The following is a 41,660-nucleotide window of genomic DNA, read 5'->3' as shown; positions in this document are numbered from 1 at the left end:
ACCGGAAGGCCCTCACCTGTTCAAGATCCCTCAGCCGAGACCTGGCTCACCCGTCCACAACCTCCCGAGACAGAACACCTAGCCCTCGGCTGCGGGCCGTCGCTAACCGGGACTGCGTGGAGGTGGCAGCCATCCCCGGCGGAGAAAACCTACTGCTACGCGAATCCGACGTACCGGACGCCATCCTTCTCGCGACCTCCGTCTCGCTGAGGGCGCTCCTCCAGGCCGTACAGTCCCGCGGTCTCAGGTCGTGTGCCGTCGAGCGGTGTAGCCGATCAAGGTGAGAACGTGCAGGTCCTGGCCGAGATCACGGTGATCTGGGCTCGCTCGTACGGGCCTGGCGGCTTGTCAGCTATTGGCGCGTCCCGGATCGGTGTGTCCGTTCTTGGATACAGCAGACCGAGGTCGGGGGGATGGGCATGGTGACACTCGGCATCCGCGATGTCCTACGCAGACGGGTCGTCCGTCACATGCTGGTCGTGTACGCGCCCACGATGGGCCCGTAACGGACAGGTACGAGGGGCGTTCAAGGCAACCTGCCGTAAACGCGCGTTTCCTTGCTGCGCCCCTTGCCCCGTCTCTCCTGAGGCCGGGGCAAGGGGCGCTCCCGTGGTGTCGTTCGTTCCGGGTGAAGGAGTGGGGGATCAGTCCTTCGTCCCCCACACCCACTCGAAGCCGAAACCGTACGTGCGGTCCATCAACTGCTGGACCGAGTGCCGCCGGGTGCCGGTGTACCAGCGGACCTCGCGGCGCACCGTGAGTCCGCCCGGGCCGGGGGTGGCCAGGGCGATCGCGCAGCCCGTGGCGCCGTCGGGGGAATCGTCGAGGGCGATACGGAATCCGCCGGTCGGGGCGCTGACCGTGGCGGTGGCGCCCAGGCGCCGGAGGTCCACCGCACCCTCGTACACGTAGGTGTAGATGAGCAGTTGCCGGAAGTGCTCGCGGCGGTCCAGGTTGACCCGGAGCGTCTCCCCGTCGGACGAGGCCCCGGTGCGGTCGTCCTGGTCGAGTTCCACGTACGGCCATTGCGCCAGCGAGCCGAAGGAGTTGCCCAGGGGCTGTACGGCCAGGCCCGAGCCGTCGGTGAAGGCGGCCATGCAGCCGAGGTCGAGGTCCGCCTCGGTCGCCGCCGACCAGTTGAGGTTCACCTGCAGCACACCTCGCCCCGCGATCCGGGCCTGCGGTGCCGCCCTGGTGAGCACGATGCCCGCGGGAGAGGAGGGCGAGGCGGGCGGAGAAGGAGAGGGGGGCCGCGGCCGTGCGTCGCCGTCGGCCGCGGGTCGTAGGCGAATGGTGCCGCGTGGGCGATTGTCCTTGCTCAACTGAGCCCCCTCACCGCGCCGTTCAGGAGTGCGGCGGGTGTCAGGAGTTTATGCGCGGTGCGTCTGATTTGGAGTACCCTCTGTGCCTTCGGTCACACGTCTGGTGCGTGTGAACCGGCGGGGGCACGGGGGCACTTCATACGGGTGGGGATCCTTGGGTGTCGTCATCACGCCCCCGCGTCCGTCGTGTTGTGGGGGTGGGCATGCCGACAGGCGCCCTGATGGACCGTCATGTTGTTGCTCAGAGCATCAAGGACCTGGCGGAACGGCCCGCGCTCGGGGCCCGGAAGGAAGAACTGACCGCCCTCTCGGACGCGCTGCGGGATCAGGACACCTCCGCGCTCGAACCGTGGTCCGACCTCGATCTGCTCGCCGCCTACGCCCGCCCGGAGAGTCTCCGGGCCGCCGCCGAAAGCCGGGAGACGGAGCACAAGGCCTGGTCGTACGCCGAAGCGGTGCTGGGTGCGCTGGTCTTCGTACCGCTGATGCTCACCTGGTACGGCCTCACCCGGGCGTCGAGCGCGTACGGAGCGCTGACCGGAGCGGACCCGAAGGCCGCCTCCCGGCCGTTCCTGCAACTGTGGCAGTCCGGCTTCGAGGGGCACCTCACCGGCGCCTTCACCTTCGGCCATGTGGCGATGAGCGCCACGGTGGCCATCGCGGTGCTGTTCGCCCTGGTCCTCGTACACGGCCTGCGACGATCCGCCGTCACACACAGGGAGGAGGCCGCCGAGCGCGCCGGGGAAGAGCTGATGGCGCTGCTCGTACCGGCGCTCACCCGCGCGCAACTGGTGCTGAACCAGCAACGGCTCAGCTCCCCGCAACGCTTCGCCGCCGAGCTCACCGGAGCCGCCGCCACCCTCAACAGGCTGGGCAACAAGGCCGTCCGGGTCCAGAAGGACCTGTCGACGGCCGCCTCGACCGTGGGCGTCGCGGTGGAGGCCGCCGAGCGCCGGCTGGCCGGGGTGGACACCTCCATCCGGCCCCTGGAGGCCGCGGCGGGCCGCATCGAGGCCGCGGTCAGCGAGGGCGGAGCGCAGGTGAGCAAGGCGCTGGGCGACGTCCGCGACGCCAGTGGTGAGGTGCGGCTCGCCGTGTCGGACGCCGGTGACCACGTCGAGGAGTCCGTCACCGTGCTGGCCGCGGCCCAGCGTGCCTACACCACGGGCATCGAGGTGGCCTCGGACGTGTCCGTCCAACTCCTCGGCAAACTCGGTGACATCACCGAGGGCACGGCACGCGCGGTCGAGGAGTCCCGGCAGGCGGTGCGTGAGCTGAGCGCCCACGCGGAAGCGATGCGCGCGGCGGCCGACAGGTTCTCGCAGCTCGCCGACGAACTGCGGGTGGACCGGGCGGAACGGATGGCCGCAGAACCGGCAGCACCCGCAGAACCGGCAGCACCCGCAGAACCTTCGGACCGCACCCGTGTCGTGCTGCACAAGGAGCACGCCGAGCCGACCGACGCACCCGCCTCGCTGACCGATGCCCGATGAAGCGCCCGAAATTCCAGCCACTGCACCTGGCGGGTTGGCTGTTCGCCGACATGCTGCTCGTGCTCGCCCTCGTGGCCATGGGCGACCAGGGAGACCCGCAGGCCGCGAAGACCCCCACCGGCTCGGCCTCGCCCACCGCCTCGGCGCAGAGCAAGCAGACCAAGAAGCCCAAGTCGCCCAAACCCAAGGGTCCGCGGGCCGTTGTCCGCACACCGGTGAAGGTGGCCGTCGACGCGCGCGCCGGGGACAAGGACGCCATCGTGCGCGGGCTGCGCAAGGCGACCGCACGCTACGAGGGGCGGCAGGCCGCCTTCGTGCTCACCTTCGGACGCCACACCGACCCCGGCGCCGGCGGCAGCTACGCCCACGAGGTCAACGCGCTGCTGGAGAAGGCCCGTTCGGACATGTTCCGCGGCGCCACCACACGCGACTTCTGGAAGGGCGGTGCCTCCTCGGGCCACGCCGACCTCGAAATCTACTTCTACACGTACTGAGCTGGAGGTAAGACCTTGCAGATCCTGCCCTTCTACCTGCTCTGCGACGAGTCCGGATCGATGATCGGCGAGCCGATCGACGCCATCAACGGCGCGCTCCCGGATCTCCACCACGAGATCAGCACCAACCCGACCGTCGCCGACAAGACCCGCTTCTGCCTCATCGGCTTCTCCGACACCGCCACCGTGCTGCAACCCCTGGTCGACCTCAGCGACATCGACGAGGTGCCCGCGCTGGCCGCCGGTGGGCTCACCTCGTACGGCGACGCGTTCCGCACGCTGCTGCGCTGCGTCGACGCCGACGTCGCTGCGCTCAAGGCGGAGGGCCACGAGGTGTACCGCCCGGTGGTCTTCTTCCTCTCCGACGGCATCCCCACGGACTCGGACTGGGAGCAGGCGTACAAGGAACTCACCCAGTCCCGGTTCTGCCCGAAGATCATCGCCTTCGGCATAGGCGAGGCACAGGAGTCGACGATCGTGCAGGTCGCGAACTTCCGGGCGTTCATGCAGCAGGACTCCTCGGTGTCACCGGCCCAGGCGCTGCGCGAGTTCGCGTCCAGCCTCACGCGGTCGATCGTCCGCTCCGCGGGGAGCATCCCGGCGGACGGCGGCAGCGGTTTCACCCTCGCCGTGGACGACACCGTGCCCGGGTTCTCCACCGTCTCCCTCGACAAGCTGTGAGGTCGCGCCGATGGGTCAGGAAAGGAACGCCGCGCCCATGAACGCCGGACAGCCCTACGTCGATCCGCAGCGGCCCGATCCGCAGCGGCCCGACCCGCTGGATGAGACGTGGCAGAGCGTCGACCAGGTCTTCTCCGAACCCCCGGCTCCCACCGAGCCGGCACCGCCCATGACCCCGTACGAGCCGTACCAGCCGTACGAGCCGACACCACCGCTGACCCCGCTCAACGAGTCGGAGGTGGGCGTTCCGCAGTACTTCGACGCGCTCCCGCCCCTTCCCGCCGAAACGGCACCCGCGCCCCAAGACACCGCGCCCCAAGACATCGCGCCCCAGGAACCCGCGCCCCAGGAACCCGCGCCTCCGGTCCCGACCCTGGGCATCCCCCTGCACTCCGGCCCGAAGCCACCCCTGTACCCGCCGGAACCCCATGGCGTCCCGGCGGTCCGCAACGACCCGACCGCGGCCCTCATCCCCGACATGGTGGTGGACGGCGCCGCCTACGGCCCCCTCACCGTCCGGGCGGCCTCCGTACGAGGCGACTCGCACCGCTATCAGAACGAACCCCGCCAGGACTCCCTGGCCGTGACCCGCATCGGAGTCCCCGGCCAAGGCCCCCGCTCCGACGAACTGCTGCTCCTGGCCGTAGCGGACGGCGTAGGTTCCGCCGCCCGTTCGCACGTCGGCTCGCAGCAGGCCTGCCGACTCGCCGCGATGCATCTGGACGCCGTCGCCACGGAACTCGCCACGGCGCTGCGCGCGGGAGACCCGCACGGGTTCGCCGCGCTGGTGGAACCGGCGGTACGAAGCGTCGGAACGCTCCTGACCCACCACGCGCACGAGCGGCGCGACGACCCGGCCGCGTACGCCACCACCCTGCGCGCCCTGCTCGTGCCTCTCGACCCGGAGATCCGCACCCGAGGATTCCTGGCCGTCGGCGACGGCGGCACCGCTCTGCTGCGCGACGCCGAGTGGAACCTGTCCGTCACGGACGCGGAGCAGGACGCCGAGCAGGGAGCCGACGGAATGATCGACACGCGCACGGCGGCGCTGCCGCTCAGCCACAGCGTCCACGCGCGGCTGCTCGGCCCGGCCCTCCCCGGCGACGTACTGGTCCTGTGCACGGACGGCCTCTCCACCCCGCTCGCGGGGGACGCCGGAATGCGGGACTTCCTGCGCTCCGCGTGGGGCACCGGCACGGTCCCCGCTCCGGCCGACTTCCTCTGGCAGTTCCAGTACCGGGTGAAGTCGTACGACGACGACCGCACCGCCGTCGTCGTCTGGGAGGGCACGCCATGAACCCCGGTGACGGAGTCGACGTCCCGCTCGGCACGCTCACCCTCGGCGTCCGCGTCGGCGACGGCGGCCAGGGCGAGGTGTACGACGTCGACGGCCCGGGCCGGCTGCTGTACAAGAGCTACCGCGAGCCGGGGAAGGTGAACGGCGGGGAACTCGCGGCCCTGGTGGCCCTGCGCCAAGGGCTCGCCCCCGCCGACCGGGACCGGCTGGACCGGGAGACGGCGTGGCCGCTGTGCCCGGTCGTGGACGGCGGCAGGGTGACCGGCTTCCTGATGTACCGCGCCCCGGACTCGATGACCTGGCGGACCTCGCGCGGCGATGCCCGGCTGACCGAGTTGTCGTATCTGCTGAGGGCTCCCAAGCCCGCCTGGGGGGCCGTCGCGCAGCCGTCTCCGGCCGAGCGGTACGCCTTGGTGGTGGCCGTCGTCGAACTCTTCCAGTGGCTGCACGCGCTGGGACTGGTCGTCGGGGACGTGTCCCAGGCGAACGTGCTGTGGACCGTCCGACCGGGCCCGGCCCCGTACCTCCTGGACTGCGACGGGGTGCGCCTCGTGGGCCGCCCGCCGGTCCTGGAACAGGCGGACACCCCGGACTGGCACGATCCGCTGGCGGCACCCGGTGCCGTCACGGTGGACAGCGACCGGTACAAAATGGCCCTGGCCGTGGGACGCGTACTGAGCCAGGACGCCTACGCGGCCCCCGGCAAGCCCCTGCGACCGCTGCCCGGGGTACTCGACGACCGGCGTGAGAACGCGGTCATGACGCTGTGGGAGCAGGCGGCCGGGCCGCGCGGCAGCAGGCCGCACCTGGGGCAGTGGCGCACGGCGCTGGCCGGGCGGGACACGATCAAACTCATCGCCGCCGAGCCGGCGCCGAAGCCCACCGTGGACCGCACGAAGCTGGACGGCCCGCGCCGCCGGGGGCGGATCAACCTGCGCGACTGACCACGTCACTCACCCGATCACAGTCCGTTCAGCGCACGCCGCAGATCCCCCGGCTCGCGGTAATGGACGGTCCGCATACCGAGCGCGGTCGCCGCGTCCACGTTCTCCAGGGTGTCGTCCACGAACAGGCACCGCTCGGCCGGTACGCCCGCCCGGTCCACGGCGATGTCATAGATCCGCCGGTCCGGCTTGGCGATCCCGACCCGCGCGCTGCTGACCACGTGGTCGGCGAGGTCGGTCAGGCCCAGGACCTCCAGGTCCGCCTCCAGTTGCACGGACGTGTTGGTGACGAGGACCAGCGGCACCCGGGTACGGGCGCCCCGCAGCAGCGCCACCACCGCCTCGTCGGCCCGGAACGGCGACCGGGCCAGCGCCATGGCCAGTTCCAGGGCGATCACCTCGGACACGAGCCCGGTCAGGCCCTGCGCGGCCGACCACGCCCACTCGTCCGGCGTGATCCGGCCGAGTACCAGCGGCAGCACGGTGTCGGGTGCGAAGGCCACCTTCATGGTGGTGCCCTCGGCGAGTCCGGCGGCGCGTTCCAGGGCGTGCAGGGGGGCCGGGTCGTAGACGCGGATCACGTTGTCGACGTCACAGAGCACGGCGTCAAAAAGCAGGTGGGGAGAGGAGTCGGTCATGGTGGTCAGTTGCCCGACACCGTCACCTTCTGGTCGTTCTTCAACTCGTTCACCAGCGTCTTGACTTTGGCCTCGTCCCAGACGAGGTTGCCGTTCGAGGAGCCGGAGATCGGCATGTTCATGGACTTGCCGTCGCCGCCGCTGACGCTCTTCATCGCCCAGAACATGTCGGCGAGGTCGAACAGGCCCATGTCCTTGTCGACGACGAGGGTGTCCAGGCCCGCGCTCATGGTCGGGTAGAGCTTGAAGGGGTTCAGGACCGTGCTCGGCGTCGCGACCTGGTTGGCCAGGGCGGAGAGGAACTTCTGCTGGTTCTTCGTACGGTCCAGGTCGCTGCCCGCGAGCGCGTACCGGGTACGGACGAACGCGAGGGCCTGCTCGCCGTCGAGGGTCTGCTTGCCCGCTTCGAAGTCGGCGCCGGACTTGGTGTCCTTCATGCCGCCCTTGGGGATCTCGATCTCCACGCCGCCGACCGAGTCGACGATGTTCGCGAATCCGGCGAAGCCGATCTCCACGTAGTGGTCGATGTGCAGCTTGGTGTTGTACTCGACGGTGCGCACCAGCAGCTCGGGCCCGTCCTCCGCGTACGCCGCGTTCAGCTTCACGTGCCGGCCCGTGCCCTCGTACGTCTTGCCGGAGTCGGACCCCTTGTACGTCGGTATCTCGACGTCGGAGTCACGCGGCAGCGAGATCAGCGTGGAGCCGTTGTCGCCGGTGTGCAGGATCATCATCGAGTCCGTGCGCTTGCCGTCGGCGGACCCGGTGTGCAGCTTCTTCTTCTCCTCGGCGGACATGCCGGCGCGGCTGTCGGAACCGACGATCAGATAGTTCGTGCCCTCGCCCGCCTCGGGCCGGTCGATGACCTTCGAGAGATCCACGTCACGGTTGAGCTTGGAGTCGGCCCAGAAGTACGTGCTGACGGAGACCACGACCGCCAGCGTGACCAGCGTGATCGCGGTCCACTTGATGCGCCGCCGCCAGTTCGGTGCGGGGCGCGGGCCGAACCCGCCGGTGGAGCCGGGGCCCTGCGGACCGCCGGGGCCGTTCGGCGTGCCGTAGACCTGCCCGGTGTTGTAGCCGGAGTTGTACGCGTTGTCGTACCCGTTGTCGTACCCCTGCCCGTCGTTGTACGACGGCTGCTGCGGCACCCCGCCGTACGGCGGGGCCTGGCCCGGACCCGGACCGGGCCCCGCCGGGCCGCGCCGAACCTGCCGCATGACGCGGGCGCTCTCAGGCTGTGCGCCTGCGCTGCCGCGTCCGTAGCGGTTGCCGCCGTTGTTGCGGTTGTCGTCCCACCCGTCGGGCCAGTCATTCATGCGGACCAGTGTGCCGGGCCGCACTGTGCGCCTTACAAGGGAGTGGGGAGATCTGCGTCACGCCTGTTGCAGAGCTGATGCAAAGACGGCGTTGCGCGCCCCCCACATAGGGTGGACGGCATGACAGACCAGGCGCCCGCCCCGGAATCCGATATTCCCGGCAAGCCGACCTCCGCGTCCCGGACCACCCTCAGCCACATCATGTCCCACAACGACACCAACCTTCTCGGCACGGTGCACGGCGGAGTCATCATGAAGCTCGTCGACGACGCGGCGGGCGCGGTGGCCGGGCGGCACTCCGGCGGGCCCGCCGTCACCGCCTCCATGGACGAGATGGCCTTCCTGGAACCGGTCCGCGTAGGCGACCTCGTCCATGTGAAGGCCCAGGTGAACTGGACGGGACGTACGTCCATGGAGGTCGGCGTCCGCGTCCTGGCCGAGCGGTGGAACGAGTCCACGCCGCCCCAGCAGGTCGGCACGGCCTATCTCGTCTTCGCCGCCGTCGACGCCGACGGCAAGCCGCGCCGCGTGCCGCCCGTGCTCCCGGAGACCGAGCGCGACGAGCGCCGCTGTCAGGAGGCCCAGATACGCCGCACCCACCGGCTCGCCCGCCGCCGCGCGATCCTGGAGCTGCGGGAGCGGCGCGCGGCGGAGGGCCTGAACGACTGAGATCGCCGCCGCGCAGTGACTACGGACAAACCACCTGATCCCCTGTCACCACTCCGGACTCCCCCTGGTGCGAATCCTCCGCCTGCACCCGCTCGACCTCTTTGAAGTCCGCCCCCACGATCACCTTGAGCAGCGGCCCCCGCCCCTTGACCGCGCGCAGCTCGCTGCCGGGCAGCGCGGCCGCGAGGGACTTCGCCGAGCGGTCCCAGCGCGGGTCGTAGGCGACGACGGTGCGCTTGAAGGTCCGGTCGGGCGCGTTGACGGGCTGCCGCGTCGTACGGAACCCGGTGGCGGCGAGCGCGCCGTCCACGCGTTTGCCGAGGCCCTCCGTGGGCGTCCCGTTCTCCACCTGGACCCGGATCTGCTGCGGAGCCACGTCGACGCTCAAAGCCTTGGCACGCTCCGCCTCGCGCTCCGTCTTGCGCTCCGTCTTGCGCGGCGCCGCGAGCGGCTTGTCGTCGCGCAGCGACTGGAAGAGGCGGGCGGACTTCTCTTCGTCCCACTTCAGGGTCGAGCCGATGCCCTTGACGGCGTATCCCATCTTCCCGATCGGCACGGTCGTGAACTCGGAGGAGGAGAGGGAGAAGTTCCGCATCGCCCGCCCGAGCTCCAGCAACTCGTCCGTGCCGAACCCCTTGTCCGCGCGGACCGAGCCGAGCACGGCCCGGGTGACGTCGCGGAACTTCAGCGGGTTCAGCAGCACCCCGGAGGACGTGGCCCGCTCGATCAGCGCCGCCAGGAACCGCTGCTGGCGCTGCATCCGGCCGAGGTCGGAGGCCCCGTCGACGTGCCGGGAGCGGACGTACTGGAGGGCCTGCCCGCCGTTGAGCGTGTGTGAGCCGGCCGCCAGGTCGAGTCCGCTGTACGAGTCCTTCAAGGGCCGTACGGTGCAGACCTCCACGCCGCCCAGCACGTCCACCGTCCGCATGAAGCTGGTGAAGTCGACCTCCAGATAGTGGTCGATCTTGACGTGGGTCATGCTCTCCACGGTGCGGACGGTCAGCTGCGGGCCGCCCTCCGCGTACGCCGCGTTGAGCTTGAGCGGGTGCGGGCCGTGCTGTTCGCCGGTGACCTGGTCGGTGTGCGCGGGCGTCTCGGCGTACGAGTCGCGCGGCAGGCTCACGATGCTGGCGCGTTCCCGGCCCTCCGCGATGTGCACGATCATGACCGTGTCGGTGCAGTGGCAGGGGGCGCCGCCGAGGCGGTACTTCCGGCGCTCCGCCTCCGTGATCCGGTCGCGGCCGTCGGTGCCGACCAGCAGGACGTTCATGCCGTGGCCCGCCGCGGGGCGGTTCTTCATGTCCTTGAAGGGGTCGACCCGTGCGATTTCCGCGTCCAGGCTGGTGACGACCGCGTGGCCGATGCCCGCCGAGGCGAGGACCACCACCGAGATCGTGGTGACCACCCGCATGGCCCAGCGCGGCTTCTTCCTCCGTACGGGGGGCCGCTGCACGGGGGGCCGCCGGGCGGGTGACGGCTGGGGGCGAGTCCGGGGGCGGGCGGGGGACCGGGGCGGCGTGGACAAGGGGGGGACACCTCCGCGAGGCTGGGCGTGGGATCCGTGAGCACCGTAGGTCCATACGATCTGCTGCCCGGCTCGTGGACCGGGCGGCGCGCGCCCGTGTCCCCCATTCGCGGTAACGTGACGTCCGATGAGCGAGAAGTCTGACGTGCAGCCCCCCGCCGTATCCGTGATCATGCCCGTCCTCGATGAGGAGCGGCATCTGCGCGGGGCCGTCCAAGCGATCCTGGCACAGCAGTACGACGGCGAGATGGAGGTGGTCATCGCCATCGGTCCGTCCTCGGACCGTACGGACGAGATCGCCGCCGAGCTCGTCCGTGAGACGGCGTCCCATAAGAACAAGCGCGTCCACACCGTGCCGAACCCGACCGGCCGCACCCCCGCCGCGCTCAACGCGGCGATCAAGGCGTCCCGGCACCCGGTCGTCGTGCGCGTGGACGGGCACGGCATGCTCTCGCCGAACTACATCGCGACGGCCGTACGCCTCCTGGAGGAGACCGGCGCGCAGAACGTCGGCGGCATCATGCACGCCGAGGGCGAGAACGACTGGGAGCACGCGGTCGCCGCCGCGATGACCTCGAAGATCGGCGTCGGCAACGCCGCCTTCCACACGGGTGGCGAGGCGGGACCGGCGGAGACGGTGTACCTCGGTGTCTTCCGGCGCGAGGCGCTGGAGCGGCAGGGCGGCTACAACGAGGAGTTCATCCGCGCCCAGGACTGGGAGCTGAACTTCCGGATCCGGGAGGCGGGCGGGCTGATCTGGTTCTCGCCCGAGCTGAAGGTGTCGTACCGGCCGCGACCGTCGGTCAAGGCACTCGCCAAGCAGTACAAGGACTACGGGCGTTGGCGGCATGTCGTCGCCCGCTACCACGAGGGCTCCATCAACCTGCGCTACCTCGCCCCGCCGACCGCCGTGTGCGCGATCGCGGCGGGCGTCGTGGTGGGCGCGGCGCTGACGCCCTGGGGTTTCCTGATCCCCGGCGGCTATCTCGCGGCGATAGTCGCGGGCTCGCTGCCTGCGGGCAAGGGGCTGCCGCTGAAGGCCCGCGCCCAGATCCCCGTCGCCCTCGCGACGATGCACATGTCGTGGGGCTTCGGCTTCCTCACCAGCCCGAAGGCGCTGGCGAAGAAGGTCATCGCCTCGCGTCGCCCGGCGGTTCTCAGTTCTGCCGAGACCTCCGCCGAGGCCTCCAACTAAGGCTTTTTGTACAGCAGTTGGGCCCCTCTCGATCCGAGAGGGGCCCAACTGTTCACCCAACCCGCCTACGACCAGGTGTAGTCCGGGTTCACATGCATGCAGGCGCCGGTGTCGGCGCCGTTGAGCGCGTCCGCGGACTCCGGGGTGGTGTCGTCCTCCACCGGTGCCTCGTACGTCGTACCGTCGCGCCAGTCGGCGCCGACCACGAGCGTGACACCGGAGACGTCCGTCGACTTCTTCACCGAACTCGTCGGAATCCCCAGCGCCTTGGCGACCGCGCGGGCGTCGCCCTCAAGGTCGGCGCTCGGGTAGCGGATCACCGTGGTGGCCTCGGAGGTCGCCGTCGTCGTCTCCGCCGACGCCTTGGTGAAGCCCTCGTCGACGAGCAACTGGCTCACCGTGCGCGCACGCCCGCCGACCGGAGCCAGCGTGTCGGTCCGGGTGCCGTTCTGCACGGTCACGCCGATCTCGTCGTCCGCCGCGGCCGGGTCGGAGGATGCCGTCTCCTTGGCCGTCGCCTTCTTCTTGTCCTTGCCGTCGAGCGCGATGTCCTCACGGACCAGCCGGAACAGCTGTTCGGCCTCGACCGGCTTGGGCTCCACGCGATTCGGGTCCGAGACCGCCCACTGCCAGGGCATCGTGGTCATCGTGATCCGCTTCGGCTCGACCTTCCTGAGCTGGGTGCCGAGATCGTAGAGCTCCTTCACGGTGCCCAGGCCCTTGTCGACGGTCAGCGCGTTGGTGGCCGTCTCCGCGAGGCTGCGCAGCTTGCCCGGGTTGGTGATCGTGGCGTTCTTGCGCAGCTGGCGGACCATCGAGTTCATGTACTGGTGCTGGGCCTCGGCCCGGCCGATGTCGGTGTTGTCCTTGAAGCCGTACCGCGTCCGCAGCCACTGCAGGGCCTGCTCGCCCTTGACGGAGTGCGTGCCCTCCGTCAGCTTCAGCCCGGAACCGTGGCCCTTGCTGTCCTTGGAGTAGATGTTGGCGTCCACACAGACCGGGACGCCGCCGATCGCGTCCGCCATCGACACCACACCCGAGAAGTCGATCTGCATGAAGTGATCGATGTGGATCTTGGTCAGCTTCTCCCAGGTGGCCACCGTGCAGCCCGGACCGCCGCGCCCCAGCGACCGGTTGGTCATCACCGGCACGGTGGACGCCTCGTACACCTCGTCGTTGTCCGGGTCCGTGCACTTGGGGATGTCCACCAGCGTGTCGCGCGGCATGCTGACCACCGACATGTTGGTGCGGTCGGCGGAGAGGTGCAGCAGCATCTGGACGTCCGCGAGCGGGGGGGAGCCGATAGCGTACTTGGCGCCGCCGAGTTCCTGGTTCTCCTTGGTGTCCCGGGCGTCCGAGCCGATCAGAAGGATGTTCAGCGGGGTCTGCCCGGCCGCGTTCGCCTTGCTCTTGGCCGGCCGGTCCTTGTCGTCGCCGAGGTACAGGTCTTCCTTCTTGATGTTGTCGTTCAGATGCTGGTAGTAGAGGTAACCGGCACCCGCGGTCCCAAGTATCAGTACCGACAGGACCGTCGCCGACCAGCGCAGGACGCGACGTCTGCGCCGCGGCAGCCCCCTGCCACCGCCGTGCCGGCCCTGGCCCCCGGGTTCGGACGGCGGAACGCCGCCGCCCTTCTCGCCCGCACGACCGCCGCTCCCGTGGGCGGAGTCGCCGTCTCCGCCAGGTGGATTGCCACCTTTGCCGGTGGAATCGCCGCCTCCGTCAGCGGGATTGCCGCCTCTGCCGGAGGCATCGCCACCACTGCCGGGGGGATTGCTACGCCCGTCGGAAGGATTGCCACCTCCGTCGGGGGGATTGCCGCCTCCGCCGACGGGATTCCCGTCCTTGTCGTACAGGCTGTCGTCCCAGCCCAGATCACCGGCCTGCCGGACACGTGGTCGAGCCCCCTCCCCACGCACACCGCTTCGCGCCATCTTCCTGCCCCTCCCCACCCTGCACCTGACAAACGGGTCCGTCGTCCCGCGCTCTGCCGGACGCGCGCGCGTCGCACCGGACACCCCTGCGTCCGGTGCGGACACCCCTGCGTCCGGTGCGGTCGCGCCTGCGTCCGGTGCGGACGCCTCCGCGGCCGCTTCGGACACTCCTGCGTCTTCTTAGACGCTTGACGGACCCGTTAGGTCATCAACTGGCGCACACCGTCTTGTCCGCCGTGGACTTCTCGACAGTCGAAGGCGCTGTCGTCGGCGTCGTCATGGACACCCCGGCGCCCTTGAAGTCCTTGCCCAGGGTCAGCACGATCGCGGGCAGACCCTGTGAGTTCGTCTCGCTCTTGCCAGGCTTCATCGCCGAGCCTGACAGCCCCATGAGGTCCGCCAGTTTGCGTGCCTGATCGGCCTGGTCGGGAGAGTACTCGAGGGTCGTCTTGCTAAGTGTTTCGTCGGCGTTTCCGAGCTGGCTGGACTTGGTCACGCCCTCTTCATTCTGCAGCCAGTTGAGAGTCTCCTGTGCGCTGCCGGCTTCGGCACCGCCGTTGTAGATGTTGACCCGGATGTCGGCGGCGTCGGACTGGGTGCCCTTGAGGCGGGCTGCCACCGCGGCCTTTTCCTTGTTGGCCTTCTGCTTCACCGCGGTGAACGACACATCGTCCCTGATCAGGTCGAAGACCGGCTGAGCGGTGGTCGGGTTGACGACGACCGTCGCCTTGACCGTCTCGGCGGGGTTGTCTATGACCGGCACCGTGGTGAAGGAGATGTTCTTCGGCGGCACCTGCTTCAGCTCCAGGGCCACGTCCTTGAGCGTGCTGACCTTGCCGATGCCGGTGTCCACGGTCAGCGCCTTGGTGGCGGCCTCCGCCAGCTTCACCAGCTTGGTGGGGCTGGTGAGGGTGTCGCTGGAGGACATCTTGCGCATCAGCGAAGCCAGGAACTGCTGCTGCACCTTGATGCGGTCGAGGTCGCCCGCGTTGCCGAAGCTGTGCCGGGTGCGCAGGAAGGCGAGCGCCGTCTCACCCTGGATCGTGTGCTCGCCCTTGGACAGCTTGAGGTGCGAGTCGGGGTCGTCGACGTCCTTGGCGAGGCACACCTTGACGCCGTCCACGGCCGTGGTCAGCGTCTTGACCGCGTTGAAGTCGGCCATCATGAAGTGGTCGGGCGTGATGCCCGTGGCCTCCTTGACCGTGCGCATGGTGCAGCCCGCGTCCCGGCCGTCCTGGCCGAGGCTCGTGTTGAAGCGGACGTTCTGCGTCCCAGGGATGACCGTCTCGGTGCCGTCCGAGTCCTTCGTCGTGCAGTCGGGCACGTCGACGATCAGGTCACGCGGAATGCTCAATGCGGTCGCGTTCGTACGGTCCTTGGCGACGTGCAGCAGGATGGTGGTGTCGGCGTGCCCGACGCTGCCCGAGTCACCGTAGCCCTCGTTGCCCGAGCCGGTGCGCTTGTCCGTGCCGATGATCAGGATGTTGAAGGCCTCGTCCTTGCTGAAGCCTTTCTTGCCCGCGCTGCCGACGTCCGTCGTGCTGACGTTGCCCTCGAGGTGCTTGAGGTAGGCGTACGCGGCGGCCGAGACGCCCACCAGGACGAAGGCCATGGTGCCGCCGGTCCACAGCAGTATCTTCTTCGCCCTCGACTTCTTGGGCTTCGTCCGCGTGCGGCGGCGGCCCGGCGGCGGTTCCTCCGGGGTGCCGCGGCGTCGGCGCGGCCCGGGCACGCCGGCGCCCGGAGCCGCGGGATTCTCACGACTCGGCGCGCTACGCGCACGCCTTCCCCCCGCGGCTTCCGCGGGTGATCCGCGGCGCGGTCTGGGAACTCCCGACTGCGGTGCGGAAGGAGTCAGTCGCAGTTCGTATTCGCCGGTGCTCGGATTGAGTACCCACTGGTCTGCGGGATCGATGTCGTCCGCCCGCCCACGGCCTTGCGCGTCCACGGTTGTCTGAATCCTCCGTCGGGGCCACGCGGCGCCCTTCCCCCTCAAAAGGCGCTCGGGTCTCGGTCAACCAGTGCGCGACCCCCAGGACGGACCTCGTGGCCGGGTGCACCGGATCGCTCACACTATCCGCCCAGTTCGATGTCCAGCGACGGAGGTGACGAATTCGATGTGCCTACAACTGGGCAATCCGCCCTATTTCTCAGAGACTTCTTAGTTCCGGGGTTCCCCGCTTGGTGTGCGCTTTACTCGCAGGCGTCCTCGGCCGCCGTGTTCCCGCGGAAAGTCGGGGCGGGAGTGGCGGTGTCGGCGGATCCGGAAGCCCGCTTTCCGCCCGACTTCCCGTCGTCGTGCGACTCCTCTTCGTAGTCGAATGTGGAGTCGTACGTGCCTTCATCACCACCCCTGTTCGAGTTCTCCGCACTGTCTGGACGTCCCGATGCCGTATTTCTGCTCATGTCGGCGGAATGATCCGGAAGGTCCTGAGTGACGGCCACCGGCGCGTCCTCGCGCAGCCGCGCGAAGAGCTTGTCGGCCTCGGGTTCCACAAGTTGGTCGCGATTGGGGTTGTTGACGTACGAAGTCCGCGGCACCGTCAGGAATTGCACACGTTCCGCGGGGATATCGCGCAGGCCGCGAACCAGGTCGTACAGACCGCGCAGGCTCGCCAGACCCGGGTCCGTGGTGAGCGACGAGGTGGCCGCGTCGAGCAGGGGATAGAGCTTCGTCGGATTGAGCAGGACGCCGTTGGTCTGCACCTTGTTGACCAGCGCGCCCAGGAATCGCTGCTGACGTTCCATGCGGTCGGTGTCGCTGCCGTTGCCGAGGCTCTTGCGGGCGCGTACGTAGCCGAGGGACTGTTCACCGTCGAGCAGCACCTTGCCCGCGGGCAGCTTCAGCTTGGCGTCCTCGTCGTCGATGGGCTCCTTCAGGCACACCTCGACGCCGTCCACGGCGTCGACCATGTCCTTGAACCCGCTGAAGTCCACGACCACGTGGTGGTCGACGCGGATGTCGGTGAGCTTCTCGACGGTCCGGATCGTGCAGGCCGAACCGCCCGTCTCGAAGGCGTAGTTGAACATCGCGAACATGGGCCGGGTGCGGCTGCCGTCGGGCCGGCGGCAGCTCGGCACGTCCACCATCAGATCGCGGGGCAGCGAGACGGCGGTCGCGCTGAGCCGGTTCGCTGCGAGATGCAACAGAATGGTGGTGTCCGACCGTTCGGTCCCGGTATCCCTCCCGTACTGCTGGTTCCTGTCCCCCGCCCGCGAGTCCGACCCGATCAGCAGGATGTTCTGCGCGTCGCGCACCAGCGCGGTGGGCCGCTCCTTCTCGTAGCGGGCGAGCTCGGCGGCGGCGGCCTCGTCCGGCGTGATGTTCGCGTTCAGCTTCTCGTACACGGCCCAGCCGATCCCGGCGGCGCCGAGTACGAGGACGGTGAGACCGAGGGCCGAGTACCGCAGCCAGCGCCGCCGCCGGCGTATGAGCCCGTCGCCGGTCGGTGACGCCCCCATTCCCTGCCCCTCCGGCTCCCCGGAAGACGTGCCTGCGCTGTCGATCACGTCTGAGTCCCCCCTCATGGCATACGAGCGTCCCGTGCGACCGTGCGTGCTCCTACGACCATGTCCCGGGGCCGCCCATGGGGGTGACCGATACTGCGCCAAACGGATGACCCCGGCCGACCCGCGTCAGGGGGCGCGGCCGACGCCCTGCGCGGGTGCACGCCCGTCCGGTGGACCGGGCCCCGTCAGGGGCGCGGGGAACTGCGCGCCCAGCCACGGCGGCCCGGCAGTTTCGAGACGGCCTTCTGGCGGGCCTGGGTGGGGCGTGGGTGCGCATCTGGTTGGCGCCCGGGGGCCGGGCCTTGTCAGGGGCGCGGGGAACTGCGCGCCCAGCCACGACGGCCCCGCAGCTTCCAGGCAACCTCCGCGGCACGGCGCTACGGATCCCCGCAGGAGCGCCCGGCCGGGAAAGAAATCCCCGCAACCAACACCCGCCCCCTAGGGCCTGTCCGGCGGATCATGCCGCAGACGCGGGGCCTGGTGCGCACATCTGCGGCGTTGTCGTCGGTTGCCGACTCCCCCCTAGCGGAGCGCCGTCGCCGTCACCCGCTCACTCTCGACCCGCTTGGCCAGCGCATCCTCGCCCAGCCGCTCCAGATTCCGGCACAGCACCACGGACGCCCCGGCCGCGAGCGGCGCGTACAACCCCGCGCTCAGCCCCTCCCACGTGTCATACGGAAGCCCCGACAGCAGCCGTGAACCAGGCCCCGTCAGCCCGAGCGGCCCCGCATCGGCGCGGGCCCGCTCGACGACCTCGGCACCCGTGTGCCCGGCCCCGGCGACGATCAACGCAGGTTCCTCCGGGTCCACCGGCGCGTACGGCACGAACCGGTCCCCCTGACTCGGCACCTCCACGGCGTAGTCGGCGAACCCCGTGGGGGTCTGCGGGAAGCGCCCCCCGAGCGGGCGCAGCGCGAGCGCGACCCGCTCCCCGGAGCACGCACGCGCGGCGTCCAGCGTGTCCGGCCCACTGACCACGAGGTCGGCGGCAGCCGGATCACCCCCGACATCCGCGACCACACCCACCGAGGAGCACGCGAGCAGCCATACCGCCGTCTGCCAGTGCGCGGGCAGCAGCAGTGCCAGCCGATCGCCGGGCTCGGCGGACAGCTCGCCCTGGAGGAGATTCGCGGTCTTGGCCACCCAATTGGCGAAGGTGGCCACGGACAATTCGACACGTTCACCGGTGGCGTCGTCGTAGAAGGTCACCAGGGGGCGCGCGGGGTCCACGGCGAGCGCGGATCGCAGCAGGTCGGCAGGGGTGCGGTCGGTGGCGTTCACGCGCGCAAGCGTACGCGGGGGCGGCCGGTGCGACGCGGCTGCCGGGCCACCGGTTCGGCCGAGCGTGCCCCGACGGTCCGTCAATTCACCAATGGACAGATTTGTATGACTATGTCCACGATCGGGGGCATGCGTGGATTCCTTGCTTCCTCGGTCGGCGTCACGTGCGCGGCCGCTCTCGCCCTTCCCATGGCCCTGTCCGCCCCGGCACAGGCCGGCCCCGGACTCCAGGCGGCGACGACCGAGCCCGCCGTCCAGGGCAGCACCCAATCCCTCCCCCTCGTCCCGCTGGCCGGCGTACGCGCGTTCGGTTCGGCCGCGCCCGAACAGGGGCTCGGCAGACGGGACGTACGGTCGTTCTCGCTCGTCGGCGTCATCTGGGACGATCCGGGCGCCGAACTCCACGGCCGGGTCCAGGTCCGTACCCGTGCCACCGGAACCACCGACTGGTCCTCATGGCAGGACGTCGAGACCCACAACCACGAGCACGCGGCCGACCCGGACACCGCCGAGCGTGACTCGGGCCGGGTGCGCGGCTCCACGGCGCCGCTGTGGGTGGGCGACTCGGACGGCGTAGAGGTGCGCGTCCAGGCGGAGGTGGACCAAAGGGCGCCGCTGCCCGGCGGCCGGCCACTCCCCAAAGGCCTGCGCCTGGAACTCGTGGACCCCGGCGCGGAGCCCCCGTCGGACGACACCTCGGAGGACACCACGAAGGACACTCAGGCGGACGCGGGGCGCACCGGCGTACTGAGCGCCGACCTGGGTGCCTCCACCGTCCAAACGGCCTCCGCGAGCGCCGCGAACGCCGCCCTCGCGCCCCTCGGCGCCACCGAGATCCCGGCGCTCTCCAAGAGCGAGACCGAGCGGGAGGCCCTCGCACTGAACCAGGGCGAGCCGATGGTGAAGCCGTACATCGGCGAGCGCCCGAAGATCATCACCCGGCGCGGCTGGGGTGCGAACGAGAGCCTGCGCGAGCGCGGCTTCGTCTACACCAAAAAGGTGAAGGCCGCCTTCGTCCACCACTCCGCATCCGGCAACAACTACCGCTGCTCGCAAGCTTCTTCGGTCATCCGCAGTATCTACCGCTACCACGTAGTGAGCAGTGGCTGGCGCGACATCGGCTACAACTTCCTCGTCGACAAGTGCGGAAACATCTACGAAGGCCGTGCCGGGGGCGTGGCGAAGGCCGTCATGGGCGCCCACACCCTCGGTTTCAACGCCAACAGCATGGGGATCGCGGTCCTCGGCAGCTTCGGCAAGGCGAAGCCGTCCGCCGCCGCGCTGACCGCCATCGCACGGCTCACCGCATGGAAGCTCGGTCTCTTCGGAGCCAATCCGAAGGGCAAGACATACCTGACCTCCGGCGGTGGCAATCTCTACCGAAAAGGAAAGAACGTACGACTGAACGTGATCTCCGGCCATCGGGACGGGTTCGCCACGGAGTGCCCAGGACGGGCCCTTTACGGCAAGCTCGGCTCGGCTCGGAAGGACGCGGCCCGCTACCAGGGCCGCTGAAGGCCGGAGGGCACCGGAACAGAGCCAGTCGTGCGGGTCTCTCTCCCTCCCCCACAGCCATCGAGGACACCCCACTGCCGTCGAAGGCACCATCGAACGGACTGCATACACTGGCCGGCCGAAGCACCCTTCGGCCGGTCCCGGCAGGAAGCAGAGACGACAGGTGACAGAAGCGATCCTCCTGGTCGGCGGCAGAGGCACCCGGCTGCGCCCGCTCACGGTCAACACCCCCAAGCCGATGGTTCCGGCGGCCGGGGTCCCCTTCCTCACGCACCAGTTGGCGCGGGCGAGGGCGGCAGGCGTCGAGCACATCGTCCTGGCGACCTCCTACCTGGCCGAGGTCTTCGAGCCGTACTTCGGTGACGGCTCGGCGCTGGGTCTCCACATCGAGTACGTCACCGAGGAGGAGCCCCTCGGCACCGGCGGAGCCATCCGCAACGTGGCCGCGCGCCTCCACTCGGGCCCCGACGACCCGGTACTGATCTTCAACGGCGACATCCTCACCGGCCTGGACATCCGGGCCCTGGTCCGTACGCACGAGACGACGGGCGCGGACGTCTCCCTCCACCTCACCCGTGTCGAGGACCCGCGCGCATACGGCCTGGTCCCCACGGACGCCACCGGCCGCGTAACGGCCTTCCTGGAGAAACCCCAGACCCCCGAGGAGATCGTCACCGACCAGATCAACGCGGGGGCGTACGTCTTCCGCCGCTCGGTCATCGACACGATCCCCGAGGGCCGCCCGGTCTCGGTGGAGCGCGAGACCTTTCCCGACCTGCTGGCCGCGGGAGCCCACCTCCAGGGCATGGTCGACTCCACCTACTGGCTCGACCTGGGCACCCCGCAGGCCTTCGTACGCGGCTCCGCGGACCTTGTCCTCGGCCGCGCCCCTTCGCCGGCCGTCCCCGGCCGCTGCGGCGACCGCCTGATCCTGCCCACGGCCACCGTCGCCCCGGACGCCAAGCTGACCGGCGGCACGGTCGTCGGTGACGGCGCATACGTCGGCGAGGGCGCCCGCGTCACGGGCAGCACGATCCTGGAGGGCGCCGTCGTCCAACCCGGTGCCGTCATCACCGACTCCCTCATCGGCGCCCGCGCCCACATCGGCGAACGCACCATCCTCACCGGAACGGTCATCGGCGACGGCGCGGAAATCGGCCCGGACAACGAACTCCGCGAGGGCGTACGGGTGTGGTGCGACGCCCGGATTCCCGGGGGCGCGGTCCGCTTCTCCTCGGACCAGTAGGCGGGACTTGCCCTTCCAGCCCGTCCGGCGTTTGAGTACGAGCCCTTCGAGCGAGGCGGGGCTGGGGACGCAGCGCCCGTGCGGGCGTCCAGGGGGACGAAGCGCCCCGTGCGCGGGTAGGGGGACGAAGCGCCCCGTGCGCGGGTTCAAGGGGGGATGACAACCCCGTGCGGGGGTTGGGGGCGCAGCCCCCGTGCGAGGGTCCAGGGTGAGCAGCCCCCGTGAAGGGGAACGAAGCGCCCGTGTGCGGGTCCAGGGTGAGCAGCCCCCGTGCGCGGTCCAGGGGGAGCAGCCCCCGTGCGCGGTACAGGGGGGATGAAGCCCCCGTGCGGGGGGCCAGGGGGGCCGAAGCCCCCGTGCGGGGGTCCAGGGGGCGCAGCGCCCCTGGCGGGGTCCGGGGCGGAGCCCCGGAAGGATGGGACGGGTAGGGGCGGCGGGGGCGAAAACCTCCCACCCCCACCCGCACCCCACACTCGCCCCCTCACAACCGCCCGATATCCCCCCGCCGCATCCGCGGAGCCCGCCGCGCCGGCGTACGCCCCGACAACAGAATCAACCGAGCCGCCCGATGCCGCTGCCCCGCATACGGCTCCAGCAGCGACAACATCACGGAGTCATCCGCCTCACGATCCCCCGCCAGCGCATACCCCACGATCCCCGGCAGATGAAGATCCCCGACCGTCACCGAATCCGCCGCCCCATGACTGCGCTGCACGGTCTCCGCCGAGGTCCACGGCCCGATCCCGGACACCAACTCCAACCGCGCCTGCGCGGCCCCCGGCTCCATCCCCACCGCCTCCTCGAGCCGCCCAGCCACCCGAACGGCCCGCAGAATCGTCGACGCCCGCTTGTTGTCGACCCCGGCCCGATGCCACTCCCAGGACGGGACCAGCGCCCAGGTCCGCGGCGCCGGCATGACATACATCCGCTCCGGCGCGGGCCCCGGCGCCGGCTCCCCGTACTTCCGTACGAGCAACCGCCACGCTCGATAAGCCTCGTCGGTGGTGACCTTCTGCTCCAGCACAGACGGAATGAGCGACTCCAGCACCAGCCCGGTACGGGTCAGCCGCAACCCCGGCCGTCGATGCCGCGCATGGGCGACCACCCGATGGCGCGGCTCGAAGGCGCCGGGATCGTCCGCCGCGCCAAGCATCTCGGGCAGTTGTTCGAGCAGCCACTCGCCCCCAGGCCCCCACGCCTCACCCCGCACCACCCCGCCCCGCAACGAGACCCGCAGGGTCCCGGCCCCGGCGGGCGTCAGGCTGGCCCGCCACACGGACCCGTCCGGCGTCGCACGGAAGGTCGGATCGGCAGGCCCCCGCCGCAGCGGCCCGAGCACGAGCCCGAGATCGAGCGGCCCGGGCGGAGTCCACGTACGACTGAGCCCGACCCCGTCGGCCTGCCGAGGCACACCCCCGGGCACGCCGACATCCCCGCCGCGCACAGTCGTACGCGTCGGCCGCGGAGCGAAACGACCAGCCACGGATGAGTTCCTAGAAGTGCTCGGGTGCCACGGGCGCCAGGGGGTGCCCTACGAGAGTAGGCGCTCCCGACGCCCCCTCACCGCACCTCGAAGAATGCCGCAGCATCCCGCTCCGGCCGAGCCCTCGGTTCCTCGGCCGCATGCCCGACGGCGACGGCCCCCATCGGGTCCCACCCCTCAGGCAGCCCCAGCACATCCCGTACGACCTCTCGGCAGAACATGGTCGACGACACCCACGCGGAGCCCAGCCGCTCCCCGGCGAGCGCGACGAGGAAGTTCTGCACACCCGCCCCGGCGGCGACGACGAACATCTCCCGCTCGGCCCCGTCGCGCCGCGCGTCCCCGTATGTGTGGGACCCGTCCATGACCAGACACGGCACCACGAGATACGGCGCACGGCGCAGCACATCGCCCCGCCGCACCCGCTTGGCGATGGACTCCTCGCTCTTCCCGTCCCGTCGTAGATCCGCGATCCACGCGTCCTTCATGGCGTCGAGCAGCCGCGTCCGTGACTCCTCGGACTCGAGCAGGACGAACCGCCACGGTGTCGTGTGGTGCGGCGCGGGCGCCGTGACCGCCGCGGCCACGGCCCGCCGTACCGCCCCCGGGTCGACCGGCTCGTCCGTGAAGGCCCGTACGGTGCGCCGCTGCGTGACCGCTTCCCGTACGGCCTCGGACGTGCCGAGCCGGAACATGTCGTCGCGTCCGCCCCGCACGATCGCCCGCGCCCCCTCGCCGTCGTCCTCGGTGATCACCTGGGGCAGTCCGCGCACGACGGCGACGGGCAGCCCGGCGGCCTTGCCCTTGACCAGGTCACCGGCGGCGGCGAGTTCGTCGGCGGTGGCGACGACGGTGGCGCTCAGCGGATTGCCGTACGCGTCGGTGCCGCCCCGTAGATCGTCGAGCACCTGTACGCCCGCGGCCCCGATGGCGACGTCGGTGACGCCGGTGCGCCAGGGCCGGCCGAAGGTGTCGGTGATCACGACGCCGACATCGACCCCGAGGGTGTCGCGCAGTCCGGCCCGGATCGCCCGCGCGGACGCGTCGGGGTCCTCCGGCAGCAACAGCACGGTCCCGGCGGGGGTGTTGGAGGCGTCGACCCCGGCGGCGGCCATCACGAGCCCCTGCCGGTTCTCGACGATCCGCAGGGTCCCGCGGCGCGCCACGACCCGTACGGTCTCGGCGTCGATGGCGGCCTCGCGGTCGCCGGCCTCGATCACGCGCCCTTCCGCCTTGGACACGATCTTCGAGGTGACGAGAAGGACATCCCCGTCGACGAGCCCGGGCTCGGCGACGGCGATCAGCTTGGCGAGGTCATCGCCCCGACGAACCTCGGGAACCCCGGCCAACGCCCAGACCCGGTACCCGGAAGCGACGTTGTCGTCGCCCGCAAGCCCGTCCTCCGAAGGGAGTTGTCCGCTCAAGGCGTCCGCACCTCCTCCGCCAGCGCCAGCGCCTCGCGTGCCATCTGCGCGGCGGCGTCGAGGTCGGACATCATCAGCGGCACGGCCCGGCACCGGATTCCCGCCGCCTCGACCCGCTCCGCGGCCCCCGCGTCGACCGTGTCGACGAGCCAGCCGTCGAGGAGCCCCGAGCCGTAGTGCTCGGCGACCGCCGCAGCGGTCGATTCGACGCCGACCGCAGCCAGCACCTTGTCGGCCATGCCCCGCACGGGCGCGCCCCCGACGATGGGGGAGAGGCCGACCACGGGCACGCCCGCGTCGGCGATGGCCTCCCGGATGCCGGGCACGGCGAGGATCGTGCCGATGGACACGACGGGGTTGGACGGCGGAAAGAGCACGACGTCCGCCTCGGAGATCGCCTCGAGCACCCCGGGCGCCGGCTTGGCCTGCTCCGCGCCGACCGGCACGATGGCCTCGGCCGGCACGGAGGCGCGCAGCCGCACCCAGTACTCCTGGAAGTGGATCGCCTTGCGCTCACCGTCGATCTCGACGGCGACATGCGTCTCCACGCGGTCGTCGGACATGGGGATCAGCCGGACACCGGGCTTCCACCGGTCGCACAGGGCTTGCGTCACGGCGCTGAGCGGATAGCCCGCGCCCAGCATCTGCGTCCGCACGATGTGCGTCGCGAAGTCGCGGTCGCCGAGCCCGAACCACGCCGGCCCGACCCCGTAGGCCGCGAGCTCCTCCTTGAGGTGGAAGGTCTCCTCGGCCCGACCCCAGCCCTGCTCCTCGTTGATACCGCCGCCGAGGGTGTACATCACCGTGTCGAGGTCCGGGCAGACCTTCAGCCCGAAGAGGTGGATGTCGTCCGCGGTGTTGCCGATGACCGTGATGTCCGCGTCCGGCACGGCCCGCTGGAGACCACGCAGGAACCGGGCACCACCGATGCCGCCTGCCAGAACCACAATGCGCATGGTGCTCAGTCTCGCAGGCGGGTCCGACAACGCGTGAGGCGGTTACGAGACCTCGGCGACCGCGCAGCGCGCCGCGTGCATCGGCATCTCGGTGAGCCCGGGGTAATAGACGTGCAGGCTCACGGCCGGTTCCAGGGAGTCGTTGACGACCTCGTGGACGTAGCCGGGCGCGAACACCCGTTGCGATCCCGCCTTCAACGCGCGCGTGTCACGCTCCGTGCGCTCCGTCAGCGCGCCCTCCAGGACGGTGAGTACGCCGGAGGAGCGGCCGTGGTCGTGCAGCCCGCTGCCCTGCCCGGGCACCCAGGAAAGGAGCCACACCTCGTAACCGGGGCCGGTGCGCAGCCGGTGGTACCAGCGGGACGTCGCGTCGTACTGGACGAGGTGCGCCCACTGCGAGCGGTCGGCGGCGATGGAGCGGGCGAGGCCGACGAACTCGGCCACGGTGGCGGGGTGCTCGCGCGGCGGCTGGAGCAGGTGCGGTACTTCGAGGATGTCGCCGGCGATCTGGAGGTCGTTGTCGCTGTTCATGGGGTGCGGTGGTTCCTCGGCGTGAGAGTGCTGGGGTGTCGCGGCCATTTCCGTCCGGATCGCGGACGGGGAGGGGATTCGCCTCAGTGCGGGCGAGAGGTCGCCCCTGGGGGGCGAGGCAGCCGGAGCGCGGTAGGGCTCAACAGCTGGGACAGCAACAACAGCTACAGCGAGCGCGGGCAGCACCGTGGGACCCGGCAGTGCGGGTCGAGGTGAGTGCCAAGTTCGCGAGCATGCCCACAAGGACACCGGCTCACACCCTGACTGTCAACTTGGTGTCCGCTATATGAGAAATGTTTCACCTCATCCGGTTCATCTGTGGGGCGAAAGGTTTGTTCAGGAGCCGCCCCGGACACATGGCGCACAACCGGGCGCACAAACCTCGATGCGACCCCCGTGATCCAAATGTGATCCGGTTCGCTTCGGGGTCCCGTGTCGGAACGAGATCGAACTTCTCGACGTCCTTCTCGGTAGTGGATCGAGGGCTCGGTGTGAACTTCTGAGGCTGTCAGGGTTTATGTCGATTTGAACACTTTCCGCATAGCCTTGGTTCCGCAGAGTGAATAAGGGGCTCAATAGCAGATCTCGGCTTGACTGGCCCGGATCGGCACACTTGTAATTTCACTCGTGTCGTTCAGCCGACAACAGTGAACGGCAGCATCACGGGGACGCGAAAGACAGACGAGGGGCGCACATGACCGAGCTGGTGCAGCAACTGCTGGTCGACGACGCGGACGAGGAACTCGGCTGGCAGGAGCGCGCGCTGTGCGCCCAGACCGACCCCGAGTCCTTCTTCCCCGAGAAGGGCGGCTCCACCCGCGAGGCCAAGAAGGTCTGTCTCGCCTGCGAGGTCCGCTCCGAGTGCCTCGAATACGCGCTCGCCAACGACGAGCGGTTCGGCATCTGGGGCGGCCTGTCCGAGCGTGAACGCCGCCGTCTGAAGAAGGCCGCCGTCTGACCGACAGAAGGCCGCCGTCCGAACGAGAGAAGGCCGCCGTCCGACCGATCGGCGCACACCTCTCGGTACCGATCCATGTACTGATCCATCCGTACCGACACGTAACGAACGGCCCGTCGCAGGTGGGTTATCCACAGGCGGCGGGCCGCTGTGCTGCCCAGCCGTTAGTGTGGGCCCTCGTCCGAGACGTCCCGCTGTCCCCGCCGGACACAGGCGTCCACCGCAGTCCATCGAACCGGGGCCCGTACCTCGATGTCCGTGCACAGCCATACGGCAGCCGCCCAACACGACGCTGCTACCCCTGAGTTCCCGCGCCACGTGGTGACCGCGGTGCTCGTCTCCCACGACGGCGCCCGCTGGCTGCCCGAGGCGCTCGCCGGGCTGCTCGGCCAGGAACGCCCCGTGCAGAACGCCGTGGCGGCCGACACCGGCAGCGCGGACGACTCCGCCCAGCTGCTCACCGACGCACTCGGCGCCGACCGGGTGCTGCACCTCGCCCGGCGCACCGGCTTCGGCCAGGCCGTCGAGGAGGCATCCCGCAACGCGGGTGTGCTCACTCCGGACGACCTGCCCTACCTGAAGCGCCCCAGCGGCTGGGACCCGGTCACCCGCACCTGGCGCGACGACGCGTACGACATGCCGGAGCTCCCGCACGGCGAGCCCCAGCAGTGGCTGTGGCTGCTGCACGACGACTCGGCCCCCGAGCCCGACGCCCTGGCCCAGCTGCTCCGCGTCGTGGAGAACGAACAGGAGCTCGGCCAGGAAGTCGCCGTCATCGGCCCCAAGCTCCGCGGCTGGTACGACCGCCGGGCGCTCCTCGAGGTCGGCGTCACCATCGCCAACTCCGGCCGCCGCTGGACCGGCCTGGACCGCCGCGAGCAGGACCAGGGCCAGCACGACCACGTCCACCCCGTGCTCGCCGTGTCCACCGCCGGCATGCTCATCCGGCGCGACGTCTTCGAGGAACTCGGCGGCTTCGACCGACGACTGCCCCTCATGCGCGACGACGTCGACCTGTGCTGGCGTGCCCAAGCCGCCGGACACCGCGTCCTCGTCGCCCCCGAAGCGGTCGTCCGGCACGCCGAGGCCGCCTCCCGCGAGCGCCGCACCGTCGACTGCGTGGGCCGTACCGCCGCCTCCCCGCACAAGGTCGACAAGGCGGGCGCCGTCTACACCCTCCTCGTCAACGCGCGTACGGCACAGCTGCCCTGGATCCTTGTCCGGCTCGTCCTCGGCACCCTGCTGCGCACGGTCGCCTACCTCGTCGGCAAGGTCCCCGGACAGGCCGTCGACGAGATCCGCGGCCTGCTGGGCACCCTGCTGCGCCCGGAGCGGATCCTCGCGGGCCGCCGCAGACGAGGCCGCCCCCAGGTCGACAAGGGCGAACTGCGCCCGCTGTTCCCGCCGCCCGGCGCGACCGTGCGGGCCACCTTCGAACAGGTCGCGGGCAACCTCGTGGGCCAGGACGACCCCGACGCCGTCGCCGGTGTCGGACGGCACGGCGGCGCGGTCGAGTCCGGGCCCGGCGGCGACGACGCCGACTTCCTGGAGATCGAGCAGTTCGCCCGGCTCAAGCGCGTCGCCCGCAACCCGGGACCGATGCTCTTCCTGGTACTGCTGTTCGTCTCGCTCCTCGCCTGCCGTGATCTCCTCGGCGGCGGGGCGCTCGCGGGCGGCGCGCTGCTGCCCGCGCCCGCCGACGCCTCCGAGCTCTGGTCGCGCTATCTGGACGCCTGGCACCCGGTGGGCGCCGGCGGCACCCAGTCCGCGCCGCCGTACCTCGCGCTCGTCGCGCTGCTGTCCTCCCTGCTCCTCGGCTCCACCGGGCTCGCCGTCACCGTGCTCCTGGTGGCCTCCGTACCGCTGGCAGGCTTCACCGCGTACTTCGCCTCCCGGCCCCTCGTCGAGTCGCGCCTGCTGCGCGCCTGGGCGTCCGTCGCGTACGCGTTCCTGCCCGCCGTCTCCGGCGCCCTCGCCGGCGGCCGCATCGGCACCGCCTTCCTCGCCATCCTGCTGCCGCTCATCGCGCGCGCGGGCATCGCCGCGAGCGGGCTGACCCACTCCTCAGGGGCGCGCGGCAGCTGGCGCGCCACCTGGGCGTACGCCCTGCTGCTGACCTTCACCACGGCCTTCACGCCGATCATCTGGCCCATCGCCCTGGTCCTCGGAATCGCGCTCCTGGCAGTGCGCCGAAGGGAGATCACCGCCTACGGGCCGCGCTTCCTGGCCCAGCTCGGCACCCCGCTGCTGGTCCTCGCCCCCTGGTCGCTGACGCTGCTCCCCTTCGGCTTCTTCGGGGAAGCCGGTCTGTCGTACGGCGAGAGCGCGGCCTCCGCGCTCGACCTGCTCGGCGCCAGCCCCGGCGGCCCCGGGACCGTCAGCGGACTGATGCTCATCGGCATCGTGCTGGCGGCACTGGCCGCCCTGATGCGCTCGCAACGTCAGGCCGGGATCTGGACGGCCTGGGCCGTCGCCCTGGTGGCGCTCGTCTTCGCCGTGCTGTCCAACAGCTCGACGTGGGCCGGTCCCGCCACCCTCGTCTACGGCCTCGCGCTGCTCGCCGCCGCCGCACTGGGCGCCGACGGGGCACGCGCGCGCGTGGCCGAGCAGAGCTTCGGCTGGCGCCAACCGGTCGCCGCCCTCATCGCGTTCGCGTCCGCCGCGGGCCCGCTGCTGGTGGCCGCCGGATGGATCATCGGCGGCGCCGACGGGCCCGTGGAGCGCCGGGACCCGGTGCAGGTGCCCGCGTTCGTCGCCGAGGAGAGCGGCACCCGCGACCAGGCCCGCACCCTCGTCCTCGACAGCCAGTCGACCGCCACGGTCGGCTACACCCTCGTACGAGGCTCCGGCGCCCGCATGGGCGACGCCGAACTCGCGGCGGCGGGCGGCGAGAACACCAAGCTCGACAAGGTCGTCGCCAACCTCGTCGCCGGTTCCGGCGCCGACCAGGCCGACCAGCTCGGCGGCTTCGCCGTGCGCTACGTCCTGGTCCGCAAGGGCGCGCCCCGCGAGGTGAGCCGCGTCCTGGACGCCACCCCGGGCCTGACCCGGCTCAGCCAGCAGGACGGCAGCGCCCTGTGGCGCCTGGACCGGCAGGTCTCGCGCGCCGCGATCGTCCCCAAGTCCGGCGAGCAGCTGTCCATCGCCGCCGGACCCGTCGAGGCGCACACCACCGTCCCCGCCGGGGCCGAGGGCCGCGTCCTGCGCCTCGCCGACACGGCCGACGAGGGCTGGACGGCCACCCTGGACGGAAAGCCGCTCACCCGCACCACGGTCGACGGCTGGGCGCAGGGCTTCGAACTGCCCACGAGCGGCGGTAAGTTGGACGTCACCTTCGACGCCCCGATGAGCCACACCGGCTGGGTGTGGGCCCAGGGAGCGCTCGCCGTGGTCCTCGTCGTCCTCGCCCTGCCCGGGCGGCGCCGTGACATCGACGACGACCTCCCCGAGGAGCCGCTCGCCGCCGCCCAGGACGTCACGGGCGACGGCCGCCGCGCCCGCCGCCTGCGCGCCCAGGCCGAGGCCGAGCAGGCCGCACAGGACCCCGACACCCTTCCTCCTCCGGAGGAGGAGGAAGGCCCGCGCGAGCCCGCCGCGGTCCCCCAGCAGCAGGCGTACGGCGAGTGGGACAACCAGAGCTACGCGGGCGCCGAGTACGGCACCTACGACGCCGAGCAGTACCAGGGCCGGCAGCAGTACCCGGCCGGCGCGTACGAGCAGCCGTACCAGGCGGACCCCTACCAGACGGGGCAGTACGACCCGTACGCCTATGGGGGCACGACGCCGTACGACCAGACGTACACGCAGGGCTACGACGCCACGTACGACCCGACGCAGCCCCCGATGCCCCCGCAGCCGCCGCACGGCACCGACAGTGAGCGCCCCGACGGGAGCCAGCAGTGAACCGCACCACCCTGTCCCTGATCGCCGGCGTGACCGCGCTCGCCGCCGTCACCGGATTCGCCTCGATGAACGCGCCGGCCGCCTCCGGCGGCGCCACCGCCAAGGCGGCCGCGCAACTGCCCGTGGTGCGCACCAGCCTGCTCTGCCCGCAGCCCAGCACCTCCGACCTCGCCGACACGACGTACACGTCCTTCACGCCCGTCACCAAGGGCACGAGCGACAGCGGCGAGGCACAACTCCAGGCCGCGGGCGAGGAGTCGGCGGACGGCGCGAGCGGAAAGAAGAGCGACAAGAAGGCCGCCAAGCCCGTCCTGGAGCCCGAGGAACCCGGCAAGCCGGCCACCGGCGAGAGCTCGGGCGCACAGGCGCCCGCTCTCGTCGGCACCGCCGAGGGCAGGTTCGCGCCCGGCTGGACCGTCCAGGAGACCACCGAGGTCGCCGCAGGCACCGGCCGCGGCCTGCTCGGCACCAACTGCACCGCCCCGGACACCGAGTTCTGGTTCCCGGCCGCCAGCACCGCCGACAACCGCACCGACTACGTGCACCTGACCAACCCCGACGACTCGGCCGCGGTCGTCGACGTCGAGCTGTACGGCAAGGACGGCACCCTCAAGTCGACGGTGGGCGAGGGCATCACGGTCCAGCCCCGCTCCAGCGAGCCGATCCTGCTGAACACGCTCACCGACACACCGCAGACCGACCTCACCGTGCACGTGACCGTCCGCAGCGGCCGGGTCGGCGCCGCCGTGCAGGCCCTGGACGAGGAGACCGGCGGTGACTGGCTGGCCGCCGCCACCGACCCGGCGGGCAGCCTGGTGGTGCCCGGCATCCCGAAGGACGCCACCTCCGTGCGCCTGGTCGCCTTCGTGCCCGGCGACCAGGACGCCGACCTGAAGGTGCGCCTGGCCTCGCCCACGGGCCTGATCACTCCCGCGGGGAGCGAGACGCTGCACGTCAAGTCCGGCATGACCGCCGCGGTCGACCTCGGTGACGTCACGCGCGGCGAGGCGGGCTCCCTGGTCCTCACGCCCACCAGCACCTCGGTGCCGGTCGTCGCCGCCGTGCGGGTCGTGCGGGGCAAGGGCGCCAAGCAGGAGACGGCGTTCATCCCGGCCACCGCTCCGGTGGCCGCGCGCGCGACGGTCGCCCAGAACAGCTCCAAGGGCACCACGCTCGCCGTCTCCGCACCCGGCCGCACCGCCGAGGTCAAGGTCACCGCCTCCGCGGGCAGCGAGGGCGGTACGGCGGCGACGAAGACCTTCACGATCAAGGGCGGCACCACCCAGAACGTCGAGGCACCGGTCCCGAGCGGCCTCAAGGGGACGTACGCGCTGACGGTGGAGCGGCTCTCCGGCGGCTCCGTCTACGCCTCCCGAACCCTCGCCCTCACCCAGGACGGCGTTCCCGGCTTCACCGTCCAGACCCTCCCGGACGACCACGGGACCGTGGCGGTGCCGGAAGCGGACCAGGATCTCTCGGTGCTGCTGAAGCAGTGATCCCGCACGGGTGACGCAGTACGGATGATCCAGTTACGGGTGATCCAGTTACGGGTGATCCGCCGGGTCCTCAAGGAGACCCGGCGGTCGTCAGTCCTCGCCGTAGCGAGGGTCGACCGTCTCCGGTGTCAGCCCCAGCAGCTCGGCGACCTGCTCCACGACGACCTCGTGCACCAGGGCGGCGCGCTCGTCGCGACCCTTGGTGCGGATCTCGACCGGGCGACGGTAGATGACCACGCGCGCGGGCTGGCCCTCGTGCGCCGCGATCGTGCCACCCAGGGGCACCGCCTCGTCGCTCCAGCCCTCGCCGGAGCCATCCAGGCGGGGCACTTCGAGGATCAGGAAGTCGATGTCGGCGAGCTGCGGCCAGCGCCGCTCCAGCCGCTCCACGGAGTCCTGCACCAGGTCTGCGAAGACCTCGGCACGGCTCGCGGCGAGCGGCACCTGGGGCGGCGCGACGGGACCGCGCATGCCCCTTCCGTGGCGATCACGACGGCGGGGCCCTGGTGCGGCGGCGCGGGGCGGTACGGGGTTGTCCATCACTGACGAAGAGTAGTCCCCGCGAGGTTCGCGCGCCCGACCCCCACGCGGCTGCCCGCAGACCGGCGGCGGGAAGCCCGGAGCCCCTCCCGGATGCCGCTCGTCTTCCCTTCCGGATGCAGCTTGTCGCCCCTTCCGGATGCCACTCGACGCCCCTTCCGGATTGCGTCCGATACCCATGCCAGATGTCGCCCGATGACCATTCCGGCCAAGCTTGGGCTCGATTCCGTATCCCTCCAGGACCGCCGCTCACATGGCAATTGACATGGTTTGCATCAACTGGTGACCGGATTCAGTCCTGTTCGGCATCCCGTCACGGGATGTCGCCCCAGGTCAGCGCGGCGAGTTCGGAGGTGTGTGTGGGCGGTCTCACAGTACGACACGGTGGGGTGACCTGGGGGAGAGTCGTCGCGGCCCGCTCAAGAGTGCGGTACCGTCCAACGTCGTGAGCCCTGTACGTCGCTGTTCGCGCACCGCTTGCGGCCGTCCCGCCGTCGCGACGCTGACGTACGTCTACGCCGACTCGACCGCGGTCCTCGGCCCGCTCGCCACCTACGCCGAACCCCACTGCTACGACCTGTGCGCCGAGCACTCCGCGCGCCTCACCGCGCCACGCGGCTGGGAAGTCGTGCGGCTCGCCGACTCCTCGGGTCCCTCCCGCCCCAGCGGCGACGACCTCGAGGCCCTCGCCAACGCGGTGCGCGAGGCGGCCCGTCCGCAGCGGCGTGCCGCCGAGGCCGGTGGCGGCGGCAGCGCCCGCACGGCGGACCCGATGGAGGTCGCGCGCCGCGGCCATCTCCGCGTGCTGCGCTCGCCGGACAACTGAGGTCGATCGGTCCCCCCGTTCCACTGGGTGATGCACGCCCATTGACGTGAAGTTGTCGCGGACACGACCATTCCGTCAGATGTGAATTCCCTTTCCGCATGACGGAATCCGGGGAGGTACCCGTGTACGTCCAGGAACTGGAACCCGTGGCCGACTCGCTGGGCCTGTCCGCCCTCGTCGCGACCCTGCCCCTGGTCATCGTGCTGATCCTGCTCGGCGGAGTCCGCATGAAGGCGCATCTGGCCGGGCTCATCGGCCTCCTGACAGCCGCCCTGGTCGCGTGGTTCGCCTACGGCATGCCCGTCGACCAGACGCTCTCCAGTGCCGCCCAGGGAGCCGTTTTCGGCCTCTTCCCCATCCTGTGGATCGTCGTCAACGCCCTGTGGGTGTACCGGATGACCGTCCGCACCCGGCACTTCGACATCCTGCGCCGCTCCTTCGGGCGCCTGTCCGACGACCCGCGCATCCAGGCACTCGTCGTCGCCTTCTGCTTCGGCGCGCTCCTGGAGGCCCTGGCGGGCTTCGGCGCGCCCGTCGCGATCTGCTCGGTGATGCTGGTCGCGCTCGGCTTCGACCCCGTCCGCGCCGCCGTCGTCGCGCTCGTCGCCAACACCGCGCCGGTCGCCTTCGGGGCGATGGGCACACCGGTCGTCACCCTCGCCCAAGTCACGGGCCTGCCCCTGGACTCGGTGGCCTCCGTAGTGGGCCGGCAGACACCCCTGCTGGCCCTCGTCGTCCCCCTGGTGCTCGTCGGCCTGGTCGACGGACGGCGCGGACTGCGCGAGACCTGGGTACCCGCCCTGGCGTGCGGAGTCGCCTTCGCCATCGCCCAGTTCGCCGCCTCGAACTACGTCTCCGCGCAACTCGCCGACATCGGCGCGGCCTTGGCGGGCGCCGCCGCCCTGGTCGCCGTACCGCAGGCGCGCAGGGCGGCCGCCGAGCCGGTACGGGTCGCGGTCCTGACCGGCGTACGCAGCGAGGACCTGGACGAGGAGGACCCGCGCCCCGAAGTCATACGCGCCTACGCCCCGTACGCGCTGATCGTCGCCATCTTCTCCGTCGCCCAGATCCCCGCCGTCAAGGACTGGCTGGCCAAGGCGACCCGCACCTTCGACTGGCCCTTCCTGGACGTCGTGAACCCGGACGGAGACCCGGTCGGCGGCAATGTCTTCACCTGGCCCATCGTCTCGACCGGCGGCACGCTCGTGCTGCTCGCCGGGCTGTGCACGGCCGTCGTTCTCGGGGTGCACGCGCGCGTGGCCGTCAAGGAATGGGTGGCGACGGTCCATGAGTTGAGGTTCGCGATCCTCACCGTGACGTCCGTCCTTGCCCTCGCCTACGTCATGAACCTCTCCGGACAGGCGGCCACGATCGGCCACTTCGTGGCGGCCGCCGGCGCGGGACTCGCCTTCCTGTCACCGGTGCTGGGCTGGTTCGGCGTGGCCGTCTCCGGCTCGGACACCTCGGCGAACGCCCTTTTCGGCGCCCTCCAGGTGAGCGCGGCCCGCGAGTCGGGGCTGTCCCCCGAACTGCTCGCCGCCGCCAACAGTTCGGGCGGCGTGCTGGGCAAGATGATCTCGCCGCAGAACCTCACCATCGCGTGCGCGGCCGTCGGGCTCGCGGGCCGCGAGGGAGACCTGCTGCGCAAGGTTCTGCCATGGAGTGTCGGACTGCTGCTGATCATGTGTCTGATCGTGGTGGGGCAGAGCTCGCCGGTCCTGGAGTGGATGTTGCCCTGACCCGGCACGCTTCACCCGCGTCACGACACGGCCCGACACGGTCTCCCAGGTGACGGATGCGCGTCCGATCAGCCGCTTCACAGCGGATTGTCAGCCCGGACGGGTAGTTTGAGGTGACCGAAGTGGACTTCTGGAGGGTTGGCCGTGACTGCTGATCTGTCGCAGCTCGTGAAGGCGTACGACGTACGCGGGGTGGTCCCGGACCAGTGGGACGAGTCGCTGGCCGAGCTGTTCGGGGCGGCCTTCGTCCAGGTGACCGGTGCGGACGCCATCGTGATCGGGCACGACATGCGGCCCTCGTCGCCCGGCCTGTCGCGCGCCTTCGCGCGCGGTGCGGCGGCGCGCGGTGTCGACGTGACCGAAATCGGTCTGTGCTCGACGGACCAGCTCTACTACGCGTCGGGCGCGTTCGACCTGCCCGGCGCCATGTTCACAGCCTCGCACAACCCCGCCCAGTACAACGGCATCAAGATGTGCCGCGCGGGCGCGGCCCCGGTCGGCCAGGACACCGGCCTCTCCGAGATCCGCGAACTCGTCGAGTCCTGGCTCGACTCGGGCGCCCCGACCTCGGACGCGACACCGGGAACGATCACACAGCGGGACACGTTGGAGGACTACGCGGCGTACCTCCGCTCGCTCGTCGACCTGACGTCCATCCGCCCCCTGAAGGTCGTGGTCGACGCGGGCAACGGCATGGGCGGGCACACGGTCCCGACCGTCTTCGCCGGCCTGCCCCTGGACCTCGTCCCCATGTACTTCGAACTGGACGGCACGTTCCCCAACCACGAGGCGAACCCGCTGGACCCGGCGAACATCGTGGACCTCCAGCAGCGCGTGCGCGAGGAGAGCGCCGACCTCGGCATCGCCTTCGACGGCGACGCGGACCGCTGCTTCGTCGTCGACGAGAACGGCGACCCGGTCTCCCCGTCCGCGGTCACCGCCCTGGTCGCCGCCCGCGAACTCGGCAAGCACGGCGGCGGCACGGTCATCCACAACCTCATCACCTCCTGGTCGGTGCCCGAGGTGGTCCGGGAGCACGGCGGCACCCCGGTCCGCACCCGCGTCGGCCACTCCTTCATCAAGGCCGAGATGGCCCGTACGGGCGCGATCTTCGGCGGCGAGCACTCCGCGCACTACTACTTCCGCGACTTCTGGAACGCCGACACGGGCATGCTGGCCGCCCTCCACGTCCTCGCCGCCCTCGGCGGCCAGGACGGCCCGCTCTCCCAGCTTGTCGCCTCCTACGACCGCTACGCGGGCTCCGGCGAGATCAACTCCACCGTCGACGACCAGACGGCCCGTCTCGCCGCGATCAAGGCCGCCTACGAGGGCCGCGAGGGCGTCACCCTCGACGAGCTCGACGGCCTGACCGTCACCGCCGACGACTGGTGGTTCAACGTCCGCCCCTCCAACACGGAACCCCTCCTCCGCCTGAACGCCGAGGCCAAGGACGAGGCCACGATGGCGAAGGTGAGGGACGAGGTCCTGGAAACCATCAGGGGCTGAATCGATCTTTCAGCCCGTCCGGAGTTTGAGGACGAGCCCTGCGGGCGCACGGGGGCCGGGGGGCGCTGCATCCATCAGCGGCTCCGCCGCGGGCCCCAGGGACGGGACGGTAGGGGCGGCGGGGGCGAAAGAACCGGCCCGCCCCCCCCCCCGCACCCCGCTCAAGCCAGCGCAGCGCCCCGGCACACAACCCCCCACAGCGGTACGCTGATCAGGCCGCATCCACCCTGTTCGAAAGGACACCCCATGCCGCTCGAAGCCGGCCTCCTGGAGATCCTCGCCTGCCCGGCCTGCCACGCCCCGCTCAAGGAGCAGGAGAGCGAGCTGGTCTGTACGGGACAGGACTGCGGCCTCGCCTACCCCGTCCGCGACGGCATCCCCGTACTGCTCGTCGACGAGGCCCGCCGCCCCGCGTAAGCGGCGCTCGGCGCCCCCAGGACACCAGCGACAAGGCGATACGGCCGACAAGGCGATACAGGCGCGATACAGGCGACACACCGGCGATCGGGAGGCTGCCGACCTATGCTCGACGAATCGCTGCTCGACGACCCGGAGGCGCTCGCCCGCGCCGACCGGCGCGAGCTGCTCCGGGGTGCCGCGGAGGCCGGCGCCCGTGTGCGTACGGCGGTCCGGCACGCCGCTGAGGCCGGGATCCAGGAGCTGAAGCCGGACGGCCGCCCGCGCGCCGTCCTGATCGCCGGCCCCGGTCTGGCCGCCACCGGCGTCGCCGAACTGCTCGGCACGCTCGCCGGCGCGAGCTGTCCCTTCACCCGGCTCACTCCCACCGGCGTCGCCCCCGACGGGGGCGCCCTGCGCTGGGAGCTGCCCGGCTGGGCGGGCCCCGTGGACCTCCTGCTCATCGCCACACCCGACGGATACGAGCCGGGCCTCGAACTCCTGGTCGAGCAGGCGTACCGGCGCGGCAGCTCCGTCGTCGCGGTGGCCCCCGCCGGCACCCCGATCACGGAAGCGGTGGAGGGCGCGCACGGCCTGTTCGTACCGATGGCGACCGCCCCGTACGAGCCGGAGTCGCCCCTGGCGGCCTCCGCCCCCGGCGTCCTGTGGGCGCTGCTCACCCCACTTCTCGCGCTGCTGGACCGCACCGGTCTGGTCTCCGCCCCACCCGAGGCGCTGCAGAAGGTCGCCGACCGCCTCGACCGCGTCGCCGAACGCTGCGGCCCGGCCATCGCCACCTACGGCAACCCCGCCAAGACGCTCGCCGCCGACCTCGCCGAAGCGCTCCCGGTGATCTGGACGGAGGGCACCTCCGCGGGCCCCGCGGGCCGCCGCTTCACCGCCGCCCTCGCGGAGCTGGCGGGCCGCCCCGCGCTCACCGCCGAACTTCCGGAGGCGCTCGCCTCCCACAGCGTCCTGCTCGCGGGCGCACTCGCCGCGGGCGCCGACCCCGAAGACTTCTTCCGCGACCGCGTCTCGGAGGCACAGGCCCTCCACGCGCGCGTGGTGCTCCTGCGTGACCGCCCGGCCGGCGGCCTCACCGCCGCCCCCTCGGCCCGTGAGCTCGCCCTCAGCCACGACACCGCGATCAGCGAGCTCGAACCCGAGGAGGGCTCCGAACTGGAGACCCTCGCGGACCTGATCGCCGTCACGGATTTCGCCGCCGTTTACCTGGCGCTCGCTTCGAGGGCCTGATGTTGGTCCGCACCAGCTGACGCACACCTGGTGAAGAACGCCTGCCGAGCACCGTACGTACGGAGAAGACGACACACCATGGACCGCCTCGACAACACCGTCCGCCCCTACGCCTGGGGCTCGACCACCGCCATACCGCGGCTGCTCGGCGTGCAGCCGACCGGTGAGCCGCAGGCGGAGATGTGGATGGGCGCCCACCCGGGCGCGCCCTCGCGCACCGCGCGCGGTCCCCTCACCGAGGTCATCGACGAGGACCCCGAGCAGGAACTCGGCCGGGCGGCCGTCGCCAAGTTCGGCCCCCGCCTGCCGTTCCTGCTGAAGATCCTCGCCGCGGGAGCCCCCCTCTCCCTCCAGGTGCACCCCAACCTGGAGCAGGCGAAGGAGGGCTACGAGGACGAGGAGGAGCGGGGCATCCCGATGGACGCCCCGCACCGCAACTACAAGGACGCCAACCACAAGCCCGAACTGATATGCGCCCTTACCGAGTTCGACGGCCTGTGCGGTTTCCGCGCCCTCGACGAGACCGCCGAACTGCTCGCGGGCCTGGACGTCGACTCCCTCAAGCCGTACGTCGACCTGCTGCACGCCCACCCCGAAGAGGCCGCCCTGCGTGAGGTCCTCACGGCGCTGCTCGCCGCCGACCGCGAGGAGATGGCCCGCACGGTCACCGAGACCGCGGCCGCCTGCGCCCGCCTCGGCGGCGCCTACGCCCCGTACGCGGACCTCGCCCACCACTACCCGGGCGACCCCGGAGTCATCGCAGCGATGCTCCTCAACTACGTCCAACTGCAGCCCGGCGAGGCCCTGTTCCTCGGCGCCGGAGTCCCGCACGCCTACCTCAACGGCCTCGGCGTCGAGATCATGGCCAACTCCGACAACGTCCTGCGCTGCGGCCTGACCCCCAAGCACGTCGACGTCCCCGAACTTCTGCGCATCGTCCGCTTCGAGGCGAGCGACCCCGGCGTACTGCGCCCGGAGGCCTCCCCGGACGGCGAGGAGGTCTACGCGACCCCCATCGACGAGTTCCGCCTCTCCCGGTACGCACTGGCGGAGGGCGCGGGCCCGCACGACCTGACGCGAGCGACCCCGCAGATCCTGCTCTGCACGGCGGGCGAGGTCCGGGCGGACGGCAGCACGCTGACCCCCGGCCAGTCGGTCTTCGTACCGGCCGGACAAAAGGCCGAAGTGTCGGGTTCCGGCACGATCTTCCGTGCGACAGTAGTGGTCTGACGGGGCGACTGTGGTGGCCTGGCGCACCGCTGTCGGGCAGGGCTGCAACAATGACCCACCGTAAAGGGTGGGCAAAGCCCGGACGGCGTACGAAGGGACAGCAGGAGCACATGAGCGCTTCAGGCGGCACCAGAGCGATCGTGGCGGCACTCGCCGCCAACCTCGCGATCGCGGTAGCGAAGTTCGTGGCGTTCCTCTTCAGCGGTTCGTCCTCGATGCTCGCCGAGTCCGTGCACTCGGTCGCCGACTCCGGCAACCAGGGCCTGCTCCTGCTCGGCGGCAAGAAGGCGCAACGCGAGGCGACCCCGCAGCACCCCTTCGGGTACGGCCGCGAGCGCTATATCTACGCTTTCCTCGTCTCGATCGTCCTCTTCTCGGTCGGCGGCATGTTCGCCATCTACGAGGGCTACGAGAAGATCAAGCACCCGCACGAGATCGAGCACTGGTACTGGCCGGTGGGCGTGCTGGTGTTCGCGATCATCGCGGAGTCGTTCTCCTTCCGGACGGCCATCAAGGAGTCCAACCCCCTGCGAGGCGGGAAGTCCTGGAAGGACTTCGTCCGCCACGCCAAGGCCCCCGAGCTGCCGGTCGTCCTCCTGGAGGACCTCGGCGCACTGGTCGGTCTGATCCTCGCGCTCGGCGGCGTCGGCCTGGCCCTGCTCACCGGCGATGGCGTCTGGGACGGCATCGGCACGCTCTGCATCGGCATCCTGCTCATCCTGATCGCGCTGGTCCTCGCCGCGGAGACCAAGTCGCTTCTCCTGGGCGAGGCCGCGGGCATCGACGAGGTCCAGAAGATCGAGGCCGCCATCGTCGCCGGCGACACGGTCACCGGGATCATCCACATGCGCACCCTCCACCTCGGCCCCGAGGAACTGCTCGTCGCCGCCAAGATCGCCGTCCAGCACGACAACACGGCTGCCGAGGTCGCCGCCGCGATCGACGCCGCCGAGTCCCGCATCCGCGCCGCCGTCCCGATCGCTCGTGTGATCTACCTGGAGCCGGACATCTACAGCGAGGCGGAGGCCGCGAAGGGCCCCGACCGTGACGCGGCACCTGGCGGCCCGGCCCAGCCGACCGGACACTGACCTCCACCTCTGCCTGTACGCCGCTGGGGCCCGCCTGAAGTCCAGGCGGGCCCCAGCCGCTGTCGGCGGCAGTTTCCCGACCGCACGCACGTATGGCTGATGCCGATCAGGCGAAGACCGACCGGACAACTCACGCCGATCCCCTCACGCCCTCGTCCCGCCGAACACCTTCCGGAAGCCGCGCAGGATCACTTCCCGCGGACGCCCTGTCGCCGGCCTGATGCATCCGCAGGGAACCGGCCGTGTGCGCAACCGGGCTGGGGCGGGCTGGGCCGACCGGTGTAGCTTGGTGCCTGAGCCAGACGTCGCTGCTGATGGCGGTCGGGCGGTCCCACCGCGGACCGGCCGAGGGAGAGAGGGCCTCCGACGGACTGCGCTGCGCGCACCGGGCACGCCTGTGCCCAGACCGGGCATGCCTATGCCCGCCGCCGCGCAGAACAGCCGTACCACCTCGCCCCAATCCCGATCCCGAGGAGCAGCTCGACATGACGACTGTCGACAACCGACAGGACTTCAAGGTCGCCGACCTCTCCCTGGCCGCGTTCGGCCGCAAGGAGATCACCCTCGCCGAGCACGAGATGCCCGGCCTGATGTCGATCCGCAAGGAGTACGCCGAGGCGCAGCCCCTCGCGGGCGCCCGCGTCACCGGCTCCCTGCACATGACGGTGCAGACCGCCGTCCTCATCGAGACCCTGGTCGCCCTGGGCGCCGAGGTCCGCTGGGTGTCCTGCAACATCTTCTCCACCCAGGACCACGCCGCCGCCGCCATCGCGGTCGGCCCGAACGGCACGCCCGAGAACCCGCAGGGCGTCCCGGTCTTCGCCTGGAAGGGCGAGACGCTGGAGGAGTACTGGTGGTGCACGGAGCAGGCTCTGACCTGGCCGAACACCCCCACCGGCGGCCCGAACATGATCCTGGACGACGGCGGTGACGCCACCCTCCTCGTCCACAAGGGCGTCGAGTACGAGAAGGACGGCAAGGTCCCGTCCGTCGACACCGCCGAGTCCGAGGAGCACCGCTTCGTCCTCGAACTCCTGCACCGCACCATCACGGACGGCTCGCAGAAGTGGACCCAGCTCGCCTCGGACATCCGCGGCGTGACCGAGGAGACCACGACCGGCGTGCACCGTCTGTACGAGATGCACCGCGACGGCACCCTGCTGTTCCCGGCGATCAACGTGAACGACGCGGTGACGAAGTCGAAGTTCGACAACAAGTACGGCTGCCGGCACTCCCTGATCGACGGCATCAACCGCGCCACGGACGTCCT

Annotated in this window: 33 protein-coding genes; 20 read left to right on the top strand and 13 right to left on the bottom strand. The window is 70.9% G+C overall.

Features of this window, described 5'->3' with window-relative positions; genetic code table 11:
* Nucleotides 1-644: 644 nt before the first annotated feature.
* Nucleotides 645-1,322: a tellurium resistance protein gene (locus ACX28W_RS38085; RefSeq protein ID WP_459004679.1), complete on the bottom strand. Its 678-nt coding sequence runs from the start codon at nucleotides 1,320-1,322 to the stop codon at nucleotides 645-647.
* Nucleotides 1,323-1,525: 203 nt separating this feature from the next.
* On the opposite strand from ACX28W_RS38085, the gene ACX28W_RS38080 reads away from it, so the two are divergent.
* The 5 genes from ACX28W_RS38080 to ACX28W_RS38060 are packed head-to-tail and all read left to right on the top strand — an operon-like array spanning nucleotide 1,526 to nucleotide 6,231.
* Nucleotides 1,526-2,815 (top strand): hypothetical protein, encoded by a 1,290-nt coding sequence (locus ACX28W_RS38080; RefSeq protein WP_459004677.1) that lies wholly within the window; start codon nucleotides 1,526-1,528, stop codon nucleotides 2,813-2,815.
* A complete protein-coding gene (locus ACX28W_RS38075) occupies nucleotides 2,812-3,309 on the top strand; it encodes a hypothetical protein (RefSeq protein ID WP_459004676.1) in 498 nt (165 codons plus the stop codon). Before ACX28W_RS38080 ends, ACX28W_RS38075 begins: the two co-directional genes overlap by 4 nt.
* A 15-nt stretch (nucleotides 3,310-3,324) precedes the next feature.
* On the top strand, nucleotides 3,325-3,990 hold the full coding sequence (locus tag ACX28W_RS38070; RefSeq protein ID WP_459004675.1) for a vWA domain-containing protein: 666 nt from the start codon (nucleotides 3,325-3,327) through the stop codon (nucleotides 3,988-3,990).
* Between the two features lie 37 nt (nucleotides 3,991-4,027).
* Nucleotides 4,028-5,287, top strand: a complete 1,260-nt coding sequence (locus ACX28W_RS38065; protein WP_459004674.1) for a protein phosphatase 2C domain-containing protein — start codon at nucleotides 4,028-4,030, stop codon at nucleotides 5,285-5,287.
* A complete protein-coding gene (locus tag ACX28W_RS38060) occupies nucleotides 5,284-6,231 on the top strand; it encodes a hypothetical protein (protein WP_459004673.1) in 948 nt (315 codons plus the stop codon). Before ACX28W_RS38065 ends, ACX28W_RS38060 begins: the two co-directional genes overlap by 4 nt.
* A gap of 17 nt (nucleotides 6,232-6,248) precedes the next feature.
* Here the strand turns inward: ACX28W_RS38060 and ACX28W_RS38055 are convergent, their stop codons facing one another.
* Together ACX28W_RS38055 and ACX28W_RS38050 are read right to left on the bottom strand one after the other, a co-directional pair.
* A complete protein-coding gene (locus tag ACX28W_RS38055; RefSeq protein ID WP_459004672.1) occupies nucleotides 6,249-6,869 on the bottom strand; it encodes an HAD family hydrolase in 621 nt (206 codons plus the stop codon).
* A 5-nt stretch (nucleotides 6,870-6,874) separates the two neighbouring features.
* Nucleotides 6,875-8,185, bottom strand: a complete 1,311-nt coding sequence (locus ACX28W_RS38050; protein WP_459004671.1) for an LCP family protein — start codon at nucleotides 8,183-8,185, stop codon at nucleotides 6,875-6,877.
* Between the two features lie 120 nt (nucleotides 8,186-8,305).
* Between ACX28W_RS38050 and ACX28W_RS38045 the strand changes: the two genes are divergently transcribed.
* The gene (locus ACX28W_RS38045; RefSeq protein ID WP_459004670.1) at nucleotides 8,306-8,854 is read left to right on the top strand and encodes an acyl-CoA thioesterase; all 549 of its coding nucleotides are present in this window, start codon (nucleotides 8,306-8,308) and stop codon (nucleotides 8,852-8,854) included.
* Between the two features lie 19 nt (nucleotides 8,855-8,873).
* Here ACX28W_RS38045 and ACX28W_RS38040 read toward each other — a convergent pair whose 3' ends face one another.
* Nucleotides 8,874-10,379 (bottom strand): LCP family protein, encoded by a 1,506-nt coding sequence (locus ACX28W_RS38040; protein ID WP_459004669.1) that lies wholly within the window; start codon nucleotides 10,377-10,379, stop codon nucleotides 8,874-8,876.
* Between the two features lie 127 nt (nucleotides 10,380-10,506).
* Here ACX28W_RS38040 and ACX28W_RS38035 point away from each other — a divergent pair, with 127 nt between their 5' ends.
* Nucleotides 10,507-11,574: a glycosyltransferase family 2 protein gene (locus tag ACX28W_RS38035; protein WP_459004667.1), complete on the top strand. Its 1,068-nt coding sequence runs from the start codon at nucleotides 10,507-10,509 to the stop codon at nucleotides 11,572-11,574.
* 65 nt (nucleotides 11,575-11,639) lie between these two features.
* Here ACX28W_RS38035 and ACX28W_RS38030 read toward each other — a convergent pair whose 3' ends face one another.
* From ACX28W_RS38030 to ACX28W_RS38015, 4 genes are all read right to left on the bottom strand, one after another.
* Nucleotides 11,640-13,508, bottom strand: a complete 1,869-nt coding sequence (locus tag ACX28W_RS38030; protein WP_459004666.1) for an LCP family protein — start codon at nucleotides 13,506-13,508, stop codon at nucleotides 11,640-11,642.
* 208 nt (nucleotides 13,509-13,716) lie between these two features.
* Nucleotides 13,717-15,456, bottom strand: a complete 1,740-nt coding sequence (locus tag ACX28W_RS38025; RefSeq protein ID WP_459004665.1) for an LCP family protein — start codon at nucleotides 15,454-15,456, stop codon at nucleotides 13,717-13,719.
* A 245-nt stretch (nucleotides 15,457-15,701) separates the two neighbouring features.
* Complete coding sequence (locus tag ACX28W_RS38020) at nucleotides 15,702-16,970, bottom strand: LCP family protein (RefSeq protein WP_459004683.1); 1,269 nt, start codon at nucleotides 16,968-16,970, stop codon at nucleotides 15,702-15,704.
* Nucleotides 16,971-17,540: 570 nt separating this feature from the next.
* The gene (locus ACX28W_RS38015) at nucleotides 17,541-18,299 is read right to left on the bottom strand and encodes a TIGR03089 family protein (RefSeq protein WP_459004664.1); all 759 of its coding nucleotides are present in this window, start codon (nucleotides 18,297-18,299) and stop codon (nucleotides 17,541-17,543) included.
* Nucleotides 18,300-18,428: 129 nt separating this feature from the next.
* On the opposite strand from ACX28W_RS38015, the gene ACX28W_RS38010 reads away from it, so the two are divergent.
* Together ACX28W_RS38010 and manB are read left to right on the top strand one after the other, a co-directional pair.
* A complete protein-coding gene (locus ACX28W_RS38010; protein WP_459004663.1) occupies nucleotides 18,429-19,814 on the top strand; it encodes a peptidoglycan recognition protein family protein in 1,386 nt (461 codons plus the stop codon).
* Between the two features lie 163 nt (nucleotides 19,815-19,977).
* Nucleotides 19,978-21,060, top strand: coding sequence for a mannose-1-phosphate guanylyltransferase (manB, locus tag ACX28W_RS38005; RefSeq protein WP_459004662.1), 1,083 nt, complete (start codon nucleotides 19,978-19,980; stop codon nucleotides 21,058-21,060).
* Nucleotides 21,061-21,541: 481 nt separating this feature from the next.
* On the opposite strand, the gene ACX28W_RS38000 is transcribed toward manB, so the two are convergent.
* The 4 genes from ACX28W_RS38000 to ACX28W_RS37985 all read right to left on the bottom strand — a co-directional run bounded on the left by ACX28W_RS38000 (nucleotide 21,542) and on the right by ACX28W_RS37985 (nucleotide 25,454).
* Nucleotides 21,542-22,543 carry a DNA-3-methyladenine glycosylase family protein gene (locus ACX28W_RS38000; RefSeq protein ID WP_459004661.1) on the bottom strand — a complete coding sequence of 334 codons (1,002 nt, stop codon included), beginning with the start codon at nucleotides 22,541-22,543 and terminating at the stop codon, nucleotides 21,542-21,544.
* Between the two features lie 77 nt (nucleotides 22,544-22,620).
* Nucleotides 22,621-23,967, bottom strand: coding sequence for a coenzyme F420-0:L-glutamate ligase (locus ACX28W_RS37995; protein ID WP_459004660.1), 1,347 nt, complete (start codon nucleotides 23,965-23,967; stop codon nucleotides 22,621-22,623).
* On the bottom strand, nucleotides 23,964-24,923 hold the full coding sequence (cofD, locus tag ACX28W_RS37990; RefSeq protein WP_459004659.1) for a 2-phospho-L-lactate transferase: 960 nt from the start codon (nucleotides 24,921-24,923) through the stop codon (nucleotides 23,964-23,966). The genes ACX28W_RS37995 and cofD overlap by 4 nt, the downstream gene beginning before the upstream one ends.
* Nucleotides 24,924-24,965: 42 nt before the next feature.
* A complete protein-coding gene (locus tag ACX28W_RS37985; protein WP_459004658.1) occupies nucleotides 24,966-25,454 on the bottom strand; it encodes a cysteine dioxygenase in 489 nt (162 codons plus the stop codon).
* A gap of 694 nt (nucleotides 25,455-26,148) precedes the next feature.
* On the opposite strand from ACX28W_RS37985, the gene ACX28W_RS37980 reads away from it, so the two are divergent.
* From ACX28W_RS37980 to ACX28W_RS37970, 3 genes are all read left to right on the top strand, one after another.
* Entirely contained in the window at nucleotides 26,149-26,412 is a 264-nt protein-coding gene (locus tag ACX28W_RS37980; protein ID WP_003975777.1) for a WhiB family transcriptional regulator, read from the top strand.
* Between the two features lie 252 nt (nucleotides 26,413-26,664).
* Nucleotides 26,665-30,315, top strand: coding sequence for a glycosyltransferase family 2 protein (locus ACX28W_RS37975; protein ID WP_459004655.1), 3,651 nt, complete (start codon nucleotides 26,665-26,667; stop codon nucleotides 30,313-30,315).
* Nucleotides 30,312-31,811 carry a DUF5719 family protein gene (locus ACX28W_RS37970; RefSeq protein WP_459004654.1) on the top strand — a complete coding sequence of 500 codons (1,500 nt, stop codon included), beginning with the start codon at nucleotides 30,312-30,314 and terminating at the stop codon, nucleotides 31,809-31,811. The genes ACX28W_RS37975 and ACX28W_RS37970 overlap by 4 nt, the downstream gene beginning before the upstream one ends.
* Nucleotides 31,812-31,901: 90 nt before the next feature.
* On the opposite strand, the gene ACX28W_RS37965 is transcribed toward ACX28W_RS37970, so the two are convergent.
* Entirely contained in the window at nucleotides 31,902-32,351 is a 450-nt protein-coding gene (locus ACX28W_RS37965) for a metallopeptidase family protein (protein ID WP_459004682.1), read from the bottom strand.
* Nucleotides 32,352-32,745: 394 nt separating this feature from the next.
* Between ACX28W_RS37965 and ACX28W_RS37960 the strand changes: the two genes are divergently transcribed.
* The 8 genes from ACX28W_RS37960 to ACX28W_RS37925 all read left to right on the top strand — a co-directional run.
* Nucleotides 32,746-33,177 (top strand): DUF3499 domain-containing protein, encoded by a 432-nt coding sequence (locus ACX28W_RS37960; protein ID WP_362075477.1) that lies wholly within the window; start codon nucleotides 32,746-32,748, stop codon nucleotides 33,175-33,177.
* Between the two features lie 122 nt (nucleotides 33,178-33,299).
* The gene (locus ACX28W_RS37955; protein WP_459004680.1) at nucleotides 33,300-34,916 is read left to right on the top strand and encodes an L-lactate permease; all 1,617 of its coding nucleotides are present in this window, start codon (nucleotides 33,300-33,302) and stop codon (nucleotides 34,914-34,916) included.
* 144 nt (nucleotides 34,917-35,060) lie between these two features.
* Complete coding sequence (locus tag ACX28W_RS37950) at nucleotides 35,061-36,422, top strand: phosphomannomutase/phosphoglucomutase (RefSeq protein WP_459004653.1); 1,362 nt, start codon at nucleotides 35,061-35,063, stop codon at nucleotides 36,420-36,422.
* 246 nt (nucleotides 36,423-36,668) lie between these two features.
* The gene (locus ACX28W_RS37945) at nucleotides 36,669-36,839 is read left to right on the top strand and encodes a Trm112 family protein (RefSeq protein ID WP_266699539.1); all 171 of its coding nucleotides are present in this window, start codon (nucleotides 36,669-36,671) and stop codon (nucleotides 36,837-36,839) included.
* Between the two features lie 105 nt (nucleotides 36,840-36,944).
* Nucleotides 36,945-38,072 (top strand): SIS domain-containing protein, encoded by a 1,128-nt coding sequence (locus ACX28W_RS37940; protein ID WP_459004651.1) that lies wholly within the window; start codon nucleotides 36,945-36,947, stop codon nucleotides 38,070-38,072.
* A gap of 78 nt (nucleotides 38,073-38,150) precedes the next feature.
* The gene (gene manA / locus ACX28W_RS37935; protein WP_459004650.1) at nucleotides 38,151-39,302 is read left to right on the top strand and encodes a mannose-6-phosphate isomerase, class I; all 1,152 of its coding nucleotides are present in this window, start codon (nucleotides 38,151-38,153) and stop codon (nucleotides 39,300-39,302) included.
* Between the two features lie 110 nt (nucleotides 39,303-39,412).
* Entirely contained in the window at nucleotides 39,413-40,390 is a 978-nt protein-coding gene (locus ACX28W_RS37930; RefSeq protein WP_459004649.1) for a cation diffusion facilitator family transporter, read from the top strand.
* A 485-nt stretch (nucleotides 40,391-40,875) separates the two neighbouring features.
* Nucleotides 40,876-41,660 (top strand): adenosylhomocysteinase (locus tag ACX28W_RS37925; protein WP_459004648.1); only part of this gene is annotated, 785 nt, incomplete at its 3' end.

This window comes from Streptomyces sp. SD15, from assembly GCF_054462255.1.
The sequence above is the reverse complement of the archived record's forward strand: the minus strand, read 5'-3'. Positions and strand labels throughout refer to the sequence as shown.

What these genes read in the sequence shown, in the direction of transcription:
- ACX28W_RS38055 (WP_459004672.1), bottom strand. Translation starts at nt 6,869, where the DNA reads ATGACCGACTCCTCTCCCCACCTGCTTTTTGACGCCGTGCTCTGTGAC.
- ACX28W_RS38030 (WP_459004666.1), bottom strand. Translation starts at nt 13,508, where the DNA reads ATGGCGCGAAGCGGTGTGCGTGGGGAGGGGGCTCGACCACGTGTCCGG.
- ACX28W_RS37940 (WP_459004651.1), top strand. Translation starts at nt 36,945, where the DNA reads ATGCTCGACGAATCGCTGCTCGACGACCCGGAGGCGCTCGCCCGCGCC.
- cofD (WP_459004659.1), bottom strand. Translation starts at nt 24,923, where the DNA reads ATGCGCATTGTGGTTCTGGCAGGCGGCATCGGTGGTGCCCGGTTCCTG.
- ACX28W_RS37965 (WP_459004682.1), bottom strand. Translation starts at nt 32,351, where the DNA reads ATGGACAACCCCGTACCGCCCCGCGCCGCCGCACCAGGGCCCCGCCGT.
- ACX28W_RS37980 (WP_003975777.1), top strand. Translation starts at nt 26,149, where the DNA reads ATGACCGAGCTGGTGCAGCAACTGCTGGTCGACGACGCGGACGAGGAA.
- manA (WP_459004650.1), top strand. Translation starts at nt 38,151, where the DNA reads ATGGACCGCCTCGACAACACCGTCCGCCCCTACGCCTGGGGCTCGACC.
- ACX28W_RS38050 (WP_459004671.1), bottom strand. Translation starts at nt 8,185, where the DNA reads ATGAATGACTGGCCCGACGGGTGGGACGACAACCGCAACAACGGCGGC.
- ACX28W_RS37975 (WP_459004655.1), top strand. Translation starts at nt 26,665, where the DNA reads ATGTCCGTGCACAGCCATACGGCAGCCGCCCAACACGACGCTGCTACC.
- ACX28W_RS37985 (WP_459004658.1), bottom strand. Translation starts at nt 25,454, where the DNA reads ATGAACAGCGACAACGACCTCCAGATCGCCGGCGACATCCTCGAAGTA.
- ACX28W_RS38010 (WP_459004663.1), top strand. Translation starts at nt 18,429, where the DNA reads ATGCGTGGATTCCTTGCTTCCTCGGTCGGCGTCACGTGCGCGGCCGCT.
- ACX28W_RS37945 (WP_266699539.1), top strand. Translation starts at nt 36,669, where the DNA reads ATGCCGCTCGAAGCCGGCCTCCTGGAGATCCTCGCCTGCCCGGCCTGC.
- ACX28W_RS38065 (WP_459004674.1), top strand. Translation starts at nt 4,028, where the DNA reads ATGAACGCCGGACAGCCCTACGTCGATCCGCAGCGGCCCGATCCGCAG.
- ACX28W_RS38080 (WP_459004677.1), top strand. Translation starts at nt 1,526, where the DNA reads ATGCCGACAGGCGCCCTGATGGACCGTCATGTTGTTGCTCAGAGCATC.
- ACX28W_RS38045 (WP_459004670.1), top strand. Translation starts at nt 8,306, where the DNA reads ATGACAGACCAGGCGCCCGCCCCGGAATCCGATATTCCCGGCAAGCCG.
- ACX28W_RS38060 (WP_459004673.1), top strand. Translation starts at nt 5,284, where the DNA reads ATGAACCCCGGTGACGGAGTCGACGTCCCGCTCGGCACGCTCACCCTC.
- ACX28W_RS38075 (WP_459004676.1), top strand. Translation starts at nt 2,812, where the DNA reads ATGAAGCGCCCGAAATTCCAGCCACTGCACCTGGCGGGTTGGCTGTTC.
- ACX28W_RS38020 (WP_459004683.1), bottom strand. Translation starts at nt 16,970, where the DNA reads ATGGGGGCGTCACCGACCGGCGACGGGCTCATACGCCGGCGGCGGCGC.
- ACX28W_RS38035 (WP_459004667.1), top strand. Translation starts at nt 10,507, where the DNA reads ATGAGCGAGAAGTCTGACGTGCAGCCCCCCGCCGTATCCGTGATCATG.
- ACX28W_RS37930 (WP_459004649.1), top strand. Translation starts at nt 39,413, where the DNA reads ATGAGCGCTTCAGGCGGCACCAGAGCGATCGTGGCGGCACTCGCCGCC.